The sequence below is a fragment of the Pseudoalteromonas sp. HF66 genome (assembly GCF_011806445.1).
Classification (GTDB): Bacteria; Pseudomonadota; Gammaproteobacteria; order Enterobacterales; family Alteromonadaceae; genus Pseudoalteromonas; species Pseudoalteromonas apostichopi.
Map to the genome: position 1 here is coordinate 115,344 of NZ_JAATOU010000001.1, position 57,671 is coordinate 173,014.

Annotated in this window: 48 protein-coding genes (2 of these 48 cut by a window edge); 26 read left to right on the plus strand and 22 right to left on the minus strand. The window is 41.7% G+C overall.

Translation table 11 applies throughout. The features are described 5' to 3' along the window. Both HCZ11_RS00490 and HCZ11_RS00495 read left to right on the plus strand, forming a co-directional pair. Positions 1 to 908 carry the 3' portion of an HlyD family secretion protein gene (locus HCZ11_RS00490; protein ID WP_130052345.1) on the plus strand. 154 nt of this gene lie to the left of the window's left edge, so only the last 908 of its 1,062 coding nucleotides appear in the window; its start codon lies beyond the left edge, outside the window; it ends in the stop codon at positions 906 to 908. A gap of 13 nt (positions 909 to 921) precedes the next feature. After that, positions 922 to 1,956, plus strand: coding sequence for a DUF2955 domain-containing protein (locus tag HCZ11_RS00495; protein WP_130052344.1), 1,035 nt, complete (start codon positions 922 to 924; stop codon positions 1,954 to 1,956). Between the two features lie 25 nt (positions 1,957 to 1,981). On the opposite strand, the gene HCZ11_RS00500 is transcribed toward HCZ11_RS00495, so the two are convergent. Together HCZ11_RS00500 and arfB are read right to left on the minus strand one after the other, a co-directional pair. Further along, positions 1,982 to 2,299, minus strand: a complete 318-nt coding sequence (locus tag HCZ11_RS00500) for a hypothetical protein (protein ID WP_167657316.1) — start codon at positions 2,297 to 2,299, stop codon at positions 1,982 to 1,984. 131 nt (positions 2,300 to 2,430) lie between these two features. After that, complete coding sequence (gene arfB, locus HCZ11_RS00505; RefSeq protein WP_130052342.1) at positions 2,431 to 2,844, minus strand: alternative ribosome rescue aminoacyl-tRNA hydrolase ArfB; 414 nt, start codon at positions 2,842 to 2,844, stop codon at positions 2,431 to 2,433. A 112-nt stretch (positions 2,845 to 2,956) separates the two neighbouring features. Here arfB and HCZ11_RS00510 point away from each other — a divergent pair, with 112 nt between their 5' ends. Beyond that, positions 2,957 to 3,514: a short-chain dehydrogenase gene (locus tag HCZ11_RS00510; RefSeq protein WP_167657317.1), complete on the plus strand. Its 558-nt coding sequence runs from the start codon at positions 2,957 to 2,959 to the stop codon at positions 3,512 to 3,514. Between the two features lie 44 nt (positions 3,515 to 3,558). Here the strand turns inward: HCZ11_RS00510 and HCZ11_RS00515 are convergent, their stop codons facing one another. The 4 genes from HCZ11_RS00515 to HCZ11_RS00530 are packed head-to-tail and all read right to left on the minus strand — an operon-like array spanning position 3,559 to position 5,962. Continuing rightward, positions 3,559 to 4,293 carry a phytanoyl-CoA dioxygenase family protein gene (locus HCZ11_RS00515; RefSeq protein ID WP_167657318.1) on the minus strand — a complete coding sequence of 245 codons (735 nt, stop codon included), beginning with the start codon at positions 4,291 to 4,293 and terminating at the stop codon, positions 3,559 to 3,561. A gap of 3 nt (positions 4,294 to 4,296) precedes the next feature. Continuing rightward, positions 4,297 to 4,878 carry a uracil-DNA glycosylase family protein gene (locus HCZ11_RS00520; protein WP_130052339.1) on the minus strand — a complete coding sequence of 194 codons (582 nt, stop codon included), beginning with the start codon at positions 4,876 to 4,878 and terminating at the stop codon, positions 4,297 to 4,299. Positions 4,879 to 4,897: 19 nt separating this feature from the next. Further along, positions 4,898 to 5,260: a VOC family protein gene (locus HCZ11_RS00525; RefSeq protein ID WP_130052338.1), complete on the minus strand. Its 363-nt coding sequence runs from the start codon at positions 5,258 to 5,260 to the stop codon at positions 4,898 to 4,900. A 9-nt stretch (positions 5,261 to 5,269) separates the two neighbouring features. Then, entirely contained in the window at positions 5,270 to 5,962 is a 693-nt protein-coding gene (locus tag HCZ11_RS00530; RefSeq protein ID WP_130052337.1) for an aspartate/glutamate racemase family protein, read from the minus strand. A 199-nt stretch (positions 5,963 to 6,161) separates the two neighbouring features. Here HCZ11_RS00530 and HCZ11_RS00535 point away from each other — a divergent pair, with 199 nt between their 5' ends. The 3 genes from HCZ11_RS00535 to HCZ11_RS00545 are packed head-to-tail and all read left to right on the plus strand — an operon-like array spanning position 6,162 to position 8,436. After that, positions 6,162 to 6,506: a hypothetical protein gene (locus HCZ11_RS00535; protein WP_175580338.1), complete on the plus strand. Its 345-nt coding sequence runs from the start codon at positions 6,162 to 6,164 to the stop codon at positions 6,504 to 6,506. Beyond that, positions 6,503 to 8,104: a PepSY domain-containing protein gene (locus HCZ11_RS00540; RefSeq protein ID WP_167657319.1), complete on the plus strand. Its 1,602-nt coding sequence runs from the start codon at positions 6,503 to 6,505 to the stop codon at positions 8,102 to 8,104. The genes HCZ11_RS00535 and HCZ11_RS00540 overlap by 4 nt, the downstream gene beginning before the upstream one ends. Next, complete coding sequence (locus HCZ11_RS00545; protein ID WP_167657320.1) at positions 8,101 to 8,436, plus strand: DUF3325 domain-containing protein; 336 nt, start codon at positions 8,101 to 8,103, stop codon at positions 8,434 to 8,436. Before HCZ11_RS00540 ends, HCZ11_RS00545 begins: the two co-directional genes overlap by 4 nt. Positions 8,437 to 8,646: 210 nt before the next feature. On the opposite strand, the gene HCZ11_RS00550 is transcribed toward HCZ11_RS00545, so the two are convergent. After that, positions 8,647 to 9,180 carry a lipocalin family protein gene (locus tag HCZ11_RS00550; protein ID WP_239977456.1) on the minus strand — a complete coding sequence of 178 codons (534 nt, stop codon included), beginning with the start codon at positions 9,178 to 9,180 and terminating at the stop codon, positions 8,647 to 8,649. A gap of 103 nt (positions 9,181 to 9,283) precedes the next feature. On the opposite strand from HCZ11_RS00550, the gene HCZ11_RS00555 reads away from it, so the two are divergent. The 5 genes from HCZ11_RS00555 to ggt all read left to right on the plus strand — a co-directional run bounded on the left by HCZ11_RS00555 (position 9,284) and on the right by ggt (position 13,388). Beyond that, positions 9,284 to 9,733, plus strand: a complete 450-nt coding sequence (locus HCZ11_RS00555) for a YaiI/YqxD family protein (protein WP_130052334.1) — start codon at positions 9,284 to 9,286, stop codon at positions 9,731 to 9,733. Beyond that, positions 9,730 to 10,272, plus strand: a complete 543-nt coding sequence (locus HCZ11_RS00560) for a hypothetical protein (protein WP_167657321.1) — start codon at positions 9,730 to 9,732, stop codon at positions 10,270 to 10,272. Before HCZ11_RS00555 ends, HCZ11_RS00560 begins: the two co-directional genes overlap by 4 nt. A gap of 70 nt (positions 10,273 to 10,342) precedes the next feature. Next, positions 10,343 to 10,711, plus strand: coding sequence for a response regulator (locus HCZ11_RS00565; protein WP_167657322.1), 369 nt, complete (start codon positions 10,343 to 10,345; stop codon positions 10,709 to 10,711). 25 nt (positions 10,712 to 10,736) lie between these two features. Next, positions 10,737 to 11,549 carry an ABC transporter substrate-binding protein gene (locus HCZ11_RS00570; protein ID WP_130052331.1) on the plus strand — a complete coding sequence of 271 codons (813 nt, stop codon included), beginning with the start codon at positions 10,737 to 10,739 and terminating at the stop codon, positions 11,547 to 11,549. A 141-nt stretch (positions 11,550 to 11,690) separates the two neighbouring features. Next, on the plus strand, positions 11,691 to 13,388 hold the full coding sequence (gene ggt, locus HCZ11_RS00575; RefSeq protein WP_167657323.1) for a gamma-glutamyltransferase: 1,698 nt from the start codon (positions 11,691 to 11,693) through the stop codon (positions 13,386 to 13,388). Between the two features lie 52 nt (positions 13,389 to 13,440). Here the strand turns inward: ggt and HCZ11_RS00580 are convergent, their stop codons facing one another. The 5 genes from HCZ11_RS00580 to HCZ11_RS00600 form a co-directional block, all read right to left on the minus strand. Further along, entirely contained in the window at positions 13,441 to 14,103 is a 663-nt protein-coding gene (locus HCZ11_RS00580; protein ID WP_167657324.1) for a class I SAM-dependent methyltransferase, read from the minus strand. A gap of 9 nt (positions 14,104 to 14,112) precedes the next feature. Then, complete coding sequence (locus HCZ11_RS00585; protein WP_167657325.1) at positions 14,113 to 17,766, minus strand: SbcC/MukB-like Walker B domain-containing protein; 3,654 nt, start codon at positions 17,764 to 17,766, stop codon at positions 14,113 to 14,115. Then, positions 17,763 to 18,995: an exonuclease SbcCD subunit D C-terminal domain-containing protein gene (locus HCZ11_RS00590; RefSeq protein ID WP_167657326.1), complete on the minus strand. Its 1,233-nt coding sequence runs from the start codon at positions 18,993 to 18,995 to the stop codon at positions 17,763 to 17,765. Before HCZ11_RS00590 ends, HCZ11_RS00585 begins: the two co-directional genes overlap by 4 nt. A 69-nt stretch (positions 18,996 to 19,064) precedes the next feature. Further along, positions 19,065 to 19,301, minus strand: a complete 237-nt coding sequence (locus HCZ11_RS00595; RefSeq protein ID WP_130052326.1) for a hypothetical protein — start codon at positions 19,299 to 19,301, stop codon at positions 19,065 to 19,067. A gap of 133 nt (positions 19,302 to 19,434) precedes the next feature. Then, positions 19,435 to 19,671, minus strand: coding sequence for a hypothetical protein (locus HCZ11_RS00600; RefSeq protein WP_167657327.1), 237 nt, complete (start codon positions 19,669 to 19,671; stop codon positions 19,435 to 19,437). Between the two features lie 272 nt (positions 19,672 to 19,943). Between HCZ11_RS00600 and HCZ11_RS00605 the strand changes: the two genes are divergently transcribed. The 4 genes from HCZ11_RS00605 to HCZ11_RS00620 all read left to right on the plus strand — a co-directional run bounded on the left by HCZ11_RS00605 (position 19,944) and on the right by HCZ11_RS00620 (position 24,485). Beyond that, a complete protein-coding gene (locus HCZ11_RS00605) occupies positions 19,944 to 22,382 on the plus strand; it encodes a M1 family metallopeptidase (RefSeq protein ID WP_130053008.1) in 2,439 nt (812 codons plus the stop codon). After that, positions 22,382 to 22,885 carry a DUF6702 family protein gene (locus HCZ11_RS00610; protein ID WP_130053007.1) on the plus strand — a complete coding sequence of 168 codons (504 nt, stop codon included), beginning with the start codon at positions 22,382 to 22,384 and terminating at the stop codon, positions 22,883 to 22,885. Before HCZ11_RS00605 ends, HCZ11_RS00610 begins: the two co-directional genes overlap by 1 nt. Before the next feature lie 124 nt (positions 22,886 to 23,009). Then, positions 23,010 to 23,627, plus strand: coding sequence for an HAD family hydrolase (locus HCZ11_RS00615; protein WP_130053006.1), 618 nt, complete (start codon positions 23,010 to 23,012; stop codon positions 23,625 to 23,627). A gap of 132 nt (positions 23,628 to 23,759) precedes the next feature. Further along, positions 23,760 to 24,485 carry a YebC/PmpR family DNA-binding transcriptional regulator gene (locus HCZ11_RS00620; RefSeq protein ID WP_054553380.1) on the plus strand — a complete coding sequence of 242 codons (726 nt, stop codon included), beginning with the start codon at positions 23,760 to 23,762 and terminating at the stop codon, positions 24,483 to 24,485. Between the two features lie 351 nt (positions 24,486 to 24,836). On the opposite strand, the gene HCZ11_RS00625 is transcribed toward HCZ11_RS00620, so the two are convergent. Beyond that, a complete protein-coding gene (locus tag HCZ11_RS00625) occupies positions 24,837 to 27,014 on the minus strand; it encodes a malate synthase G (protein ID WP_167657581.1) in 2,178 nt (725 codons plus the stop codon). Between the two features lie 225 nt (positions 27,015 to 27,239). On the opposite strand from HCZ11_RS00625, the gene HCZ11_RS00630 reads away from it, so the two are divergent. Further along, the gene (locus HCZ11_RS00630; protein ID WP_130053004.1) at positions 27,240 to 28,841 is read left to right on the plus strand and encodes an isocitrate lyase; all 1,602 of its coding nucleotides are present in this window, start codon (positions 27,240 to 27,242) and stop codon (positions 28,839 to 28,841) included. Between the two features lie 1,113 nt (positions 28,842 to 29,954). Here HCZ11_RS00630 and HCZ11_RS00635 read toward each other — a convergent pair. After that, positions 29,955 to 31,982, minus strand: a complete 2,028-nt coding sequence (locus HCZ11_RS00635; RefSeq protein WP_130053003.1) for a S9 family peptidase — start codon at positions 31,980 to 31,982, stop codon at positions 29,955 to 29,957. 162 nt (positions 31,983 to 32,144) lie between these two features. Here HCZ11_RS00635 and HCZ11_RS00640 point away from each other — a divergent pair, with 162 nt between their 5' ends. The 3 genes from HCZ11_RS00640 (at position 32,145) to HCZ11_RS00650 (ending at position 34,313) form a co-directional block, all read left to right on the plus strand. Further along, a complete protein-coding gene (locus HCZ11_RS00640; protein ID WP_130053002.1) occupies positions 32,145 to 32,522 on the plus strand; it encodes a VOC family protein in 378 nt (125 codons plus the stop codon). Positions 32,523 to 32,881: 359 nt separating this feature from the next. Beyond that, positions 32,882 to 33,142: a hypothetical protein gene (locus tag HCZ11_RS00645; protein ID WP_130053001.1), complete on the plus strand. Its 261-nt coding sequence runs from the start codon at positions 32,882 to 32,884 to the stop codon at positions 33,140 to 33,142. Positions 33,143 to 33,332: 190 nt separating this feature from the next. Continuing rightward, positions 33,333 to 34,313: a hypothetical protein gene (locus HCZ11_RS00650; protein ID WP_167657328.1), complete on the plus strand. Its 981-nt coding sequence runs from the start codon at positions 33,333 to 33,335 to the stop codon at positions 34,311 to 34,313. A 58-nt stretch (positions 34,314 to 34,371) separates the two neighbouring features. Here the strand turns inward: HCZ11_RS00650 and HCZ11_RS00655 are convergent, their stop codons facing one another. The 5 genes from HCZ11_RS00655 to HCZ11_RS00675 are packed head-to-tail and all read right to left on the minus strand — an operon-like array spanning position 34,372 to position 39,472. Continuing rightward, positions 34,372 to 35,229, minus strand: coding sequence for an aminotransferase class IV (locus HCZ11_RS00655; RefSeq protein WP_167657329.1), 858 nt, complete (start codon positions 35,227 to 35,229; stop codon positions 34,372 to 34,374). A 2-nt stretch (positions 35,230 to 35,231) separates the two neighbouring features. Beyond that, positions 35,232 to 36,095: a glutamate cyclase domain-containing protein gene (locus HCZ11_RS00660; protein WP_130052998.1), complete on the minus strand. Its 864-nt coding sequence runs from the start codon at positions 36,093 to 36,095 to the stop codon at positions 35,232 to 35,234. Further along, entirely contained in the window at positions 36,080 to 36,811 is a 732-nt protein-coding gene (locus HCZ11_RS00665; RefSeq protein WP_167657582.1) for a 5-oxoprolinase subunit PxpA, read from the minus strand. The genes HCZ11_RS00660 and HCZ11_RS00665 overlap by 16 nt, the downstream gene beginning before the upstream one ends. Positions 36,812 to 36,817: 6 nt before the next feature. Next, positions 36,818 to 37,615, minus strand: coding sequence for a putative hydro-lyase (locus tag HCZ11_RS00670; RefSeq protein WP_130052997.1), 798 nt, complete (start codon positions 37,613 to 37,615; stop codon positions 36,818 to 36,820). Positions 37,616 to 37,663: 48 nt separating this feature from the next. After that, positions 37,664 to 39,472 (minus strand): glycoside hydrolase family 3 protein, encoded by a 1,809-nt coding sequence (locus HCZ11_RS00675; RefSeq protein ID WP_167657330.1) that lies wholly within the window; start codon positions 39,470 to 39,472, stop codon positions 37,664 to 37,666. Between the two features lie 349 nt (positions 39,473 to 39,821). Here HCZ11_RS00675 and HCZ11_RS00680 point away from each other — a divergent pair, with 349 nt between their 5' ends. Continuing rightward, positions 39,822 to 42,695 carry an FAD-binding and (Fe-S)-binding domain-containing protein gene (locus HCZ11_RS00680; protein ID WP_167657331.1) on the plus strand — a complete coding sequence of 958 codons (2,874 nt, stop codon included), beginning with the start codon at positions 39,822 to 39,824 and terminating at the stop codon, positions 42,693 to 42,695. 47 nt (positions 42,696 to 42,742) lie between these two features. On the opposite strand, the gene HCZ11_RS00685 is transcribed toward HCZ11_RS00680, so the two are convergent. Further along, a complete protein-coding gene (locus HCZ11_RS00685; RefSeq protein ID WP_167657332.1) occupies positions 42,743 to 43,930 on the minus strand; it encodes an acyltransferase family protein in 1,188 nt (395 codons plus the stop codon). Positions 43,931 to 44,303: 373 nt separating this feature from the next. Between HCZ11_RS00685 and HCZ11_RS00690 the strand changes: the two genes are divergently transcribed. Beyond that, positions 44,304 to 45,917, plus strand: a complete 1,614-nt coding sequence (locus HCZ11_RS00690; RefSeq protein ID WP_250662080.1) for a sensor domain-containing diguanylate cyclase — start codon at positions 44,304 to 44,306, stop codon at positions 45,915 to 45,917. A gap of 52 nt (positions 45,918 to 45,969) precedes the next feature. Next, complete coding sequence (locus HCZ11_RS00695; protein ID WP_130052992.1) at positions 45,970 to 46,671, plus strand: M15 family metallopeptidase; 702 nt, start codon at positions 45,970 to 45,972, stop codon at positions 46,669 to 46,671. A 193-nt stretch (positions 46,672 to 46,864) separates the two neighbouring features. Here the strand turns inward: HCZ11_RS00695 and HCZ11_RS00700 are convergent, their stop codons facing one another. Further along, positions 46,865 to 47,359, minus strand: a complete 495-nt coding sequence (locus tag HCZ11_RS00700) for a hypothetical protein (protein ID WP_167657334.1) — start codon at positions 47,357 to 47,359, stop codon at positions 46,865 to 46,867. Positions 47,360 to 47,486: 127 nt separating this feature from the next. Between HCZ11_RS00700 and HCZ11_RS00705 the strand changes: the two genes are divergently transcribed. Beyond that, on the plus strand, positions 47,487 to 51,497 hold the full coding sequence (locus tag HCZ11_RS00705) for a rhombosortase-dependent M36 family metallopeptidase (protein ID WP_130052990.1): 4,011 nt from the start codon (positions 47,487 to 47,489) through the stop codon (positions 51,495 to 51,497). Between the two features lie 296 nt (positions 51,498 to 51,793). Here HCZ11_RS00705 and HCZ11_RS00710 read toward each other — a convergent pair whose 3' ends face one another. Then, positions 51,794 to 53,959 (minus strand): M3 family metallopeptidase, encoded by a 2,166-nt coding sequence (locus HCZ11_RS00710; protein WP_130052989.1) that lies wholly within the window; start codon positions 53,957 to 53,959, stop codon positions 51,794 to 51,796. 418 nt (positions 53,960 to 54,377) lie between these two features. On the opposite strand from HCZ11_RS00710, the gene HCZ11_RS00715 reads away from it, so the two are divergent. The 3 genes from HCZ11_RS00715 to HCZ11_RS00725 form a co-directional block, all read left to right on the plus strand. Beyond that, positions 54,378 to 55,709 (plus strand): dihydroorotase, encoded by a 1,332-nt coding sequence (locus tag HCZ11_RS00715; protein WP_167657335.1) that lies wholly within the window; start codon positions 54,378 to 54,380, stop codon positions 55,707 to 55,709. Positions 55,710 to 55,720: 11 nt separating this feature from the next. Further along, positions 55,721 to 56,605: a GTP cyclohydrolase FolE2 gene (folE2, locus tag HCZ11_RS00720; RefSeq protein WP_130052987.1), complete on the plus strand. Its 885-nt coding sequence runs from the start codon at positions 55,721 to 55,723 to the stop codon at positions 56,603 to 56,605. A 121-nt stretch (positions 56,606 to 56,726) separates the two neighbouring features. After that, positions 56,727 to 57,671: the start of a S46 family peptidase gene (locus HCZ11_RS00725; RefSeq protein WP_167657336.1), read on the plus strand. Its footprint extends 1,215 nt past the window's final position; only the first 945 of its 2,160 coding nucleotides appear in the window; its start codon is at positions 56,727 to 56,729; its stop codon lies off the right edge, out of view.

The following is a 57,671-nucleotide window of genomic DNA, read 5'->3' on the forward strand; positions in this document are numbered from 1 at the left end:
GTGGGCGTGTGACTGACGTATTAGTGACCAATAATCAAGCCGTCGAAAAACAGCAAGCCTTGTTTAAGATTAACGATGAGCCTTTTGAGCTTGCCGTTCAACAAGCTGAACTTGCTTATGATGATGCGAAACAACAAAACCAACGTTTAGATAGTAGTGTCAAGGCAATAGAAGCGCAGTTAGCTGCTGCTCAAGCTAAGCTGCATGAGCAAACGTTGCTGTTCGAGCGCGGTGAGTCGTTATTGAAAAAGCGCTCTATTTCAGAGCAAGAGTACGAAACAATCAATGCAAACTACCAATCAAGCAAAGCGAATGTAGCTGCAATTGAAGCGCAGCTTAGCGAGGCTAAATTAGCGCGTGGTAAAAAGGGTGATGACAATTTAGCGCTTCGCCATGCCCTAAATCAGCTTGAGCAAGCGAAACTAAATTTGTCGTACACTACAGTGACTGCCGATACCGACGGTAAAACAGCAAATTTACAAGTAACACCGGGTACTTATGCTAATAAGGGCCAGCCGTTAATGGCGATTGTTGCCAATAAGGCTGATTTAGTGGCTGATTTTCGTGAAAAGTCTTTAGTTCACGTACAAATTGGTAGTACTGCAAAAGTAAGCTTTGATGCGCTACCGGGAAAAGTGTTTACTGGCAAAATTATTAGTTTTGAAGCCGGTGTAAGTGACGGTCAGCTCAATGCAAACGGTTTACTCAGTGCCACAGAAAGCAGCAATCGTTGGGTACGAGATGCACAGCGTCAACGTATTCATATTCAACTTGATGAACACCAGATGCTAGCTAAGTTCCCAAGTGGTGCTCGTGCAACCGTACAGCTTTTGCCTGACTCTAGCATCGGTAGCTGGTTTGCGAGCATGCAAATCCGTTTTATCAGTGTTCTGCACTTCATTTACTAAGGCTGGGTGAGCTATGTCTGTATTGCAACTCGATGGCAATGGCTTGCGCCAGGCGCTTCGCATTGCTACGGGCTCAGCATTAGGGTTTGCACTGGCAAAATTGATGAACTGGCCTAATGGCATCTTTTTTACTGTTTACCCTATGCTATTGCTCGGCTTAGTGCCTGTGTTAAACATGCATATCATTCGACAGTTTTACGCAGGCGCTGTATTCAGTGCATTATTTGTACTTGTAGTGCAAGGGCTGTTCTCTCACTTGCCTGTTGTTATGACGATGATCTGCTTTGTGGCATTTGCCTTTTTATTCTATCAAATGAGTCGTGGCGCTAACTTTTTATTTGGCGCTACAACAGTGGTCAGCTTGTCTATTCAATTGCATTTTTCGACCTACACAGGTGGAGGGGTAAGTATTTATCCGCTGATTATTAGTAATGCCGTTGCAGTTGTGGTTACTGTGGTGTTTTCGATGCTAATGCATGGTTTATTCCCAGATGTTTCACCGCGCCAAGGCCGTCAGATGCCAGAAAAAGCAAAAGAAAGTGTACGCCATGAGGTATTACTTTGCTCAACGGTGGCAACCTTGTCATTTGTGGTTTTTCAGGTTTTTGATTTACAAGATTCAATTTCTGCTCAAGCAGCATCTGTTCTGATCTTATTTTCGTTATGCTGGAAAGCGGCTGGTATGGCTGCATGGCAACGTGCTATAGGCACTTTAATTGGCTGTAATTTGGCCTTAGTTTCACAGTTATTCTTGTACAACCATACTGATATTTTGATATTTCCGGCGTTAATTCTATGGATCTTAACTTTTATCTTTAGTCGTTATCATATAATTGGTGGGGGTATTCCAGGTGTCGGTTTTGGTATTATTACTACATTTGGTATTTTGTTTGGCCAATCATTGGGGCCGGGGCAAGATCTAGTATACAGCGCACTTTATCGCTTTTCGTCAGTATCAGTGGCAATACTGCTGAGCTTATGTGCAGTGTACATTATGCATCACATTTTAAATCGCTTTGAAATGACAAGGCATCACACATTCGAGTAAAATCTAATATGCACAAAAAAGGGAGTTATTCAGTACTCCCTTTTTTATTATTTGGTTCGAAAATTGTGGGTAAAGACTTTAATAAATCCTCTTGCTTTTTTACAACACTTTGTACGCAAGTTTTTGAAGCAACATCTGCAACCCAAGCGCCCCATTGAGAACTGCCTGGTTCTTCTCCAGGTGTTGCCCACCATCTGGCTTTATAAAGAATTTCGTTATAACAGGTTTCACTACCTTGCGGATACGCGCTTCCAGCTTGCCAAGAATCTACAGCAAAGCTTGAAATAGGCATCGTTGACAGCGTTATCATTGCAGCTGCAAAAAAACGTGATTTTTGGCCCATACGCCCCTCCTTTATTGTGAAATTGTATTACTATTATAGACGCGGCAGGATTAACCATCAATTAACTTTGTTAACAAGTTACACTTCTTTACAGTTTCGCTCATTTTTGACACGGTTTTCTGGTGCTAAGGTTAGGGTTTTATGTTTTTTCGTAATGCTTTTGTTTGTCCTCTTTTGGTTTTGCTGTCCATACGTTTTCTCTGAGAGCTTTTGCTGGGTTTAGTTGCTCTACGTTTCTTTTGTACTTGTGTAGCGTTTACGATTATTTCTTTTAAACGGCTAAGCGCATCTTCTTTGTTCATCTCTTGTGTACGATGACTTTGCGACTTAATGACAATTACACCCTCTTTGGTGATTCGAGAGTCATTTAAATTAAGCAAACGTTGTTTGTAAAAGTCAGGTAATTTTGAGCGGTTAATATCAAAGCGTAGGTGAATTGCTGTAGCCACTTTATTGACGTTCTGTCCGCCAGCACCTTGAGAACGGATCGCACTAAAGTCGAGCTCCCATTCAGCAATCGTGACAGTATTAGAAATAGTTAACATCAGGTTCATTTAGCTATGGTAAAAAAAGGATTATAACATTTGTAATTGGTCAAACATAATTACTCGACTATGTGAGCCGATTGCTAACCAATTTGAAAGAAAGGAGATCACAATGAAAGCACTATTTATTTCAATAAGCCTACTGGCGATGAGTTTTTCTAGCTTCGCAGAAGATATTACTGAAAGCCAGCTACAGCTTTATATCAGGGCTTTGCCAGCAGTGGTAAATTGGTCGCAAAACCAACCAGAGCTTGAAAGTTTGAATCTCGATAGTATGTTAGGAAGCTCTAATGGTGCAGATAGTTCCTCTGTTATGGATGCATTAGGCCACATTAAAAGGCATGAGCTTTACACTGAGTTTGCAGCGTTAACCAAACAATACGGTTTCACTCCTGAGCAGTTAGTTACAGTTGGCTCAGAAGTATCTCTTGCCTATTTAGAAAACCTTAAAGCAGGTATGTCTGAAGAGAACAAGCAACGTGTAAACCAAGCGATGAGTGGTTTACAAAGCCTAACGGCATCATCATCTAATGCGGGGGCTCGCTCAATGGCGGGTGCTTTAGAAGGTGTTAAAGCCAGTACTGCAACAGCAGATGTTAGCGAAAGTAATATTAACTTAGTTAAGCAATACATGCCGCAGTTAAAAGAGTTATTCGCGATGTTGCAGTAACAGCACAAAAAAAAGAAAGCGGCTAGTGAGCCGCTTTTTTCTACTTACTCGAATACCATTGCGTTTTTTAGATGCTGCATTTGTTCTGCAGTTGGTAAAAATCCAGTTTGTACAAATTCATTCAGGCTCGGGTGACGTTCAAAGTACAAAATATCTAGGGCAAATCGATTCATGCCGTACAAGCCCCGATGGATCATATTAGCCGAAAATATGAGTAAGTCACCCTTCTTCAATGCAACTTGTTTTCCGCGTCTCAGCGAATCATTATTTTTAGCTCCTTGCTGCCCCAATCTTACAGCTAGTTCTTCGTCTGAATCCCAGTTTTTGTGACTGCCCGGTATTAGCTCAATTCCCGGCTCATCTTCAAAAGTTACTCGGCAATGTAAAACTTCAGGGCCATAAAGTGCGGCCTTTTGTGCATCAAGCTCTAAGTGATATTGCATATCGCGATGCCAATAGTTTGCTTGTTTGGGATTGTAAGGATTAAAAAATAATTGAGTATTCATAAACTGAGGTTCAGCAACAACGCCTTTAACCTGATTCAATAGAGTATCGGCACAGATAAATTCAAAAAGGGTAAACTTTTCTTCAGTACTTAAACATGCAGCGCCAGTCAACCCTGAGCTATTAATCCCTCTGGATTGGTAAAAACGTTGGTTTTCTAGCAGCCAGTTATAATGAAACTTATCGAGAATGGGCCTTATCTTGCCAAGTTCATTCGCTGTGTAAAGCCCCTTTACATGGCAATAGCCGTTTTCAGCAAAAAAGTTATTTTCCATTTTTTACCTTGCTAAAATTGCACGTATTTTACTACTAAGCTCAGGCAATACTTGTTGCTCAAACCATGGGTTTTTCTTCAGCCAGATATTATTACGAGGGCTTGGGTGAGGTAATGGCAGGTAACTTGGCCAATATTCACGCCACGATTTTACTAACTCAGTTAAGGGTAACTGCTTAGTGTGGGGTAAATGATATGCCTGCGCGTACTTACCTAAGATAATGGTGAGTTCAATATTAGTTAACTGTGCTAAAAGTTTTTCACGCCATGTAATCGCGCACTCTTTTCTCGGTGGTAAATCGCCCGACTTACCTTTTCCTGGGTAACAAAAGCCCATTGGCAGAATAGCAAAATTACTATTATCGTAAAACTCTTCATTGCTTACGCCAAGCCAAGAGCGAAGCCTTTCACCGCTAGCATCATCAAATGGTTTGCCACTTTCATGTACTTTTATCCCTGGCGCTTGACCAGCAATTAAAATACGAGCCCGTGAATTAAATTGAATAACGGGCCGAGCGCCAAGTGGTAAATGAGTCTCGCAGATCACGCATTTACTAACTTGTTCTAATAATGATTGAGTAGTCATGAGTTAGTAAAAATATGATCTATGCTTGTTTTGACCAAACAGCTAACTCGTTACCACTTGGTTCTGTGAAGTGAAAACGACAGCCTCCAGGAAAATCAAACAAAGGCTTAATAATTGTGCCGCCGTGTTTTTCTACCTGTGCTTGAGTCTCTTTAATATTATTTGAATAAAGCACTACTAGCGCACCGCCATTAGAGGTTGAGCTACTTAGAGGTGCTTGGTAAAAACCACCGTCAAGGCCCGCTGATTCAACGCTAAATGCGCTGTATTCAGGCCCGTAATCGGTAAATTGCCATTTAAAAACTTGATGAAAAAACGCTTTTGTTGCAGCTAAATCTTTTGCTGCAAACTCAACATAATTTAAGCTATGGTGGTTCGACATAATTTGTTCCTATTTTAAACTGTTCTTGAGCGCCATGGCGCAATGCAGTGCTGTACTATCAAGTAATGGAATTGAGGCATCGGATTGCTGAACTAGCAATGCTATTTCAGTGCAACCAAGAATAATGGACTCTGCACCCTGCTTAGTTAGATTATCAATAATTGTTAGGTACTCGGCTTTGGATTCTGGATTGATTATGCCTTTGCATAGTTCATCATAAATCACACGATGCACTATTTCACGCTCCTGAGCATCAGGAATTAAAACGTCTACAGAGAATTTATCTGCTAAGCGTTGTTTATAAAAGCCTTGCTCCATAGTGAATTGAGTACCCAGCAAAGCCACTTTTTTATGGTTACATTGTATTAGCTTTTCACCAACTGCATCAGCAATATGTAACAAAGGAATAGAAACACATGCTTGTACTTGCTCTGCTAATTTGTGCATCGTGTTAGTACAAATCAATAAATAATCGGCGCCAGCAGCTTCAACCTGTTTGGCTGCTTTTATCAGTATTTCGGCCATCTGTGGCCAATCCTGTTGCTGTTGTAGTTCTGCTATTTCGGCAAAATCGAGACTGACAAGTACTATTCTGGCGCTATGTAGCCCCCCAAGTTCATTTTTAATGCCTTGATTTAAAAGTTGATAGTAACTTTGCGTTGACTCCCAGCTCATACCACCAATTAAGCCTATTGTTTTCATTACAACCTCTTTTTAGTTTCATAACACCATATGACAATGCTCAGAACAAAGCTAGCAGATCATTATTTTACTAACAAAAATACAGGATGAATTTGTTTCATTATTAAATACGCTTACGCAAATGATAATTACTATCTTTTCTGTTTGGCGGCGATATAATATGTGGTTTTCTTCTCGTGTTATTTTTTAAGGGATTATCATGCACTCTCAATCATTAGATGCAGTGACAAACAATCACCCTAAAATTACAGCTAAAAAGGGTTCTGTGAGCCTATCTTATCGTGTCGCTGTATTTTTGCGTTTTGTTGCAGCCATCATTGGTGGTTACGCTTTTACCAGTGTACTTATTTCGTTATTAGCTGTGTTATTACCACTTAATAAACTCGACAGTGTTCTTTTAACTACGACTCTATCGGTATTTTTTTACTGTTGTGTATTTATTTGGGTGTTTGCAGTTAAGTCTTTAAAGACTGTATGGATCACAATTTTACTAACTACTGGTGGGCAATTACTGGCCCTTTCATTGATTAAGGGGTGGTTATGAAAGAGAGTTTTTTCCGCTCAATGACTTGGCTGCACACCTGGGTCGGTTTACTGGTATGTTGGTTATTATTCTTGATATTTTTTGCTGGTACTATCAGCTTTTTTAAGGATGAAATTACTATTTGGGCTAAGCCCGAAACGCATCATGTGCAGCATCAGCCTAAGCGTATTCAGTCTCAAGCCGATCAAATTAAATATGTGTTTGCGCAATTACAGTTGCAGGCACCTAACTCATTATCATGGCGAATAAACTTACCTGAATCTCGAAATCCAGTTTTAAGCTATGGATTTGCTGAGCCTAAACAGCCAGGGCAGCGTCGTGCGCCTTTCAATTATACCTATTTGAACCCTAATAATTTAGAGCAATTGCCAGCGCCTCGAGATACTAAAGGGGGGAATTTTTTCTATCGCTTACACTTTGATTTGCATTACATAGACGTTTTTACTGCAAGGATAATTGTTTGTTTAGCCTCATTATTTATGCTTGTAGCATTGATCACTGGCATTGTGATCCATAAGCGCATTTTTAAAGATATGTTTAGCTTTAGAGCTAACAAAGGCAGCCGAAGTTGGCTAGATGCACATAATGTTTCGTCGGTATTAGCGTTGCCGTTTCATATTATGATCACCTATACGGGTATTATTACTCTGATATTTATGCTGTTCCCCTACCCCGCTGAAACCGTATATGAAAATGGCTTAAGACAAATGTTTGAAGAGGCATTGCCCATTAACAAGCGTGCTAAGCCCAGTGAAGAGCAGCGCCCTATGGTGGCAATCAAAGAGGTATTAGATCAGATTTATACTAAGTCACCGAATGCCGACATTAGCCACGTGTTTGTGAGAAATGCGAATACAGCGACCTCACAAATAGTGGTTTATTTGGCAACCGGCAAAGAGCTTGTAGATAACGGACCACGCTATTTATTTAATGGTGTAACAGGTGAGCTCGAAGCGAGCTCAGGTGAAGATTGGAGCGCTTCGGCGCAGTTTTATGACTCAATGACAGCATTACATAGCGGCCGTTTAGCCGAGCCATTACTGCGTTGGTTGTATTTTTTCTGTGGCGTAGCAGGCTGTGCCATGATAGCTACAGGCTGCATCATGTGGGCAAAGCGCTTACGCGAGAGACTTAAAGCAGAGCAAAAACCAAGCTTTGGACTTAAGTTCGTTGAGACACTAAATTTAGCCACACTGATGGGTTTACCCCTTGCAACCGCAGCATTCTTCATTGCTAATCGACTATTACCTTTAGAGTTAGCTGGGCGTGCCGATAAAGAAATACTCGTGTTTTTCTTAGCTTGGCTTGCGACGCTAGTTGTTGCTGTGATCGGCCGAGAAAAACATCATTGGCGCTATAGTGCATGGTTAAACGCTGCTACTTGCTTATTAGTGCCTATTGTAAATGCGCTGACAACAGATGGTAATTGGATCACGTATTTACTAACTAAACAGTGGGCTTTATTTGGTATTGATAGTGCGTTTATTTGTGCTGGGGGGCTGTTTTTACTACAAAGCAAAAAAATACCAAGCCATAAAACCACTACAAATAAAGGTAGATCAAATAAAAACAGGATTTTAAAGGAGCAACAAGGATGATGGAATTACTACAATTTAGTCTCTGCTTTTTAGGATTTAATTGTTTTGCACTTGCAAAATTTAATCATTTTCGTGATGTGTTTAAAAAGAAATTGACTGAAAAACAAAGAAATAGCTTTTTATTAAGTGGCTGGATCAATATTTTACTAAGTTTAGTACTTTGTGTGCTGTCAGATGCTGGATATGGCGCATTGCTGTTTTGCGGCTATATGGCATTAAGTGTACTTATATTAATGATTTTATTCAGTTTTACTGTTTCTTGGGTTAAGCATGTCAGTTTATTAACTATGTCTGTCTTGCTGTTAAGTGGCTTTTCAGTGATGATTTTCTAGTTTAGTTAGTAAAAAACTGATCTGATACCAATTCGAAATAATACCTAATTCAGGAATTGATATAAAAAAATGGGTAGGCAATGCCTACCCAAGCAGGGGATTAAATTGGGGATCACATGTTGCTACAATTTAATGGTGAGTATTATGCTCACCCTCCATTACAGTTGTGTTGCACATTCGTGATAGTTTAAAGACAGTTGTAAAGCCCCTTTACAAGCTCTTATGGTCAACATAAATAAGCTCGTCTGTTTTAAAACCATATTTTTTTGCTGTGTTTATAAAGTCCTGCATTTGCTGTTCTGTAACGTTAGGGGTGCGTGACAAAAACCATAAATACTCTTTGTTATAGCCAGTGATATAAGCGTATTGATAATCTTGCTTATCTAATTCGAACACTACATAAGAGCTATAAAATGGCCCAAAGAATGATACTTCTAAGTGGCCTATGTCTTGTTGCTTGACAAATTTCGCTTTACCTTCAGCTTGCTGCCATTCTTGATCTTCAGCGCTATATCCCTTATTGATAACTTTCACACTGCCATCTGGGTTAATCGAGTATTCGGCAGTAATACCCTCTAGGCCGCGCTCAAATGAATGATCTAAACGTGCAATTTCGTACCAAGTTCCTGTGTATTTGTTTAACTCAAAGTTATCGACGGGTTTGATATCGTCTGGCACTCCTGTACACGCAGATAAAATAGCTGTGATACATAAAATTCCGATTAGCTTTAATGATGTTTGCACGCTTTTACTCCCTTTTAAAAATCAAACAAATTAATACGTTAATGGCACTAATTTAGTTCAATTACGGTAAACTATTAAAGTCAAAAATTAAAGTGAGAACAGTATGAAGATTTGGGTTGATGCAGACGCCTGCCCCGTCGTTATTAAAGAAATATTATTTCGTGCCGCAGAGCGCACACAAACCTTCACCACATTAGTGGCGAACCATGCGATGCGAGTGCCCCCTTCAAAGTATATTAGCCGTTTGCAGGTATCTTCGGGTTTTGATATTGCTGACAACGAAATCGTTAAGCGCATTGAGCCGAGTGATTTGGTGATCACAGGTGATATCCCTTTGGCTGCAGAAGTTATCGAAAAAGGTGCCCAAGCGCTCAACCCTCGCGGTGAGTTATATACAACTGAAAATATTCGCTCACGTTTAAACGTTCGTGACTTTATGGATACAATGCGCTCTAGTGGCGTTGAAATGGCCGGCGGCCCACCGCCGTTAAGCCAAGCTGATCGCCAGAACTTTGCTAATAACCTAGACCGAATTCTAGCTAAAAAGTCATGAGTGTCGCTAATAGCAGAGCGCTAATCGGTTTTGGTGATGAGGCGTTTAAAGTCGCTGTTTATATAGAAAAACGCCCGCCAATGCCTGCTTGGCAACAGCTTGACCATTTACATGTAATGCAAACCGGCCAAATTAACGAAATAAACCAAGCATGCGGAAATGGTTGGCGTAAAGTTTTTAACGTGTATGGCAAAGTGCTGTTTGCACTACCAAGTGAATATTATGATTTTGCTAAATGCGCACCTGACTGGCAGACTTTTCGCGATGAACAACTGCTACAAGCACATAGTCAAACGGCATTACTGTTTAGCCCGCCGTTATTAGACAAACCAAAGCAATTACATATTATTGCTGGGCGAACCTATGCCAAAAAGCTTATCAATGATGGGCTTCTCAGTAGTCAGCTAACTTGGCTTGATGATGAGTTTGCTATTAGTAAATCAGATAAAGTGATTGTCTGCCCTTATTTTGATTACCGTCAGTTAAGCAATATTAAAATCGCACGTCTTAGTCAGTTAGTCGCAGATATTTTCTCTTAGTTTCTAGTTTATTGCGTTATTGAGTTAGCAAACTAAGCTTAGAATACCGCAAAAATTAATAGTACTTCAGATGAAAATACTGGTCGTCGATGACATGCCCTTGATGCGCCATGTGCTTATAAACATGTTGCGTAGGTTAAACTATAAGGATATAACAGAGGCGACTGATGGCGCGCAAGCGTTAGATTTACTAGAAAAGCAAAGCTTTGACCTGATAATAACTGATTTACACATGCCGAAAATGGATGGTAAATGCTTGCTTAATCATATTCGTGAATCCTCTGAACTTAGAGATTTACCCGTACTTATGGTGACGTGCGAAGATAGTAAGCAAACGGTCAACGAGATGATTACAGCAAGAGTAAACGGCTTTATTATCAAACCATTTTGTTTAAATACGCTGCAAAAGCAGTTAAGTCGAATTGTTAAACCAGAATAACCAGCAAAAACTGGAGTTAAGAGCGATGTTTAAGCATTTAACAATAGTGAGTTTATTCACAGTAAGCACAGCAGTGGCAAGTGCTGAACAATTGACTTTATACACCGAAGTGTTTCCACCCTATAACTTTGTGCAGCACAATCAAATCACAGGTATTAACACCAAAATCATGGAATCTTTGTGCGAAAGAGCCAAGTTGAGCTGTACGTTTAGTGTATTGCCTTGGAAGCGCGCAATGTCACAAACGCTCGCCCAACCGAATGCAGGAATTTACTCTACTTCGCGTACCGCAAAGCGAGAAACTCAATTTTATTGGGTTGGCCCTTTGGTATCTGGGCATTCTTGTTTATACCGTTTAAATAACCGCAACGACATTAAAGTAACGAGTACTCAGTCGCTGCAAAACTACACCATTGGCGTATCTCGTGGTGATGTATATCAAACCGTTCTAGCTGATTTTAACCTAACTGAAGGCCAGCAATTTTTAACTTACTCAAAAAAGTTTGAAGAGCTAAAAATGTTTAAGCAAGGTAAGCATGACTTGCTGATTGGCTCGTCTCTTACTCTTTCATCACAATTGATGAATGTGGGTATGAATCCAGAACAAGTAACACCGGTATTTGAGCTTAAGCACCCTGCTTTAGTGGGTAATTACTTAGCGCTTAACAAAAATACGTCGCTAGAGGTGATCACTGCACTGCAAAAAGCGCTTGATACCATGAAGCAAGAAGATCAAATAGACCGAATTGTTGATGAGTTTGTAGCAGAGGAGATGCATTCTCACGGCGAAGTATCGACAGTTGCGCAACCGTGCTTAAATGGCTCTGCTATTTACTAATTTGGATTGTTTTTAGGTAAAATATCCGCAACTTCTCTTATTTTTGAAGTCAATCGCGATTTTTCGCACTCGAACGCAAAGCCATTGCCTCATTTTTAATTGCTTTTTATAGTGATTAATACAATAAAAAGGGCAAAAACTATGAAACCAACTCCACTCATTAAAAGCTTAGTGCTCGCTATATGCTTAGGTACAACAGGCGCTACTCAAGCTTACGATCGCATCACAGGACATAACTTTGCAAGTCGTTCTGAAGTCATCGCACAATCAGGTATGGTTGCAACATCACAGCCGTTAGCTACGCAAGTGGGCTTACAAGTATTAAAAGATGGTGGAAATGCCATTGATGCGGCGATTGCAGCAAACGCAGTGCTTGGCCTTGTTGAGCCAACAGGATGTGGAATTGGTGGCGACTTGTTTGCCATTGTTTGGGATAACAAAACTAAGCAACTTTACGGTTTAAATGCCTCTGGTCGTTCACCACAAGGCTTGTCTTTTGATACTTTAAAAGCACAGGGGGACTATATTCCTGCTTATGGGCCCTTGCCAGTGTCGGTACCTGGTGCTGTTGATGGTTGGTTTGAATTGCACAAAAAGTTCGGCAAAACGCCAATGAAAACGCTATTACAACCTGCTATCGACTATGCCGAAAATGGCTTCCCTGTGTCGGAACTGATTGCCTATTACATGCAAAAAAGTGTAGCTGCGCGTGGTAAATACCCGGGTTTTAAAGATGTTTACATGCCTGATGGAGCAATGCCTGAAAAAGGCGATATATTTAAGAACCCTGCCCTTGCAAATACCTATCGCAAAATTGCCAAAGGCGGCCGCGATGCCTTTTACAAAGGCGATATAGCTAAAGAAATTGGTCGCTACATGAAAGAAAACGGCGGCTACTTATCCTATGAAGATTTAGCTGCGCACCATAGTGAATGGGTTAAGCCTGTGAGCGCCGATTATAGGGGGTATACGCTTTGGGAATTGCCACCAAATGGTCAAGGTATTGCTGCACAGCAAATTTTGAATATTCTTGAAGGTTACGATATCAAAGCAATGGGTTTTGATAGCCCAGAATACGTACACACCTTTGTTGAAGCGAAAAAGCTCGCGTTTGCTGATCGTGCAAAGTACTACGCCGATCCAGCGTTTAACACCATTCCCGTACAAACACTTATTTCGCAGCAATATGCTGACCAAAGACGTAAACTGATAGACCCTAACAAAGCCGCAAAACGCGACCATGCAGGCCCAGTAGAAGGCGATACCATTTATATGACGACCGCCGATAAAGACGGCAACATGGTTTCACTTATTCAAAGTAATTACCGTGGCATGGGCTCAGGTATGACACCGGCAAAATTAGGCTTTGTATTGCAAAACCGTGGCGAAATGTTCGCCCTTAAAAAAGGCCACATGAACCAATATGAGCCAGGCAAACGACCATTTCATACAATCATTCCTGCGTTTGTCACCAAAGATGGCAAGCCATATATGAGTTATGGCGTAATGGGCGGTGCCACACAGCCACAAATGCATGCTCAAATACTGATCAACATGATTGATTTTGGCATGAACCTCCAAGAAGCCGGTGATGCACCGCGTATTCTGCACACAGGTTCATCGCAACCAACCGGTGAGATTATGGAAGACGGTGGTTTTGTTAGTTTAGAGTCAGGCTTTTCGATGGAAACCCGCCGCGAGTTAATGAAAAAAGGCCACACCTTACAACACGCTGTTGGCCCATACGGTGGTTATCAAGCTATATTGAAAGACCCTAAAACCGGCGTTTATTACGGCGCATCTGAAACCCGTAAAGACGGACAGGCCGCGGGGTATTAGGCTCGGAATTTAAAAGAGCTGTCAGCTATCAGCCGTCAGCTCCGTAAAGTAGCTAACTCCCAACCACATAGCCTGTAAAACCAAGCACTTTAAAATACTGTTTTGGGGTGCTGAATCGGGTTTCATTCATTAACTCTGAAAAACGAATTCGGTCTAATGGATAAAACTCGTGCTCTAGATTGTGGCGCGTGTGCTCTACGCCGGCTTCGGTTAAACCTAACTGCGTACAAAGCTGTAGCTGTGATTCACGTTCAAAAGCAGATTCTGGGCGCATTAAATCGGCAATGTATAAGTTGCTCGATTTTTTAAGTTTGCTGTGAATCGCTTTTAATAGCGCTTTTTTGTCGCCGTTATCTTCAACAAAATGCATTACCAATAAACACAATGCTGCGTCACATTGGCTGTCGATGTCGTTGATATCACCGCAGTGTACACTCACGCGGTCGCTGATGTTATGCTGACCAAACTGCTGCTCGGCAATATCGAGCATGTCTTGTGAAATATCTTGAGCAATAAACTGCCAGCTAGGGTTTAATGCTGCTAATTCGATGATTTCCTTACCTGTTCCGGCTCCAACAACTAAAATGCACGCATCATCGCTCAGCGTTGTTGCCAGTTGGGCGGCGGTTGCTTGATGTAATAGCTCATAACCTGGAACTAGGCGCAAAATACGTTCGTCGTAGTGACTTGCTTCTTCGTGATTAAAAGTTGGCATGCTAATCCTTTAAATAACTGAGATGGTCGAATAACCACCTGGTTTTTTCGCCACATGCACTTGCGTGGCAACGCGTTCGGTCATTTCCGATACGTGAGAAATAACGCCCACTTTGCGACCTTGTGCTTGCAGAGAATCAAGAGCATCCATCGCGATGCTTAACGTTTCACTATCCAAAGTACCAAACCCTTCGTCGATAAACAAAGAGTTTATTTGCACTTTATTTGACGACAACGATGCAAGACCTAATGCCAGTGCTAACGACACTAAAAATGACTCGCCGCCAGATAACGTATTTACAGAGCGCTGCTCATCGGCCATGTCTTTATCGATAATTGCGATATCGAGTGTTTGTCCTATGGCTGTTAATTTGTAGCGTTTGTTTAGTGTCTGTAAGTGACTATTCGCGTAGTGCAGAAGTATTTTTAAGGTTTGTGTTTGCGCAAGATTACGCATGGTTTTGCCGCTTGCATCTCCTAGCACCTTATTGAGTAGATACCAGTGCTCGTAGCTTTTTTGTTGTTCCACTAATAGCTTTTGTTTATCAGCCAGCGCTTGGCTATTTTGTTGATGGGTTTTAAGCTCCGTCGCAACTTGCAATAATGCGTTATTCGTTTGCACTTGTTGCTCTGTGACCTGATTAAGTTGTATTTGCAGCTCACCTTCTCCCAGAGCAGGCTTATCTTTTTGATGTTGAGCCAGAGCCTGTTGTCGTTGTTTTAAAAGAGCTTCAGCGTCTTTTAAGCCGCTTTCGGCGGAGTGATATTCAGCCAGAGTTTGCTTGATTTCAGTAGGGCTTATCGTTAATAACTTACTAATTGCTTGCTCATCCAAGTTTGGATGCTGCGCTTTAAAATCGTCAAACCAAACGCAAAAGCGCTCATTAAGCGCTGCTTGTTCAGCGTTTAGTTCTTTCTCACGCTCGTCAATATTGGCGATTTGAATGGCTTGTTCGTCACGCGCCTTTACCGCATGACTATGGGTTGTCTGGGCAAGTTGCAGTGCTTGCTGCGCTGAATCTATCGCCTTTTCTAGCTCTGCAATAAACTCATCTACCGAAATTGCAGCGTTACTCAATAAGCCCTCGCGCTTTGATTGTATCTGCGTTAGTTCGTTTTGAGTTTGGCTTAGTTGCTCGTTGCAATGAGTTAAAGAGGCATTTGCTTCGTTAAGCTGCGGCGTTAAATGAGCAAGGTGCTGCTCAATCGTTTTTAAGCTAGCTTTAAGCTCATCTGCAGTTTGTAGCGAAGCTTGATAGGCCTTAACATGTTCAGCGATGTTCTCTAAAGAAATACTTTGTTCATTTAATGCGTGCCACCAAGGTGCACTGGTGAACTGTTGATTTAGTGTCGTATAGAGCTGCTGATGCTCATCATTGAGCTCATTTAAACGTGTTTGCAGATTATTTAGCTGTTGTTGCAGTTCGTTTAATTGCTGCTCTTTGCTATGTAGCGCTTGCCCTTGCTGATTATATTCAGTTTGCTTAGCCGTAAGTGTGTTTTGCAGCTGCTGTTGCTGCTCGAGGGTTTTGTAGTATTGCTGTTTTTGCAGGCTGAGCTGTTGCTGACGCTCACTTAACTGATCTTCGGTTAAATCATTTAGCTCAGTACGGCTAGCTGCCATGGTTTCTTTGAGGCTCTGTTGTTGAGCGCTCAGTTCTGAGATTTGCCCGCTTAACGAGCTTATCTGTTGGCTACATGCCGCCAGCTCATTACTTTTAGTTTGCTGTAATGCTTGCTGAGCTTTTAAATGCTGTTTGGCGTTAGTTAGCTCCCTGGTAAAGTCGTTAATAAGCTGGCTAAATTGCTCGCTAACCATTTCTTCATGCATAAAGGGGTGTTCTTTTGAGCCACATACCGCGCAAGGCTCCCCTGCTTTTAAAGTGGCACGTAACTGGCTGACTCCCTCACTGGCTCTTAACTGCACTTGCTGTAAATTTTTCTCACAAAGCGAAACCTGTTGCTGTGCTTGCTCTGCCCCTTGCTGAGCATCTTTTAATGCCGTTTGTAGTTGCTGCTCAGTTTGGCTTAATGTGTTTAGCTGGGTTTGCCAGTTTTTTAACTGCTGCTGATTAGTTTGCCACACTTGGCGCTTTTCAATCAGGTGCTTAATCGCCTCAAGCCCCGCATCAATATCCGCCATTGATTGGGTATTTAAACTCGATTTAAAGGCGGCATCTTGTTCATTTAAGCGCTTAATTTCTTGCTCAAGGGTTTGAAACTGGGTTTTGCACTGCTGCGCGGCTGCTTGCTGCTCATCAATTTTAGGTTGAAGAGCTTTTACGTTTTGCTGTGATTGGCTAATTGTGTGCTGTTGCTGACTAAAGCGGCTTAGCTCACTTTTAAAGAATGACCAGTCTTTCGCTAAAGGCTGCCACTGTGCGTGTGTTTCTAAGTAGCTATTAATGTGTGCTTGTTGCTCAAGCTGTTTTTGTTGCTCTGCTTTATGGCTATTTAGTGTATTAGTCAGCTCTTTATGATGGTGCTTTGCTTTATCCGCTTGTACTTTTTGCGTCGCTGCTTGCTGGTTTAATACGGCAAGTTGCTTATCTAACTCTCGGGCCTGACTAATAAGAGGTTGCGCGTCTTTTTGTGCTTGCTTTGCTTGGTTTAGTTGCGCGGTTTGCTTTTCAAGCGTTTGCTCAGCATCTTTGATCAGTGCTTTATGGTCAACGTTTAATAGCTGCTCACGATTTTGGGTTAGCTGACCTTGTTGGGCTGTAATTGTAGCGGCGCGTTCGCGGTTATCTTTTATTTCAAGGCTTTGCTGAGCTTGTTTCGCTTCAGTGGCTTTTTCAGCAAGGGCTTCTAATTGCTGTTGTAACTCTTGTTTTGCTTGCTCAGCTTGGTTTAGCTGTTGTTGCTGCTGAGATGCTTGCTTATACCAGGTTTGGTACTGTTCGAATTGCTTTATTTGTTTTTGTAACTCAGCAAGTTTAGCCTCAAGCGCCGTTTGCTCAGCTTGTTTAGTTTCGACCTCTTCAGGGCTTAAAACCTGATAATTACTTAAACTTAACTTTAACTGCTCTAACGATTGCTGCTGCTCACGGTGGCGCTCAAAAATACGCTGACCAATACGGCTGAATTTATCTGTGCCTGTTAAACATTCAAGTAATTGCGCACGCTCATCACCGGTTGCTTTTAAAAACGCTGCAAATTCATGTTGCGCAAGCAGCACTGCTCGAGAGAACTGCTCAAAGCTCAAACCAATAATACGCTCGATCTCTTTACCTGCCGCGCTTCTGTCAGCGATCAGGATTTCATCAGGTAATGAGTGCAAGCTATGTTGTGCGGGCTGTAACTTGCCATCAGCTTTATTACGCGCTCGGCTAAAGCTTAATCTTGCTCGATACTGCTGTTTATCTTGGCCTATAAAGTCGACTTCGGCAAAGCCCTGCCCTGCCCCACGGCGTAATAAATTTCGCGAGTCATTGAGTTTGATATTGTCGCCGTTAAAGTCAATTTTATTGCCTGTATCGCCGCGTAATCTTGCTGTTTTGTTATAAAGCGCTAAGCAAATAGCATCAAGCAAAGTACTTTTCCCCGCGCCTGTATCACCTGTGATGGCAAACAACCCCGCCTCTTTTAAAGGCGAAGTGCTAAAGTCGACTTCGGCGTCTAAGATAGAGGCGAGTTGATGAACACGAATCGCTAAAATTTTCATAGTAGATCCTCCGCATTCAATTCATCGATCACTTGGCTTAATAAGCTTTCTAGTTCTTTTGGCACAGCCTGCCCTGCCATATCTTTATTATTTGCAAATGCTTGCTCTAAAAGTGAATGTGGGTTCAGCGCTTCAATTTGCGAGACATCTTCAAATAAGGTTTGTTCATCGTCTTGCTGGCTGCTTTGCTGTCGCACCCTTTCAATGCCACAAAACTTAACCTGCTTACCTTCAAGGGCTTGTTCTATTTGTTCTCTAAAAGTGGTGTCAGTGTCATGGGCGCTCAATTTAACCCTAAGATACGGCGCTAAATCTTCATCCGTTAAATCGAGCTGTTTTATAAGCTCACATAATTCGTTCAGTGGCACACAGTCTTTTTCTGGTAGCAACATGACTTTACAAAAGCTAGGAATGTAAAGGGGGTTTACAGAAGTTCCTGAGTCACTAAGCTCAACAATTACAACTTGATGTTGATAACGCCTTTCAGAAAATGACATTGGCAATGGCGTGCCACTGTAGCGAATAGTCTCTTTCTTCGCGACGGTTTGAGCTTTATGAAGGTGCCCTAGCGCGACATAATCAGGTTGTTCAGTAAATATGCTTGCCGATATCGCATCTTCACCACCAATGACTAAGTTACGTTCAGAGTCAGATGAGATGTCTCCGCCTTTTGCATGTAAATGACCCATGGCAATTAATGGCGCGTTTGGTAATTCGCTTGTTGCTTGTAATGCATCTTTGTAGGCAAGGGCAACGGCTTGGTTATAACTTAATGGTTGCTCTTGTTGGCGGTTATAGCTGCTTAAATCACTGCTACGTAAAAATGGCATGGCAACAACATTCGCATCGCCGTTTTTTGTGCTGATTGGCAGTACTACTTCATGAGGAGCGTTGCTATCAAAGCGGCCAACAACATGGGTATCAAACTGAGCTAATAAGGGCTTTGCCGCCATAATTCGATTTGCTGAATCATGGTTACCAGCAATAATCACTATGTGTAAGTCTGGGCAATGCTGCTTAGTGGTTTTAATAAATTGGTAGAGTTGGTTTTCTGCGCTGGCAGGTGGCGTTGCCGTATGATAAATGTCACCCGCAACCAGTAGTAAGTCGATCTGTTCTGACACAAGCGTATCGGTTAACCAAGCAAAAAATGCTTGATGTTCATCGAATCGGGAGTGCTCGTAGAATTGTTGGCCTAAATGCCAATCAGATGTATGAAGGACTTTCATTAAACGCTCTTATTATTTAGTAAGAGCGCCAATATACCTAAGCTGAGGCAAGATGCCCAGCCTGGTTTGTTAACTTAAGCTATACCAAGCAAAAATCACCATAGGCAGAGCTAATAATGCCATTATCAAAGGTACTTTAAGTGCTTTTGTTTGCTTAGCTTGCAATATTTTAAGGGCATTTGTTTCATTACATGCCGCTACTTTGTCGATATAAAAATACCCTGAATCTAGGTACTGTTTACAATTTTGTTCGTCCGCTGGAATTGCAATTAGTTCTTGTTGTTTTTTTAGGATATAGAAATCCATAAGCTCACCGAATTCTATGCTGATTACCAAAACATTTGGGGTTTGAACAAACGCACAACAGACCCCAAAATCAAAAAAGTGGGCGATTTTAAATACAAATGGCAGTGAATTTCAATAGCAAATGTCGCAAAATTTAATTTATTGCAAAAATAATGGCAATTAAGGATAAAATTACTAGTGCAGTAGGGTAAATTAACCATTTTTTAGACCCAGTTACACTTGGAGTGGTTCGAGACAATGCATCTGACTCATCGCATGCAGCAATGACTTCAACAAATTCAAATCCGCGTTCTTTGTACTCGTTTAGAATCGATTCTTGAGCAGGAATGGCTGCTAAACGAGAGTCTTTTTTTACAATATAAAACTTCATCTAATCACCCTTTCATCATTAACTAGAATTTAAGCAGAGTATTTACTTATTAACTGTAATACTTTGGGATGAATTAGTGCTGAACTAAAATTAACCAGCGTTTTGTAAAGGGGGTTTACAGGAAGTTAATCGAAGCTATTTTTTTTGTGAAAAATAGGACCTCAGTAAAACATCGAATACTACCCGAAAAATACCGCGCTTTATCGTTATTTTATTGCAACTTTGTTAGCAGTTTGCGATGGTATGCTTGCAAATTAATTACAGGATAAACAATGAAAAAAGCAGTTCTCAAGTTGAGTGCTTTGGTATTGCCTTTAGCAGTATCTTCAGCTGTCATGGCGTCATCTGTTGAGCAAACTAAAGGCTCATTCGTTGACAAGTTCCGTCAGCTAGATGAAGCACTTCCAACTCCAAACGTTTACCGTAGTGCAGCAGGTGAACCTGCTGAGCATTACTGGCAACAGCAAGTAAACTACGAAATTGATGCAAAGCTTGATGAAAAGAAACGCCGCTTAACAGCAAGCCAAACTATCGAGTATAAAAATAACTCGCCGCACACTTTAAAGTATCTTTGGTTACAACTAGACCAAAATATCTTTAAATCTGACTCAATTGCTGAAATGACATCAACTTTTAATGGTAAAACATTGCAAGGTGACCCTCAGCCAAAATCAACTAAATTGAGTTTAGGACAGCTACGTCGTCAGCAATTTATGGCCGACAACGAGCTGGGTTATCAAATCGCCAATGTTAAAGACGAAGACGGAAAAGAGCTTAAAGTTACTGTAGTAGATACATTAATGCGTATCGACTTAAACGAACCGCTTAAACCGGGTAAAGACGTTGAGTTCAGCATGGACTTCGCCTTTAACATTGTTGAAGAAGATGCCGTTGGTGCACGTTCGGGTTATGAACATTTTGAAGAAGATGGCAATGATATCTTTTTATTAGCGCAATGGTTCCCTCGTCTTGCTGCTTACACTGATTATGAAGCATGGACGAATAAAGCCTTCTTAGGTAGTGGTGAGTTTACTCTTGAATTTGGTAACTATGACGTTGAGTTAACCGTTCCTGCTGATCACATTGTATCTGCAACTGGTAAACTTGATAACCCAAGCCGTGTTCTAACTAGCACGCAGCGTAAGCGCCTTGAGCAAGCTGAAGATGCTAAGCGCCCTGTTTTCATCGTGACTGAAGAAGAAGCGTTAGAAAACGAGAAAGAAGGCACCGATAAAACTAAAACATGGCATTTTAAAGCTGAGAACGTACGTGACTTTGCGTGGGCGTCTTCGCGTAAATTTATGTGGGATGCCAAAGGCTATCATCAAGGTGGTAAAGATCAGCCATTAGTTATGGCGATGTCTTTCTACCCGAAAGAAGGTGGCGACCTTTGGAAGAAGTACTCTACTGAAGCTGTAGTTCATACAATGGAAGTGTATTCGCGCTTCTCGTTTGACTACCCTTATCCAGTGGCTCAGTCAGTCAATGGCCCTGTAGGTGGTATGGAGTATCCTATGATCACCTTCAACGGTCCGCGTACTGATTTACAAGACGACGGTACTCGTACTTACTCACAAGCAGAAAAACGTTTCTTAATCGGCGTTGTTATCCACGAAGTAGGTCACATCTACTTCCCAATGGTAGTTAACTCAGACGAACGTCAGTGGACGTGGATGGATGAAGGTCTTAACAGTTTCTTAGATGGTGTTGCTGGTCGTGAGTGGGACCACACAATTCCTTGGGGTGTTGAGCCTCGCGATGTTGTTGCATACATGAAGTCTGAAAACCAAGTACCAGTTATGACCCAGTCTGACAGCGTATTACGTTTAGGTCCTAATGCCTACACTAAGCCTGCTGCCGCACTTAACATTTTACGTGAAGTGATCCTTGGTCGAGAGCTATTTGACTTTGCATTTAAAGAATATGCACAGCGTTGGAAGTACAAGCGCCCTACTCCTGCTGATTTCTTCCGTACAATGGAAGAAGCGTCAGGTGTTGACTTAGATTGGTTCTGGCGTGGTTGGTTCTACACCACAGATCACGTTGATATCTCGCTAGACAAGGTTTACCAACTGCGTTTAGATACGAAAAACCCTGATATCGACTTTAATCGTTTACGTGATATCGAAGCAGACAAGCCAATGCCGTTATTCGTAAAACGTAATAAAGAAGAAGGTAAAAAACTATGGGTTGAAGAAAATCCTGATGTGACTGACTTCTACGACGAAAACGACCGCTTCACAGTAACTAACAAAGAGCGTAACGCTTATAACAAATTCCTTAAAGGTTTAGAGCCTTGGGAACGTAAAACGTTTGAGCGTGCAATCAAAGAAGATAAAAACTACTACGTACTTGAGTTCTCAAACTTAGGTGGCTTAGTAATGCCTATCTTATTAGAGCTTACTTATGAAGATGGTACGAAAGAAGAAAAGTACATTCCGGCTGAAATCTGGCGTCGTAACCACAAGCATGTACAAAAGCTAATTGTAACCGATAAAGGTAAAAACCTAGTGTCTGTTACAGTCGATCCGCGCTGGGAAACAGCGGACGTTGATGTAGAAAACAATAACTACCCGCGTCGTATTATTCCATCACGCATTGAAGTGTACAAACGTGAAAAGAGTAAAGCGAAAGTTAGCCGCGATATCATGCAAGATATTAAAACTGAGCTGAAAAAGGACGACGAAAAAGATGCCCAGGAGCAACAATAATGCGCTTCGCGGCCATTATTTTTGCTTTAATACTGAGTGCGCCAAGCATGGCGCACCAGTTAAAAGCGTCTGTGACAACTGTGCTATTTAATAAACGCACTAACAACATAGAGCTGATGCATCGTTTTTATTTACACGATACAGAGCACGCCGTTGAACATTTATTTGATGGTAATGCTGATATCCTATCTAATAAAGAAGATCAGAAGCGTTTTGCTGACTACGTTGAGTCACATATTGCTCTGCAAACTTTAGATGGCAAGCCACTTGAGCTTAAAGATGTAGGTGCGCAAGTTGATGGTAAATTCTTTTGGGTTTATCAAGAAGTCACGATACCAGAAGGGATTCATGGCATACGCATGAGCAACGGTGCACTTCGCGATCTTTGGCCGGCACAAGTGAATATGGTTAATATTGAAGGTAAAGGTAAGGTAAAAACACTGACCTTTAGCCAAGATGATACCTGGCTTGAAGCAAGGTTTGAATCGGTAAATCCAGAGTAATAGCAATCCTAAAGGATTAAAAAAGTTACTTTTTTAATCCTTTGATCCTTTAATTAACTTCTTTCGTAAACTATCTTATTAGTGGGCTTCAAAATTTTCCCAATTCTCATATACAGGGATTTATATGACTATCCATGACAATAAAATCCGTGGCGTAATTTTTGATTTAGATGGTACTTTGGTTTCATCGGAGTTAGATTTTTCGTTAATTAAAGCACAGGTAGGTTGTCCTATCGAGAATGACTTACTCGCTTATATTGCATCATTACCTTCGCCTTACATGCGTGAAGAAGCAATGAATATTGTCCATCAACATGAACTTATTGATGCTCAGCACGCTCATTTATTGCCTGGTGTTGCTGAAGCTATTACTAGGCTAAAAGAAAATAATATCCCAATGGCTATTGTTACCCGTAATTACGATCGGGCTGCTGCCATTAAATTAAAGAATAACCCATTACCTATAGAAACAGTGTTAACTCGCTCTGATGCGCCAGCTAAGCCTGACCCAAGTGCTTTAAATGCCATTGCTACATTATGGGAACTTGACCAGTCAGAGTTACTCTATGTTGGTGATTATTTATTTGATATACAAGCAGCCCATAATGCTAATATGCGAGCTTGTTTATATGCACCAGACGAAATTCCCGAATACGCAAATCAAGCTGATTATGTAATGCATCACTTTTCAGAACTACCTATTTTGGTTGACTCATTCCAAGAAAATAAGGTGTTATGTTAAATAGCCTTGTTTTTTATTTTTCCCGAGATAAATTGTTAGTTTTTTATTTTTCAAAATGTCCTAGTACTAGCCCAAGCGGTCATGAGTTGCTAAAATATCGGCAATTATCAAATGTATTCATAGAGGCATAAGATGGGCAGAGCATTTGAAGTCCGCAAAAACGCCATGGCTAAAACAGCCAATGCAAAAACAAAAGTAAATTCTAAATACGGAAAAGAAATCTACGTAGTTGCTAAAAATGGCGAACCAGATCCAGAAGTTAACCAAGCGCTAAAGCGTATTATTGAGCGTGCCAAGAAAGACCAAGTTCCAGCACATGTAATCGATAACGCGATCAAAAAAGCAGCCGGTGGGGCAGGGGAAGACTATTCACCAGCACGTTATGAAGGTTACGGTCCTGGTAATTGTATGGTTATTGTTGACTGTTTAACTGATAACCCTAACCGTACTATCAAAGATGTACGTTTACCGTTCACAAAAACAGATTCAAAAATTGGCACACCTGGTTGTGTAGCCCATATGTTCGATCACTTAGCTGTTTTAGGCTTTGAAGGTGATGACGACGAAGTCGTGCTAGAAGCGCTGATGATGGCGGATGTAGACGTAACAGATGTAGAAGTAGAAGACGGCAAAGTATCAGTATTCGCTCCTCACACAGAGTACTACAAAGCAAAAACAGCACTGGAAGAAGCATTTGAAGGTATTAACTTTGAAGTAGACGAGATTACGTTTGTTCCACAAGTTCATACTGACATCACTGATCCAGATGATATCGCAAACTTTGAAAAGTTTATTTCTATGCTTGATGACTGTGATGACGTTCAAAACGTTTATCACAATGCGATTGTCAAAAACTAATTTTTAAGAAATTAGCATGTAAAAAAGGGGGATTTGGTAACAAATCCCCCTTTTTTAATAGATTTTTATTATGCCGTGAATGATGAGTATTCACTGTCGTTATGAGTTTATACCAATACGCTTAATTTAATGGTCTATTTTGAGGCAATAAAACCTCGTTGATAACAAGGCAAAAATTTCGTTATTTAGTTGTTCTAAATCAGAAATTTTTAACGCAGGTAGCGACAGGTTTAATCCCTCAAAATAATTAAGTATTATTGCGGATTGGTATCAATTGATATTAGTCAAAAAAAAGCAGCCCTTAGGCTGCTAGGAACGACACATGAAACTCGAAGGGGAGTTGTGTAGTGGCTAATTTAACGACTTATACTTTATACGGAACGCATGTAATAATGGTTCAGTATAGCCACTAGGTTGTTTAACTCCCTCTAGTACAAGGGCTAGCGCTGCTTGATAAGCCACACTTTGCGCTAACGTTTCGGCAGAATCTGCCATATTCTTGTAGGCTGGATCACCTTCATTTTGACCATCAACAACTTTTGCCATACGCGCCATAGTTTTTCTAATTTGCTCTTCAGAGCAAACGCCATGATACAACCAATTAGCCATGTGTTGGCTTGAAATCCGCAGTGTGGCACGGTCTTCCATTAAACCAACATGATTGATGTCTGGTACTTTAGAGCAGCCAATACCTTGGTCAATCCAACGTACAACATAACCTAGAATACCCTGTGCATTGTTATCAAGTTCGGCTTGAATATCTTCTTTGCTTAAGCTGCTTGCATCTTTCATAAGCGGTGGAGTGAGTAAGCTGGTAAGGCTTGCTTCTTTGCGGTCCATAAGCGATTTTTGACAGGCAAACACATCTATATCGTGATAATGCATTGCATGTAGGGTTGCAGCTGTCGGAGAGGGCACCCATGCGGTATTTGCACCACTTTTCGGGTGACCACTTTTTTGTTCCATCATTAATGCCATCTTATCTGGCATTGGCCACATACCTTTACCAATCTGTGCTTTACCACTTAGTCCTGTAGCAAGCCCAATATCAACATTGCGATCTTCATATGCGCTGATCCAAGGCTCAAGTTTGATAGCGCCTTTTGGCAGTACAACACCAGCTTGCATCGAAGTATGAATTTCGTCACCGGTACGGTCTAAGAAGCCAGTATTAATGAACACAACACGTTTTTTCGCTTCGAAAATACAGGCTTTTAAGTTAGCTGAAGTGCGGCGTTCTTCATCCATAATACCCATTTTAATTGTGTTTTCAGGCAAGCCTAATAGCTGCTCAACGCGGGTAAATAATGTATTAGTGAATGCCACTTCTTCTGGACCGTGCATTTTTGGTTTAACAATATTAATGCTATTGGCCGTTGAATTTTTTAGGCTGTTTGTACCTTTTAAGTCATGAAGAGCTGCTGTGCTGGTGATAATGGCATCCATAATGCCTTCAAACACGTCATTGCCTTCACTATCTTGGATAGCAGGGTTTGTCATTAAGTGGCCAACGTTACGCACAAACATCATGCTACGGCCTTTTAGCGTAAGTGTTTCACCATTCACACCTTGATATTGGCGGTCTTGTGCTAAACGACGCTCAATGGTTTTACCGCCTTTGTTAAATGCTTCTACTAGGTTACCTTGCATTAAACCAAGCCAGTTTTGATATACGTTTACTTTGTCTTCGGCATCGACAGCGGCAACTGAATCTTCACAATCCATAATCGTTGTGAGGGCTGCTTCAAGTAGCACATCTTTAAGGCCTGCTTTATCAGCTTGACCTATTGGGTGATGATGGTCGATTTGCAGTTCAATATGTAAGCCATTATTTTTCAGTAAGATAGCGGTTGGGTTTTGCGCTTCACCTTGGTAACCGATAAGTTGATCAGGGTTTGCTAGGCGAACCTGGCTGCTGTCACGTAATGTTATTAAAAGTTCATTGTTAACCACTGAATAGCTAGTACTTTCGATATGCGAGCCATTTGCTAAAGGTAATGCTTTATCAAGGAACTGGCGGGCATAAGCCATTACTTTAAAGCCACGTACAGGGTTGTATGTAGAGCCTTTCTCTGCGCCGTCATCTTCACTTAATACATCAGTGCCATACAGCGCATCATACAAAGAGCCCCAGCGGGCATTCGCTGCGTTTAAGGCAAAGCGTGCGTTGCTCACAGGCACAACAAGCTGCGGCCCCGCAGTGCTAGCGATTTCAGGCTCGACCTGTTCTGTTTCTATGCTGAAGCTAGCTGGCTCGGGAACTAGGTAGCCAATGTCCTCAAGGAATGCTTGATAGTTAGCTGCATCCCATACCGGTTGCTGCTTGTGATAGTCATCAATCTTAGCTTGCAGTTGTTCGCGTTTTTCTAAAAGCGCACGATTGATTGGCGTTAATTCATTGACGATTTCAGCAAAACCTTGCCAAAAGGTGTCTGTGCTAATGCCTGTTCCTGGTAAAAGTTGCTGCTCAACAAACTGTGCTAGTTGTTGATCAACGCTTAAACCGTTAAGTGAGAGAGTGGTCATAATAATGTCCTTTAAACGAGCTTAAATTGATCATTCATGGCTAAACCATATCGTAAAAAAGGCTAATAAGCAGGCTATTTGTCATTCACTAGATATATAGTGGCAATAACAACTATAAATTTACTAAATCCTTAAAATCCGCCTAATGTTGAATTAAGCGCTACGAAGCAAACGCCAAGTAGCCACTCTCACTAACAAAAATAGATAACCCGTTCGAAGGATTTTATTATGACAACATATCAACGCGAAACAGATAACCTAGCTACTTTATGTCAAACACAAGGCAAAACGTGGCAGTCAATCAACCCAGAATACGCAAGCCGTATGCGCTTACAAAACCGTTTTCGTACGGGTCTAGACATCGCACAATACACTGCAGACATTATGCGTGCAGACATGGCTGCATACGATGCTGACCACAGCCAATACACACAATCATTAGGTTGTTGGCATGGTTTCACTGCACAACAAATGATGATGGCAATTAAACGTCATAACAAAACAACTAAACGCAGCTACGTTTACCTAAGTGGCTGGATGGTTGCGGCACTTCGCTCTGAGTTCGGTCCATTACCTGACCAAAGTATGCATGAAAAAACATCTGTTCCAGCGCTAATCGAAGAAATCTACACCTTCTTAAAGCAAGCTGATGCACGTGAACTTGACCACCTTTATAAAGACCTAGACGAAGCGAAAGCAAACGGCGGTGACGTTCAAGCTGTGCTAAATAAAATCGATAACTTCGAAAGCCATGTTGTGCCAATTATTGCTGATATCGATGCGGGTTTCGGTAACGAAGAAGCAACTTACCTACTGGCTAAAAAGATGATTGAAGCAGGTGCATGTGCTATCCAAATCGAGAACCAAGTATCTGACGCAAAACAATGTGGTCACCAAGCAGGTAAAGTAACAGTACCGCATGAAGATTTCTTAGCAAAAATTAACGCAGTTCGTTACGCATTCTTAGAGCTTGGTATTGATAACGGTATCATCGTTGCTCGTACAGACTCACTAGGTGCAAGCCTTACTCAAAAAGTGCCTGTATCTAAAACACCTGGCGACCTTGCTAGCCAATACACGTCGTTCCTTGAAACAACACCAGTAAACAGTGTGGATGACTTAAATGAAGGCGACACAGCAATGAAGCTTAATGGTCAACTTTGCAAACCAACACGTTTAGATAATGGTTTATACCAGTTCCGTGAAGGCACAGAGAAAGACCGCGTAGTTCTAGACTGTGTAACTAGCTTACAATCAGGCGCAGACTTACTGTGGATTGAAACAGAAAAGCCTAACGTTAAACAAATCGCTGAGCTTGTTAACCGCGTTAAAGAGCAAGTACCAAATGCTAAGCTGGTATACAACAACTCACCGTCGTTCAACTGGACACTTAAATTCCGTGAGCAAGTATATGCTGAGTGGCAAGCGCAAGGTAAAGACTTATCTGCTTACCCAAGTATCGATGATAATAAGGCATTAATGGCACCAGAAATGGATGACACAGAGCTTGCAGCGGCAGCAGACGTACTTGTGCAAAACTTCCAAAAAGATGGTGCACGTGAAGCGGGTATCTTCCATCACCTAATCACGCTACCAACTTACCATACAGCGGCGCTAAGCACTGATATTCTATCAGAAGGCTATTTCGGCGACCTAGGGATGCTAGCGTATGTTCGTGACGTACAACGTCAAGAAATCCGCCGTGAGCAAGCATCAGTGAAACACCAAGACCTAGCAGGTTCTAACATTGGTGATACTCATAAAGAGTACTTCTCTGGTGAAAATGCGCTTAAAGCCGGTGGTGAAGCAAATACCATGAACCAGTTCTAACCAAGTTGTAATTTCCTGCGTATACCCAGGCTACGTGAAGATGTAATTTTCAGCGCTATCACAGGGGTTTCAATACAAGGCGTGACAATGAAGGAATGTAGGTACCTTTCGATTTGTCACAACGTAGTAGTGGAGCCCCTGTGAAGCGCCCGAAGGGCAAGGTTAAAACGCATTTATACTGCGTTATTGATTTTAATAAGGGAACCACCATTATCTGCAATCAATGCCTTGTCTAAATGCGTTTTATCTCTTGCTGAAACCTGCATCTCCACGCAGTCTGGGTATAAAATTCAATAATGTTGTTAGGGGCCTTCGGGCCCTTTTTCATTTGTAGCTATCAGCTTTCAGACTCGCATCTCGTAGGTTCGGATCACTATTTAACCAAGTCTTGGATCAGCCATTTACTAGCTTTATAAAAATACAGATCACGCATTTACCAGCCTCATAATTTTAGATCAGGATTTAACTACCTCCGTCTTATGAGCTTTAATTTAGAGCTTATTGCCTGAGTACAGCCTCTAGAATGGTTAAAAATGGGTAATATAAACGGCAATTTAATGTTGTTTTGTAGAATCTAGCGATTTATAAACCGATTTTTTATTAACTCACCCAAGCCATAAACCGATTTTTTACCAACTCCATACCCTTACAAACCAAAATTTTACTAACTGAAGCTAGGTTTTTAGCGGCACAAACCGATTTTTTACTAACTCAAGTTACTGATTTTGGCTATAAACCGATTTTTTACTAACTGCTTTTTGGGTAATGTCCGATATTTGAGAAAAGTATGTAAGGAGTTAATCACATTTTAAGTGTAAAGGGGGTTTACAGAGAAAAGAAAGCTGTCAGCTGTCAGCTGTCAGCCGTCAGCTATCAGATTGAAATTCAAAAGTTAGAAAGGAGAAAGTAGCAGCGGGTTTACCCCGCGTTATAGTTTTATTAAATGACGTGGCATAAAGCCGCTGCTACAGGTAAGTGTGAAACTATTTTATGTTTTGTGTATGGCGCGGCATAAAGCCGCGCTTAATGCAATTTGAGATAAGTTAAACGAAACTGCGTCACGAAATTCGTTCACCTTGTGCAAACGAAATGTTCTCGCTTCGCTCGATGTCGTTAATTATTTCCACTGTTTTTATCAAACCACCATTGAATATAGGCGACTTTGGTCATCAGGTTTGATGGGCGAGCGGTAATACCATGTGAGGCATTAGGAATACGCACCATCGCTGTATCAACACCTTGTAGCTTTAAGGCTTGGTAAAATTGTTCGGTTTCAGAAATTGGGGTGCGATAGTCTGATTCACCGGTTAACAGCATGGTTGGTGTTTTAACATTGCCAACATAGCTTATTGGTGAGCGCTTCATGTAATGCTCAATGTTGTCCCATGGCTTACCAGGGAACCAATAATCAGCAAAGAAAGGGTAGAAGTCAGCAGTTAGTACAAAACTGATCCAATTGATGACAGGTTTAGCAACTACCGCTGCTGCAAAGCGGTCAGTATGGCCCACAATCCATGCTGTTAAAACACCACCGCCTGAACCGCCGGTAACAAACAATTTGCTCTCATCAATAAAGCCCTTATTGATGACAGCATCAACACCTGTCATCAAGTCATCAAAGTCATTACTTGGGTAGTTATGATGAATTGTTTGCGCAAATTCTTTACCGTATGAATCACTGCCGCGTGGGTTCATATAAAGCACAACGTTACCTTTGGCTGCATATAATTGCACTTCAGGGCTAAAATGAGGGCCATAGTTTGCAACAGGACCACCGTGGATTTCTAAAATAAGTGGGTACTTTTTGCTTTTATCAAAGCCCGGTGGGTAAGCAACCCAACCTTGAATAGCCAAGCCATCGTGGCTTGACTTAACCCAAATTTCTTCAACCTTAGCGAGTTCTTTGTCGCCCAGCGCATCTTCGTTTAATTGCGTTAAACGCGCTGTTTTACCGCGCTTAATTAGTGCTACATCAGCTGGGCGTTGGGTATCTGCAAGTGTGAATGCAACTTCACCATCTTCGCTCACGTCAAAGTCACCACCCGAATACGGACGGCCAAAGGCGACACTACCAATCTCTGAGGTAATCACTTTATGTTTACCACTACGAGGTTGGTAAGCTAGGTGTGTTTTACCTTCGCTATCGTAGCTAAAATAAAGACCTCTGCCACTATCATCCCATTTTATGCTTTCGACGCTACGGTCTAAATCAGCAGTGAGCACTGAGGTTTTACCTGAATTTAAATCAAGTAAATAAATGTCGTTATTTTCATAGTTAGTCTTTTTGTCGTCATAGCCTGTGTATGCAAGGTAACGACCATTTGGTGAGACTTTAGGGCGTGAATCTGGGCCTTTACGGTTTGTTATTTGGGTAATTGAACGATCCGCTAAACTAAGTTTATAGATTTCAGATTCAGTTGGGTGTAGTTCGTTGTTTTCATAACGATTAGCCGAAAAATAGAACGCATCGCCTTGCTCGTTAAAGCTGATTGCTCCGCCGTGATCAAAATCACCTGAGCTTAATTGACGTGCATTGCCGCCAGTTGCACTGATGATAAAAAAGTGACGATAGCCTTTTTCAGAGTAGCCACCGCCATCGGCACGGTAATAAGTATCGTCAATATATTTAGCTGGCTCTGCCCACTTAGCGCCCTCAGGCTTACCCGGTAATGACACAGGGCTTGCTGATTTTGCTGGTACAAACTGGCTAAACACCAATTGCTTGCCATCTGGTGTCCAAGTTAATCCACCAGGGCTTTGCGTTAGGTTACTAATTTTCGCTACGTTACCGGTTTTTAACCATTTTACATAGATTTGGCTGCTACCATCACGGGTAGAAATAAACGCTAAGCGAGTTTCATCCGGTGACAGCACCGGAGAGTAATCCATATGCACGCCAGACGTTAGCGGTAGCATGGTTTTACCATCTGGGTTTACTGACCAAATATTGCTGACTTTACGGTCGCTTTTGATATCCATGCGATTACGCACAAAGTAAATTGTATCGCCATTTTTTGTCATTTCTATTTGGTTGGCGTATTCAAGATCAAAAACATTTTCGAGGTCAAAGGTATTGCTAGCTTCTGCGTGGCTGTAAAAGCTAGCTGCTGCAAGCAGTGCTAAAGATGTTTTAAACTTCATTTTATTTCCTTGTTAGTGAGCAGAGATTAGGGCGTGTTGACCTGTTATAAAGTAACAACCATAAGAAATATAGTCCATTGCGATGAATGAAGAAATCAATAGACAGATGGTCATTTCCCTTTTATGTTGAGTAAAGACACTTTTAAATGTAAGGAGCACACAATGATAGGTTACATCATGTTAGGCACTAACAACCTAGCTAAAGCAGTAAAGTATTACGATGAATTGTTCGCCACTCTAAACGCCGAGCGCTTCTTAGAAACTGATCGCTTTGTCGCATGGAGTACAGGTCAAGATAAGCCCGGTTTTGCGGTTACTAAACCCCATAATGATGAAAAAGCCACAGTTGGTAACGGTACTATGATCGCTCTGGCAGTCGAAACTCCAGCCCAAGTAGATGCCTTTTATAAAAAAGCCATAGAACTAGGTGGCACTGACGAAGGCGCTCCCGGCCCACGTGAAATGCCGGGCTTTTATGCGGGATACTTTAGAGACCTAGACGGTAACAAACTTAATGTGTTTTGTTTTACGCATGGGTGAGGGGAGTTAGCAAGGGGAAAGTTAGAACCCTCGCGCGAAATAAATTTCACGTTTACAAGAAAACCGTGGGATTACCTTAAGCAGAGAATCAGGAGGCTTTTGTTCGGCGCTAAAGCACCTCCTATCTCGCTTCTCGCCTATCTTTCACACACCTCGAAGCTCATTTCTAGTACTTTAAAACAAGCATTATCACCATATTGTGTTTATTTTAGGGAAAAGTTGTCTTTTTCACTATTTATTGGTGAAAATATCAACTATGCTTTTGCTTTAATCTCTCATTGTATTGATTTATATGAAGTTATATTGTTGGTTCGATAATTGCTCCAGACTTTTTACCAACACTTTTAAAGGAAATAAAAATGAAAAATACACTAACGCTTACCCTTCTTGCTGTACTGCTTTTGGTTCTGTATTCACAGTTCACAGAATTAGCCTATAAATTTGGTTTTGCTGAGCTTAAACTTAATGCGGTTTTGGAAAACAGTGAACATATGAAAGTAAAGTGTGATGTATACTCACTTGGCTATTTCGATGAAATAAAACTTCAAAATAAATTTCAAAAATGCATCAATGATTATGAAGCTGAAGGCTACGAAATCGTGAGCAGAACAGACCAATAATCGTTTTGAGTAGGCGCCATGCTCGCATGGCGCGCCGCTGCATCGCCGAACAGCCTGCGCTTCGCGCGAAATAAATTTCACGCCTACAAAAACTGACGGCTGAAAGCCTACAATTTGAACTCTACCAACTTCCTCTTATTTTCATTACACTGTTCTAATACAAAAATAATTATAAAAAATGAGAATGATCATGACGTCGAAACTGCTTAAATCTCTTTGCTGTGTATTTGCACTTAGCCTTGTGGGGTGTGGTGCAGGAGAGGTGTTTACAGCACCTGCGAGTAGTGAGTTTGCGCATGGCAATGAGCTACTAAGTGCCACGGCGCTTACTGAAGATGCGAGTCACGCGTTAGTGGCAACTGAGTCTAAAGTGTGCGTTTGGGATAATCAGTTAAAAGCGCGTCTATACGATTGTATAACAGGGCAGGGCGCTGAACATGTTGAGCTTGCGGGCTTTAGCGCCAACAAATCTCGTTTTTTCATTTCAAATCGGTTATCAGTGACTTTATACGATACTCGCACCGGGCGTAGTATTGGCACTTGGCTCACTGGGCAAGAAATCGCCAGAGACATCGCTATTTCAGCTGTAGGCGATACTTTGGTTATAGCCTATCGTAGCGGTAAGGCTGAGGTGATAAATACCCGCACAGGTGATACTAAGCGTTTTGATATTCATCGCTTAGATATTAATAGCGTGGCGTTATCGGCTGATGGTCAGTGGGCGTTTACTGGCTCGAGCGACAAATACGTAAAGCTTTGGTCAACGAGCGATGGCAGCACTCGCTTTGAAGAGCGTTTAGCTACTAGAGTAAATCACGTTACTTTAAATGATACAGCGAGCTTGGCCTTTGCAATTGATTCGGTTGATGATCGAGTATTTTTTGATTTAGCCAATAAAAAAGAACTATCAGAAGTGGCCTCATACGCTAACTTTATTGAGTTCACCGCATCGCAATTTATTAATCAAGATAAATGGCTATTAACGGGTTCGCCAAAAATGAAGATGCGTTTATATCGCGTTGCAGATGGTGAACTAATCGCTGAATACGAAGCTAAACAACAGCGCCAGCGTACGTCAGTACTGAGTGTGGCATACGATGGTAACCTGCTATATTCAGAAACCAGTGACGGCCTACTGCAAGCTTGGCCATTTGATATAATAAGCAATTAAATAATAGCTAAAAAAAACGCCTACTTTAAGTAGGCGTTTTTTTTAAAGTGCGATTAAATTAGTAATCAAACTTATGCTTGGTAAACAGGCTTTGCACTTGTTGCCAAATTGCACCTGGTTTGCCATCGCCAACTAACTTGCCATTTACTTTTACGACTGGGCCAACTTCTTTAGTGGCGCTGGTGATCCATACCTCGTCGGCATCAAGTAACTCTTCTTTACTAATAATGCGCTCTTGCACTTTAAAATCACTGTAACTGTGAAGAATATTGAGGATTAACCAGCGGGTGATCCCCGGTAAAATTTGGTTATCAAGTGGTGGCGTGCTGATCACACCATCTTTTGCGATAAACACATTACTTGAACTGGCTTCGGTAATTTCTTCTAAACGATTAAATAGAATGGTTTCTTTATTACCCGCTGCTGCACCGTGTTGGTAATGGATCACGTTGCCAAGCAGTGCCGTTGATTTTATATGGCAACGTTGCCAGCGACGATCTTGCTCAAGTGATACGGTGTAAGTTGTTGCGCTATCGATGTCGCTTTTTGGCTCTGCCGGAATTTCAAAAGCAAACGCAAATACGGTCGGAGTAATATTGCTTGGGTAGCCGTGGGCACGTTTTGTATCAGCGCCGCGGCTCACATGCAAATAAATCCCTAGGTTGTCACCTTGGTTTTTTTCGCATAAATCATTACAGATTTTACGCCACGTATCGGGATTGTAATCGAGCTTAATTTCAAGCTCGTTTAAACCGTTATTCATACGCTCAATATGTGCGCCAAAGCCTAGCATTTTGCCTTGGTATGATGGGATCACTTCATAAATGCCATCGCCAAATAAGAAGCCGCGATCCATTGGTGAAATCTTTGCTTCATCAGCGCCAAGGTATTCACCATTTAGGTATACCGTGCCCATTGTTAAACCTCATTCTCTGTCGTAAAGCCGCCAAGTTGGCGAAGCCGAGTTATTAATTGTTGACCATGCATTGCATGCAGGCCGTCTTCGGTGAGCTCGTTTTTATGGGTGACACCATCGACACTACCGCGCTCACTTAGATAATGTAAAATATTGAGTGGCTCAATTTCAGCCAGCAAATCGGTGTTATGCCAGCGACTTAAAAAGGCTATCAGCCCGTACGCCGCCCAGTTAGATACATCGGCGAGTAAAAGTTCATCGCAAGGAGTTAAACAAGGAGTAATGTTTAGCGCTTGCATGTGCTGTGCAAGGTTACCCATGCCTATTTCGTTACCGCCATCACCAATCGCTATGGTGGGGCAACGTGCTTCTGTTACAAAAAAATCAAAGCAGCCGCAATGCTCAGAAATATCAATACCGCGCATATTGTAATAACGCTGATGCTGATTCAGCCCCGGGCGTTCTATTGATAAAACACAATCAGGTTTCAGCTGTGCAAGGGCTTTAATGCTAAAAGTGTGGGCATTATCAATGCTATTAATTGGCAGCTCAAAGCAGTTAAAGTCTTTTTTAAGGGCACTGTAAAGGGGGTTGCCAGTAACCAAAAGGGGCTGTTTACCAAGTTTTTTGAGTACTTTGTAAAGTGCAATCGCTCCAACTGGGCCGTCGGTTTCGAAGGTATTGTTGACTGCAAAGCCTGTACCAATCAATACAGTACCTTGTGCTTGATGAAGGTATTTCGCTGCGCGTAAATACGTACCCGTTAGTTGTTTTGCATATAAATGCTGCATACCACGCGGGTTTTGTTCAACCATCATGGTTTCAATTTGTTGGCTGAGCGCAGCGTCGCTTATGCTTGCTGACATAGTGCTTTGATCTCTTGAATGAGCGCAATACCCGCTTCATTATCGCCGTGCACACACAGGCTATCGGCATCAAGCGCAAGCTGCTGACCGCTTCGCGTTGTGACTGTGCCATTTTCAACTAACTGTCTAACCTGCGCCATTAGCGCTGGTTTATCGTGTACACTGCCAGCTAAAGAGCGCGTGACTAGTTTACCTTCGTCTGTGTATTGACGGTCGGCAAACGCCTCTAGAATGAGTTCTAGTTGAAGATTTTTTGCTTGTACTTTGTGTTCGGCTGCTTGGTTGGTGGCTAAAATCATTAATTTTAGTGGCTTTGCATAACTAGCCACAGCACGCATAACGATATTCAAGGTTTGCTCGTCACTCATCATATCGTTATATAAGGCGCCATGTGGTTTTACGTATTCGAGCGTTAAGCCATGTACCGCAGCCATACCATCAATTGCAGCAATTTGATAATGCAGGCAATTGGTAAGCTCTTTTTCACTCATAGCCATAGAACGGCGACCAAAGCCTTGCTTATCTGGGTAACTTGGGTGTGCGCCAATCATTACCTTGTGTTGCTTGGCAAGGGCTAGGGTGTTTGCCATCACATCGGCATCGCCAGCATGAAAACCACAAGCAATGTTTGCCATATCAATATGTGGCATAACTTGCTCGTCTAAGCCCATTTTCCACATCCCATAGCTTTCGCCAAGGTCGCAATTAAGTTTCATCGTCATTTATAACGCTGCCATTTTACTATTTGGAATATCAGTGATCAGCATGTGTCCTGGGCTATGCGTGATACAAAAATCAGGTGCTGCGTTGGCAATCGCAACTTGTGGAGTAACACCACAGGCCCAAAACACCGGTACTTCACCTGCTTTGATGGTAACCGCATCGCCAAATTCAGGCTTGTTAATATCTTTTATGCCAATTGCTACAGGGTCACCAAAATGCACTGGCGCACCATGTACACTTGGAAAACGGCTGCAAATTTGGATTGCCCGAATAGCATCTGCAGGTTTCATTGGGCGCATGCTAACGACCATATTGGCGTGGAAAATCCCCGCACTCTGGCAGGCCATATTGGTTACATACATAGGCACATTTTTTTGCTCGCTGATATTTCTGATCTCAAGACCCGCGGCAATAAGCGCTTCTTCAAACGAGAACGAGCAACCAATTAGAAAGGTGACTAAATCATCGCGCCAATGGCTTGTAATATCAGTTACTTCTTCAACCATTTGGCCATTTTTAAAGATGCGGTAACGAGGGAAGTCGCTACGAATATCTATATCTTCACCAACGGTTGGCATATCGGTAACGCCCGGTAAACGGCTAGTAGCAATAATCGGGCAAGCTTTCGGGTTTGCTTGGCTAAACTGCAAAAAATCAAACGCATATTGTTTAGGTAAAATCACTAAATTTGCTTGCACAAAACCCGGTGCAAAACCCGATGTATTTCCACTGTAGTCACCCTCACGTACCATTTTACGAATAGCCGCAGGAGTGGTTAAAGATGCATTTTTTTGCATGTGACTCTCCTTGAAGTTAACACTTGCCCATAGTTGCTACAATAACACTCAGTTCAGGTCATTAATAGTAACGGGCAGCTGCCCTTTAGCAGGGGCCTTCCCTAGTAAAACTTTTGCTAGCGCTGTGAATGCAGGACCAGCAATCTTTTCATCTGTATCTACATCTATATTGTAAGCATAGGTGGCAAGTACAGCATCACCAAATTTTCCAAATTGAGCAATATCGTAAGGGGCACGTAAGCTTACAAATACGGTCTTCTTATGGGCTAATTTTGCTTGTTTTAGCAATGATTCTAATGCCGCAGATTGATCTGCTTTAGCAATTGCAAACTCTGGGTTATCAGCCAAATCGTCCATTCCACCTACTTCAACAGCACTTTGTTTTGGTGACGCATTTGCGGCAATGATTATATCGGCTTCGTTAATTTCTTTTAACGTAGCAAGCTTCTCATAGCCTTGCAAACTAGTGCAGCTAAAGCTGATTAACTTATCAGTGTTATCAACTAACGCCTGCTGTAGGGCATAGCACTTGCGGGTATCTGGCATAATAATATGCACTTTGCTGCCTGATTTAATGTCGAGTGGTAGGGTATTCTTTTCGTTTTTAACTTCGGTGATAGCTGCTAATGCTAATTCGGCTTCTACTTTTCTGTGACCTTGATCACCAAGTAAAAGCTGCGCTTTTTTGATAGCTACTTCGTCGTCAAGTGAAGAGGTGAGTTTAAACTTCTCTTTAAGTCTTAAAATACGCGTTGCTGAAGCACTCATTTCGTCAGCATTTAAAGTGCCACGCTGTACTTCTTGCTCTAATCTGTCAATTAGGGCTTCAAGTACCGCCAAGTCTTTAGGGCTTCTTATTTCAATTGGCATAAGCGCAATATCAACACCCGCTGCAAAGGTATTTATCACTGCTTCAATTGGTTCAAAGAAGTGGCTAATCCCCGCCATATCAAGTGCATCGGTGATCACAACACCTTGATAACCGAGTTCATCACGCAATAATTCGGTGATGATTTTGCGCGACATTGTTGCAGGTTTGATCATGGTTTTGCCTTCTTTACTGACAAACGTACTGTCATCGAGGGCTGGATATTGGATATGTGCAGTCATGATCATACCCGGCTGTTGATTCTTAATAATTTCTTTAAATGGTGGTAGGTCTTGCTGCCAAATGGTTTCTTTATCATGCATTACCTTTGGCAAGCCTGTGTGGCTATCTACGTTAGTATCGCCATGCCCCGGAAAGTGCTTTAACGATGAAATAACGCCGTTATTTTCGAACCCTGCGACTTGTGCACCACCTAGTTTCGCAACCAGTTGCGGGTCTTCGCCGTAAGAACGTACGTTAATAACAGGGTTATCAGGGTTCATGTTTACATCGACCGTGGGTGCATAGTTAACATTAACACCCAGTGCTAAAAGCTCGTCGGCGATAATGCGCGCAGACTCAGTCGCGAAGTATGTGCCATGTTCTTTGTAGGTTGCGCCAATCGACATATTACCTGTGAATGAAGTGCCTACATCACGAGGAATTCGGGCTACTCGGCCACCTTCTTGATCTATCGAAATAAACAGCGGTAAGCCTAACTCAGACTTAGCAGCAGCTTTTTGTAGATCATTATTAAGTTTGATCACCTGTGGCACTGTATCGATATTTTCAGCAAATAAAATCACACCACCAATGTTATGTTTAGTGATGATATTGGCTAAATCGGCTGGCAGCTGAGTGACCGGTGTACGGCATTTTTGCTCGCCAGGGTCTTGCTCACAGTAATAGCGCAGGTCGAGCATGAGCTTTTGCCCTAACTGTTGTTTTAAAGTTAATGCAGACTCAGCAAATGATGATTGTAATGGCATGAAACATCCTAATCCGATAACCAGTGACGATAGTGCAAACTTATTTAACACAGCAAGCTCCAAAGCAAAACGCTTATTTAGTTTTTAGAATAAATTATTCTTGATGTTAATGGGTTTTTAAATATAAATACAGTCTTTTTTTGCTACCCTAGCGGTTTTTCTGCATGACTGCAAAAAGCTAAGTTAGATCACCAAATAGGGCTGATATGCTTAAATAACCAAACCTTTATGCTGGTGAAAATGCTTGAAGATGATAATTTATCAATTTAATGGGTCGCTTTTTAGTACAATTTAAAGTAATAATATATTCCATAATCATCAGCGTAACTATGACAAGCCTGGGGGCGAGATGGCTTTAACAAGATTGCACGCATTCAAACAGCAAATTGCACCTTTTTTACCAGAGTCTGCATTAATAGAAGATTACTCGCGCCGTTATGCGTATGGAACAGATGCAAGCTTTTATCGATTAATTCCTGAGTTAATTGTATTAGTTAGCAATCAAAATCAAGCACGACAAGTGATCATTGCTGCCAACGAGCAACAAATACCTATCACATTTCGAGCTGCAGGGACGAGTTTATCTGGGCAAGCAATTACAGATTCGGTATTGGTTTTATTGTGCGATAGTTGGAGCAAGTTTGAGATTATTGATGATGCCGATGCAATACGCTTACAACCGGCGATCATCGGCGCTAGAGTGAATCAAGTATTAGCCCCGTTTGGTAAAAAAATTGGCCCTGATCCCGCTTCAATTAATAGTTGCAAAATAGCGGGGATGGCGGCAAATAATTCATCGGGTATGTGTTGTGGGGTGGCGCAAAACAGCTACCATACAGTAAAAGATATGACCCTAATTTTTGCCGATGGCACTGTGCTTAATACGGCTGATAACCAAAGCTGTAACGCCTTTTTGCAAAGCCATAGTAGCTGGGTTGATGAGCTAATGAACCTTGTTGATAGCGTAAAGCAGAACCCAGATTTGAGTGAACGCATCGCCCATAAATATCGTTTAAAAAATACCACAGGTTATGGCTTAAATGCGTTACTGGATTTTTCTGATCCAATCGAAATCATTAAACATTTAATTATTGGCTCTGAGGGTACGTTAGCTTTTATCGCAGATATTACCTACCACACAGTGGTCGAGCATAAGTATAAACACACAGGTTTTTTTATCTTTGACGATATCAGTAAGGTTTGTGAGCTGGTACAAAGACTGAGTGAACTTGATGTTGCTGCGGTTGAGCTACTTGATAAACGTGCCCTGATGTCGGTGTCTGAACATGCCATAATGCCAAAAGAAGTGACCAACTATCCAGAGCAATCAGCGGCACTTTTAATTGAGTTAAGAGCTGAAAATGCAGAGGCTCTTGATGCACTTACTAAGATCACCGAGCAACTTCTTGCTCAGTTTAAGCAAAGCCAGCTGGCAGCGATTGAGTTTTCTGCTGACAGTGCCCGTAATGCAGCACTTTGGAATATCCGCAAAGGAACGTTTCCTGCGGTTGGCGCGGTGCGTGAAACTGGCACTACAGTGATTATTGAAGATGTCGCCTTTGCTCTTGATAAATTAGCTGAGGGCGTAAATGCGCTGCATCAGTTATTTATTAAATATGGCTATGACGAAGCCATTATTTTTGGTCATGCACTGGCCGGAAACCTGCATTTTGTATTTACTCAAGCCTTCGACACACACGAGCAAGTAAGCCGTTACGAGCAATTTATGGCTGATGTGGCGAACTTAGTGGCAGTTGAACTAAAAGGGTCATTAAAAGCAGAGCATGGCACAGGTCGTAACATGGCTCCGTTTGTTGCCACCGAATGGGGAGATGATGGCTTCTCGGTGATGGTTGCGCTTAAAGCATTATTCGATAAGCAGAATATTCTTAACCCTGGGGTTATTATTAATCACGACAAAAATGCTCACACTCAGCATTTAAAAGTCATGCCAAAAAGTGATGATATTATTGACACCTGTATTGAGTGTGGCTTTTGCGAAGTGGTTTGCCCATCAAAAGGGCTTACCTTAACACCTAGGCAGCGTATTACTTTATGGCGGCACCGCACCGAATTACACAATCAATTGCTAACAACCGATGATTTAGCGAGTAAGCAGAAGTTAAATCAAAAGCTCAGTGTTATCGAGGCCGACTTTAAATACCTTGGTATTGATTCGTGCGCAGCAACCGGTCTTTGCGGACTTAAATGCCCAGTGGGGATAAACACTGGTGAATTTATAAAATCACTTAGGGCTGAGCAAGTTTCCTCAAGCAAGGTAGCGCGGTCATTATCACGCTTTGCCAGCAAGCATTTTGCGGTTGTCGCCTCTGGTGCTCGGTTTGGCTTATCCGTCATGCAGGTGCTAGAAAAAGCAATTGGCAGCAGTAACTTAAGAAACCTGAGTAAACCTGCTAATAAGTTGCTTGGTACACCGCTATATTATTCGGCATGGCCAAGGGCCGAGCAGCCAATTAATAGAAAACGTCAACAACCCCAACAAGCGAAAAAGTTAGTTTATATACCAAGCTGCGCAAGCCGGGTTTTTGCGGCCGATAAACTTGCCGATGATAAGCGTCCACTGCTTGATGTAATCTTTTCATTAGCTGCAAAAGCAGGCTATGAAGTGGTGATACCTAAACAAGCTGATTCACTATGCTGCGGTATGCCATTTGCTAGTAAAGGTTTTAATCAAGAGTCTAAAAATAAAAGTGAGCAATTACTTACTAAGCTCGAGGCGCTTTCAAATAATGGCCTGTATCCAATCGTTTTTGATGCCAGCCCCTGTGCGCTCACCACCCTTAATGCTGCGCAAAATACTGCACTCAAAATTTACGAAAGTGCCGACTTTGCAGCTCAATATTTACTGCCTAATTTGCAAGTAACGGCCGTGAATGAGCCTGTGATGCTCCATGTTACCTGTAGCTCAAAGCGATTAGGTAAAGAGCAAAGCCTAGTATCACTTGCCAAGGCATGTAGTAATGAGGTGATTATTCCAGCCGATATTGAGTGTTGTGGTTTTGCTGGTGATAAGGGTTTTAACTTGCCAGAACTAAATAGCAACGCGCTAAAAACCCTTAAACAACAAGTGCCAAAAAATTGTAGTCGCGGCGTATCTAATAGCCGTAGCTGTGAAATTGGTTTAACTGAGCACAGTGGCATTAGTTATCAGTCAATTTTGTATCTACTCGATAAGCAAAGCCATGCAATACCACAGGCATAATTGCTGAACAGATGAGCCAGTTGCTGACTGGCTCATTTTTTCAAAGACTAAACCTTCCAAAAAATGCCTTTGCGGTAGCAGCTGAACATCACAATATAAGACACTGCTAAAAACAACAGCGAAAATATAAAAGATGCCAAATAATCATCACTGATCGCTAATTGTATAAGACCATAAACATTGCCTTTTAAACTGCTATCGCCTAACGAAACCATAATTAATAGGCGTGCGAACACGCCTGCAAATATAAAAAATAATATCGCATTAGCACCAAAAACAATAAATGGAGCACTCCAGCTGCGCAGCTTATAAATATCTAAAATAGTACTGCATAAAGCATAAAAAATCGCAGCAAGCCCTGAGCTGAGTAACACATAGCTAGGAGTCCATAATGCTTTATTGATAGGCGTTATTGGCGAAATAGCATAGCCGGCAATAACGCTTAATATGCCTGCTAAGATTAGTGTACGTGCTTGCTTTTTAAGGTCGAGTTGTTTGGTTAAGTAAACTGCAGTCAAAATGCCGCTGAGCGCACTCGCAATCGCAGGAAGAGTTGAGAACAGCCCTTCAGGATCAAATGGCAGTGGCTTAGCATTGGCATAATACAGGTGATGACTACCAAGTACGGTGTTGTCTATGAAAGCACTTAAGTTATTGCCATGTACCCATAAGCCACTCACTACCTCGCCGTTTGGCAAGGTATACGGGATATAAAGCATGGCGGCGCCATAAAATAATAAAAGAGCGATGCAAGTAATGGCTATTTTTTTCGGCGATAAATAGAGGTAACAACACAGGGCTGCTAAATACACCAAACCGATGCGTTGTAGCACACCCAAAACTCGCAGTTGCAATAATTTGTCATCAACCCAGCTAAAAGAAGGGTCTTGAAAATTGTAATAAAACAAGGCTAAAAACCAACCCAGCACAATAAGTTTAATGGTGCGAATAACACCTGCTTTTAATATTTGTTGATCACTTACCCCTTTACCACGCAGGTTATTTACAGATAGCGTAATAGACATGCCGACAATAAAAATAAAAAAGGGAAAAATTAAATCGGTAGGTGTCCAGCCATGCCAGTCTGCATGTTTCAACGGCCAATACATAGCGCTCCAGCTGCCCGGGTTGTTCACTAAGATCATGGCAGTAATAGTCAAGCCACGCATTACATCTAACGCCATAAGTCGATGTGAAGGGAGTTTATTGATGATTTCAGCACAGTGTTGACGCATAGGAAAACTTTATTGTTATTTTGTTTTTATAGTGTAATAAATTATTACGTCAAAGCAAGCTGCTTTTGAACAATATAAATCGCATGTATTAGCCATTCTTTTAACTGTCTTAAGTTTATAGTTTATTAAATTCAACATGTTAAATAACGAAGGTTGCTGGTAAGAGGCTTTGATGCCGTTCATGTTCAACGAGTGCTTGGTAGCTGAAGTTATTAAACAAAGTTACTTTAATTAATTAGAGTAATTGCACTCATTTATTTGCGCTAAATCAAATTATGACAAAAGTTTTATAGAGGTACACAAAACATCTTGCTAGTATAAAGGTATTAGATGTACCCGATATGGACTTTGGGCCCCATATGTGAGAAGTATCGTGCTTAAGAGTCTAAGTAAAGGTTTAAACCTACGTCGCTTAATTTTATTGTTAGCGTTTTCTGCAACGCTTATTACCTTTCTAAATAGTTATTACTCGAGCTACCAAGTTCAAAAGCAACAACTAATAGATAAAACCCTTAATAATCATAAGGCCTATGCCGCTAAGTTGGTGTCGGCGACCGATAACTTTTTACTGGCTGCTCAGCAACAACTTGCTTATGTCGGTAAAATTCTTGAGGATGATTTTAATAATCAAGGGTTAATTAATTCTGAGGTAGACAGGTTAAGACTACAAACCAATAGTTTTAATTCGACAATTATTGTTAATGCACAAGGCGATATTCTAGGTGTTTCGCCCAAGTCACTGAAACTACAAAACCGAAAAGTAGATAGTTTTGGTACTAAGGCAGCTTTGTCGTATCGGATTCCAATGATCAGTGAGCCGTATATTTCGATGGCAGGTAATTTACTGATCTTTATTTCGCAGCCATTATTTGACAAAAATAGCAATTTTATTGGTTATGTTGGCGGCACCCTTTACTTAAAGCGGACCAGTATTTTAAATGAATTGCTGCAAGTTCATTACTATCAAGACGGTTCCTATCTGTATGTGGTTGATGAAAATCATCGCTTACTTTATCACCCTGATAAAAGCCGAATTGGTGAGCAAGTATATGATAACCAAGTAATTGATGAGGTATTAAAAGGTAACTCAGGCACACAGATTGTTACCAACAGCAAAGGCGTTGGAATGCTTGCCGGTTACGCGCCAATGACAGTTGCCTCTTGGGGGGTAGTCACTCAGCGACCGCTTGAAAACACCCTTGCACCGCTTGATGACTTAATGTGGCAAGTGTTTGTAAAGACAGCCCCAATTGGTTTACTTACATTTGTGTTTATTTGGGTATTAGCACGTTTAATTTCACAGCCGTTAAGGCAATTAGCTGAGACTGCAAATACCTTAGATCGCCCTTCAACGTCACTAGAGTTGACACAAATCCGCTCATGGTATTTTGAAAGTAATGAGTTAAGAAAAGCCATGTTAAAAGGAGTGGGGCTACTACAAAGTAAAATCGGTTTATTGCGCCAAGAAGCGCAAACAGACCCATTAACTAGCCTGCACAATCGCCGTAGCCTTGATATACAAATTAATCATTTTATAGCTCAGCGTTGTCCTTTTGCTGTGTTGGCTATCGATATCGACCATTTTAAACGGGTGAACGATGAGTTTGGTCATGACATTGGTGATGTGGTACTACAGTCGTTAGCTAAAATTTTGTTAGATGTCACTCGTGATAGTGATGTGGTTGCCCGTACAGGCGGTGAAGAGTTCATTGTGATCATGCCAAGAGTCGAAGCAAAACGAGCGTATCAACTCGCTGAACGTTTGCGTATGCGGGTGTCCGAAAGCTACATTGACCCTGTTGGCTGCATTAATGTATCGATTGGTATTTCAGGCTGGCCAATCGAGCAATTAAACATTGATGAAGTATTTAAACTTGCCGACCAAGCTTTATACCAGGCTAAAAAGACGGGTCGCAACCGCTCAGTTGTAGATGCATTATATAGCCAAAATATTACTCCTGTTTCTGAGTCTTTAATCTTGGAATAAGTTATTTAATGTGCAATAGTGAGTGGTATTAAGTTATTTACGAGAAATTAAAATGGCATTCACTATGTTGGCACGTTTAACTATCCCCTCTTCTTTGCTAAGTATAGCGCTTATTAGCACAAGCACTGCTTATGCAAACCCAAGCGATGATAAGCGAAGTGAATTTGTGGATGTAGGTGCTTTACTTCCTAATGCCGTGTTAGATATTCGTTATTTTGGTCATCATAACTTTGTAGGCAAACCTGTTGATGGCTACAACGCGCCTAAATGCTTATTGCATAATAGCGCTGCTGCCGCTCTTAAAAATGTGCAAACAGCAGCTCAAACACAAGGCCTTAATTTAAAAATCTTTGATTGTTACCGCCCACAGCGCGCCGTTGACCACTTTGTGCGTTGGGTTAACGATTTAGAAGATACAGGTACTAAAGCTGAGTTTTATCCAAACTTAGGCAAAGATAAGCTGCTTGGTGATTACATCGCTGCTAAATCGGGCCATAGTCGTGGCTCAACGATTGATTTAACGTTAGTCGATACAAAAGGCAAAGAGCTTGATATGGGCTCACCGTTTGATATGTTCGATACCCTTTCTAACACCGACGATCCGCGTATTAATGCAGAGCAAAAAGCAAATAGGTATAAACTAAAAACCCTTATGACAGATGCCGGGTTCGCCCCATATTCAATGGAGTGGTGGCACTTCACTTATCAACCTCAAGCATACCCAGCCACCTATTTTGACTTTGTGGTGGAGTAGTAAGTTAGCGAGTTACGAGGGGAAAGAGTAAAGTTAGCGAGTTTCGAGGTAGCAGCGATTTTACATCGCGTCCTAGAGCCTAGGGCCTAGAACCTAGCGCATGATGGCGCGGGATGAACCCGCTGCTACAAGTAGGCGTGAAACTTGTTTCGCGCGTCTGACGGCTGATAGCAGAAGGCTGAGAGCTCCTGTCCTACATCACTTCTTTAATCGGTGAATAATCAATTTTAATTTCAACAACATCTACGTTGGCATTTTGTTTAAAAGCGTTTTGTACTTTTAATAAATCAGTGTTTTTATCTGCAATGTATCGATAATTTTTGTTGGTCATTTTTTTCAGTGTGTATTGGCTGCTAAGCTCTATTGGTAAACTGTTTTCTTTTAGAGTTAAATAAATTGCCCCAGTAGCGATGCCGCGCTCTTGCATTGCATGATTAAAGACTTCTGTGCCTTTGACTAAATTAGGCGCATCAAAGGTAATTTTTTCGCCATTATTACTAAAAGCGTTAGTAGTTTTTTGTTTGTTGATTTCGACTGCTTTTTTAACATCTTTAACTAAAACTTGTTCTTTTTGTGAACTGGTCGTTGGCTGTTGTGCTGTATTTTGCTCGCTTATTTCATTTTTTTGACAGCCTGATACTAGTACTAATGCTAGTGTAAGTGCTTGTATCTTAATTGTTTGATTCATTATGTTCCTGCTTGTTTGTTACTTTTTTTTACAATTAATTCTGTTTTTTAATTGCCATATTGGGTACATTGGCCTCGGTTATGATTGTTAACCGAAAATAAAAATATAACAATAGGGAACGTAAGGAATGTCTCAATTTAAAGTAACAGCTGTTGCTACCATGGTAACGGCTATCTTGGCATCATCTCAATTACAGGCAAGTGAACAAACTCGCTTCTATAATGCCTCAAGTGTTAGCTCGCAAGTACAATTTAATCCTCAAGTATCTCAGCAACGTGCATTAGCTGAGCGTCGCACAGTATCGGGTCATAAATCTATTTTCGATGCGCAATTAGGTAAAGCCACGTTCCTATGGAATGCAGTAGGTCAAGCTAAGCCAGATATGGCTATGGTGCTTCCTGAGCAACGCAATGCTTATGCCGCAGATTTTTATTTAAATGCCTTAACTGGCGTTAGCACAGCTAAAAAAGGTGTATCAAGCGCTGTATTAACAGATTTATCTGAACAAAAGCTTGGTTCAATCACTGCTAAATACAAGCAAAAAGTACATGACATTGAAGTATTCAACCGTGAATACAACCTGATCATGGACAAAGAGTACAACCTAGTTGCAGGTTCTGGTTACTTCGCTAATACAAGCTCAAACGCAACACAATCATTTGCACCTTTAGCTGACTTTGTAGGCGCTGAGCAAAGTATCAAGCGTGCTATTAAAGAGCTTGCAGATATCAATGTATCGCTAACTAAGTCAACTGAGCAAGGCGACTATGTTAAATACAATGTGTCTAACCAAAATGGTGACAAAGTTGTATTAGGTCAGCCACGTGCTAAGAAAGTATTCTTTGAAGTAGCGGGTGAGTTGCAATCTGCATACTATGTTGAAGTAGAAGTAGCTGACAAAAATAGCCTAGAAAGCGATTACTTCAGTTATGTTATTGGCGCGCAAAACAACAAAGTTTACTTCAAGAAAGACTTAAAAGCTCACGCGGCAGATTTTAACTACCGTGTTTGGGCTGATGAAGATGGTTACCCGTGGGAAGGTCCACACGGTGACGTAATCCCAGCTGATGGCCCTGATCAAGTTGATGAAACAGAAATCCTTGATGCACCACTTGTAAGCTTATCTTATTACAAAAAATTAAGCACGATGGATCCGTGGCTTGCTGATGATGCTACAACAACATCAGGTAACAACGTATTTGCTTATGCTGATGTTATCGCACCTCAAGGTTACACAGAAGGTGACTTCACTGCAGAAACAACATCAGATTACACATTCGATTACCCTTACCGAGTTGATCAAGTAGCAAACAGCTACGACAACCGTAAAGCGGCGATCGTTAACTTGTTCTACATGAACAACTTCTTACACGATTTTTTCTATGATCATGGTTTTGACGAAACATCAAATGTTGCGCAAGTATCTAACTACGGTCGTGGTGGTGTTGAAGGCGATCCAATCGAAGCGCAAGCACAAGATAATAGCGGTTTAAACAACGCGAACATGTCTACGCCTGCTGACGGTGCAAGCCCACGCATGCAAATGTATCTATACAACTCAAAAGACGCAAAAGTAGGCGTTGACTACGGTGTGGTTGTAACATCTGATGCAACGATTGGTCTTCTAGAATCTTCTAAAGTATCTGGCTTTGGTCAAATGCAATTTGCTGATATCGCAGGGGAAGTTGTTCGTCTAGTTGACGGTAATAACGTAGATTCTGGTAGCGTAAACGATGGTTGTGAACCTGCAACAAATGCAGCAGAACTCGCTGGCAAAATTGCGCTTGTAGATCGTGGTTCTTGTAACTTCACAGCAAAAGTACTACACGCACAAGAAGCCGGTGCAATTGGTGCAATCGTTGTAAACAACAACCCAGATACGGATGAGCCAGCGCCAATGGGCGGTGAAGACGATGCAGTTATCATTCCTAACATGGGTCTGAACTATGCTGACGGTCATGCGCTTTACGATGGTATCGCTGCAGGCGAAACTGTCACTGTTAACATGTTCAATAAAGCAACGTTAAAAGACGGTACTTTAGATAACGGTATTATTGCTCACGAATGGGGTCACTATATCAGTAACCGCTTAGTGGGTAACTCATCAGGCCTTATCAACTTCCAGGGCCGCGCGATGGGTGAAGGTTGGGGTGATTTCCACTCTCTAATGTTCATTGCTAAAGCAGGTGACATTAACATCCCTGGTAACGACAAGTTCCAAAAAGCATACGGTAGCGGTACTTTCGTAGAAGACTTCTACTACGGTATTCGTCGTGTTCCATATTCTACCAATATGGAAGTAAACCCATTGTCTTTCCGTCACATTACTGAAAATGCTGGTGATGATGTAGGTATTTCACCAACAAGTGTTGCTTCACCACACGCAGCAGGTGAAATTTGGGCAACTATGCTTTGGGAAAGCTATGTAGCGCTTATCAACGAGCACGGCTTTGAAGATGCTCAAAACCGTATGGCTAACTACTTAGTTGCTGGTTACAAGCTGACTCCTGTTGCACCGTTATACACAGAAGCACGTGATGCTATCTTAGCTGCAGCGTATGCTGTAGACCCAGAAGATTACAAACTAATCTTAGGTGCATTTGCTAAGCGTGGTATGGGCTTAGGAGCTAAAGCACCAGAGCGTTTCAGTGAAGATTTAACAGGTGTTGTTGAATCAGACAAAATGAAACTTGCTAGCTTCACATTTAAAGATGTGGCAATGAATGCAAACTACAACGGTGCTGAGTTAGGTTATTGTTCAAACGATAACGTGCTAGATAAAGGTGAAACAGGTACATTAACTGTTAGCATCATGAACACAGGTAGTGAAGTACTGACTGGCACACAAGCTCAGTTAACGGTTGTAAGTGGCCACGATGTAACTTTCGAAAATGATGGTTTAATCACATTCGACGATACAAACCCATATGCTTCACAAACAAGCGCGCCGATTACTTTCACGTTAAATGATGCTGACACTGCGGATACACTTAAAATCGAAGTGTCATTCCCTGAGCTTTCTGCTGATGACGAAATTGTTGAAGCAGCAAGCGATACAGTATCTTACCTTGTGAATATGGACTTTGAAGATAAAGCACCAGTTAGCTCACAAACGGCAGACGATATGGAAGTAGCAGGTGCATCATTACGTGATTGGAAAGAAAACGTAATGACAGGTGATGACTTAGCTGTTGGCACGCAAAGCATGGCAACCGGCGGTAATGTTAACTTCTTCAACAGCTTTGGCTTCGGTCTTGGCGAGCAAACAATGTACCTAAACAACAATGACTTCCAGTCTGATGTTGCGGTTGAATCAAGAGAGTTTGATATCGGTTTTGCTGGTGACTTTGAAGTTTCATTCTGGCACTTCTACCTAATCGAAAACGAATGGGATGGTGGTGTTGTAGAAATCAGCGTAAACGGCGGTAACTGGGTAGATGTTACTGAGATGGGCGGTACTTTTGATGTAGGTTACGATGGCCCACTAATCGAAAACGACGCGCAAGCACTACAAGATCGCGATACCTTCACAGGTAACAATGTTGATGGTAACGGTGTTTATGGTAACTACGAAACAATTCGTTTCGGTACTGAACTAAACGGTAACCGTGCAAAATTACGTTTCCGTATGTCATCAGACAGCGCAGTACGTGAGTTCGGCTGGTGGATTGATAACGTTACGGTAAGCAACGTGACTTCACCAATCTTCTCAAACGTGATTGCTGGTGATGCATTAGCATGTGATAACGCATTACCATTACTTTCTGTATCGGGTGATGAGTCAGTTTCTGAGTCTGCTTCAGGCACATTAACTGCAACAGCTACAGACCGTAATGATGACGCACTAAGCTACACATGGACGCAACTAAGCGGTACAACTGCTACATTAACTGGTGCTGATACAGCTACTTTAGGCTTCACGCCAGGCGCTATCTCAAGCGATGACGAGTTGGTATTTGAAGTAACAGTTAATGATGGTACAGACTCTGTATCAGAGCAATTCACTGTTGCTGTAACTAACGAAGCTGAGCCAGTAGAAGAGAAGAAAGTGACTAAATCTAGCAATGGTAGCTTTGGTTTCTTAACACTACTACTTGCACCATTAGCGCTTATCGGCCGTCGCCGTAAACGTAAATAATAACGTTAAATAGTGATAACAAAGCCCTTACAGCTTGCTGTAAGGGCTTTTTTGTTTTTAAGTTAGCGAGTTCCGAGGTACGAGGGGAAAGGTACGAGATACGACGTAGCAGCGATTTTACATCGCGTCTTAGAGCCTAGCGCCTTTTTGTAGGCGTGAAACTTGTTTCGCGCGTCTGACCGCTGATAGCTGAAGGCTGACCGCTCCTTTTGCTATCGTTGCGGGGTTATCAATACTCGATAACCCCACATTTCTGACTTACAGCTTAGAGCTTAGAGCTTAAAGCTCAAGGTAAGCTATTGAACCGTTGCTTTTAGGCCGCGGCGTTTTAATAACGCTGAAGTGTCTGGCTCTTGACCACGGAACGCTTTGAACGATTCCATCAGGTCACGTGAGTTACCGACTTCTAAAATTTCTTTACGGTATTTTTCACCCATTTCGCGAGTTAAACCACCTTGTTCTTGAACATAAGCAAAGGCGTCTGCCGCTAAGATTTCACTCCACATGTAAGCGTAGTAACCCGCTGAGTAACCGCCGCCCATTGAGTGCGAGAAGAAGGCTGACTTATAACGTGGTGGTACAAATGGTACATCAACACCATGTTTAGCAAGCGCTTGTTGCTCAAACTTTTCAATGTCTTGTAATGGTGCATCAGCAGAAAGTGAATGCCATTCCATATCAAGTAGTGCAGCTGCAACGTACTCTAGGGTATCAAAACCTTGGTTAAAGCTACGCGATTGAATTACTTTTTTCAGTAGCTCATCAGGAATTGGCTCGCCAGTTTTATGGTGTTTTGCATAGTTAGCGATAACTTCAGGGTACATTGCCCAATCTTCTTCAAATGTTGATGGGAACTCAACGAAGTCGCGTGATACTGAGGTGCCAGATAGAGTAGGGTACTTCACGTTTGAGAACATGCCGTGTAAGCCATGACCTAGCTCGTGGAAAATCGTTGTTGCTTCATCATAGCTGATAAGCGTAGGTTCGCCATTCGCGCCTTTTTGAATGTTCATAACGTTTACAACAACAGGCTTTTGTTCTTTAAGGCCAGATTGTTTAACGAATGAGCTCATCCATGCACCGCCACGCTTGCCTTCACGAGCGAAGTAGTCAGCAAAGAAAATGGCTAAGCTCTTACCATTTTCATCAAATAACTCATAGGCTTTTACATCTGGGTGATATACCGGAATATCGTTACGTGGTTTAAAGGTGATGCCGTATAAACGGTTCATGGTGAAGAATACGCCGTCTTCTAGAACGCGGTTGAACTCGAAGTATTCTTTCACTGCATTTTCGTCAAGGTTGTATTTATCTTTACGAACTTGCTCTGCGTAGAATAACCAATCCCATGGCTGTAATTTGAATTGCTCGCCTGATTCATCAATCTTAGCTTGAATTGCAGCGGCCTCAGCGTTTACGTTTTGCATTAATGCAGGGATCATGCTCGCAAACATATCAAATACAGCTTGTGGTTTTTTCGCCATTTGTGACTCTAAACCAAAATCAGCCCAGCTGTCGTAACCTAATAGTTTCGCTTTTTGAGCACGTAACTGAGCAAGCTGTGCCACGATCTCACGGTTACTATTTTCGCCCGATAATGCGCGCTCAGCCGATGCACGCCATACTTTTTCACGTAAATCACGGTTTTTCAGTGTTGCCAAAATTGGCTGACGCGTGGTGTTTGTGATTTTAATTAGGTATTGACCTGGGTGGCCTGCTTCTGCTGCGGCATTGGCGAGTTGTTCAATTTGACCTGCTGGTAAGCCTTCAAGCTCTGCTTTGTCATCCACTAAAACAACATTTGTTTTAGTCAGTGCTAATAAGTTTTGTGAGAACTGAGTTGTTAAGCTTGAGTGCTTCGTATTGATATCACGAATTTGTTGTTTTTGCTCTGCACTTAATTTTGCACCTGCACGCACAAAACGTTTGTAGTAAACGTCTAATAAACGTTTTTCTTCAGCAGTTAAGGCAAGGTTGTCAGCTTCGCTGTGAATAGCGGCTACTTTTTCAAAGAGTGCTTTATTTAAGAAAATATTGTCGCTATGAGCAGCTAGTTTTGGCGCTAATTCTTTTTGTAATTCACGACGAGCCGGGTTTGAGTCAGTACCTGCTAGGTTATAAAAAATACTGCGTGTGCGAGTCAGTAGCTCACCACTTTTCTCAAGAGCAACAATGGTGTTAGCGAAATCAGGCTTTGCTGGGTTATTGATGATAGCTTGTACTTCAGCCATTTGCTCAGCCATACCTTTATTAAAAGCAGGCATAAAGTGCTCATCTTTAATCGCACTGAAATCAGGCGTTTCGTATTGTAATACGCTTTTTACAAACAGTGGGTTAGCTTGCTCTGCGGCAGCAGCTGGTGCTGATTGTTCTGATTTAGGCGTTGATGTTGTCGTTTGTGGTTCTGAACAGGCTGTGAGTAACAGCGCTGAACTGATCGCGGTTGCGATTAGGTGTTTCATAGTATTTCTCTTGTCATTTTTAAAATTAAATTGTGTCGATATACCCTTGCACATACGCTTTATAAGCTCTTGATTTGAAAGCGGTTAAAACGAATTACAAAAATGCACTCATATGGGGTAGGTATCAGCATGTGATCAATGAGCCCAGCATACTGTGTCTTATTACAATTGACCTCATACGTTGCGATAAGGTGATTATTGGCTGCGATAAGCTGTTAAAATTCTCTAAGATCGGAAAGCGGCTTATTACTTAGCAGCTTAAATAGCCCGATAAAATGATCTTTTTGACTCATAACAGTTACCAAATAAAAACTTTATGGTATGTTATATTGTAACATATCAATCTGCAATCAATCTTGCCATGGAGTGCATTTTTTTACGATAAGTTGCAAATGTTGCTGAATAAGCAAGGAGCAGTATGGCTATCATAATCAAACATGCGAGCGTAGTTAATGAAGGACAGCGGAAAACAAACGATATAAAAATAGTAGATAAACGAATTGTTCTAATCGATTCTGATATCACTGCAAAGGCCAATGATCAGGTGATTGATGCAAGCGGCCTGTTGCTATTACCTGGCATGATTGACGATCAAGTTCACTTCAGAGAGCCAGGCCTGACGCATAAAGGCACTATTGCCAGAGAGTCCGCCGCCGCAGTTGCGGGTGGCATTACAAGTTTTATGGAAATGCCCAATGTTTCACCGTCGACCACCACGGCAAAAGCTCTTGCAGATAAATACGCGATAGCAGCTCAGACTAGCGCTGCGAATTATGCGTTTTACTTTGGTGCAACCCCTGACAATCTTGAAGAAATTAAAGCCCTTGATACAAAAAAAGTTTGCGGCGTGAAAGTATTTATGGGGGCATCAACAGGCGATTTACTCGTTGAGCATCCGCATGCACTAGAAGCCATTTTTCGTGAAAGCCCAGTACTTATTGCAACCCATTGCGAGCAAGGCGAGGTTATTCAGCAAAATCAGCGCCGTTTAGCAAAACGTTTTGGCGAACTACGTATCGAACATCATCCATTAATTCGTGATGAGTTAGCCTGTTATGCATCATCATCGTATGCGGTATCACTGGCAAAACGTTATGGTTCACAGCTACATGTTTTACACTTAACAACGGCAAAAGAGCTCGAACTATTTAGTAATGCCCCGATAGAGCAAAAGCACATAACCGCAGAAGCATGCGTGCATCATTTATGGTTTAACCAAGACGATTACGCACACTATGGCAATCAAATTAAATGTAACCCCGCCATAAAATCAGAGCAAGACCGCATAGCGCTGCTCGCAGCAGTGCGTGATGGTCGCATTGATATTATTGCCACCGACCATGCACCTCATACTTGGCAAGAAAAACAGCAACAATACAACGCTGCACCAGCAGGGCTTCCGCTCGTCGAGCATGCCTTATTAATGTTACTTGAACAGGTAAAACGCGGTACGTTGAGCCTTGAGCAAATCGTTGAAAAAACAGCGCATAACGTGGCAAAGCGATTTGCTATTGAAGGCCGTGGCTTTATACGAGAGGGTTATTTTGCTGATTTAGTACTGGTTGACCCAAATGCAGAAAAGCACGTTGAGCACACAAACACTCATTATTTATGCCAATGGACGCCATTCAATGGCACTACTTTTTCAAACCGAATTACACATACCTTTGTAAATGGGGAGTGTGTCTTTGATGGGCAGCACGTATACCCGCACAAACAGGCTGCTATGGCCTTAACATTTAATCGTTAAAAGAAGTTGATATGCAATTACCCGATATTACCTCGCACTCTAATGTAGATTTTCAGTCGCCTTTAAAATGGGTCGGTATGGAAAAAATAGCATTGCCTTTGAAGCTTGCACAAACTCATGTTGATGTGCACCTTAATGCCAAAGCCGATGTGTTCGTTAGCCTTGATAGCGATGCTAAAGGCATTCATATGTCGCGTCTTTATTTACTACTTAATCAGCTATTGGCTAAACAAAGCTTAACGACTCAGCGTGTTAACGAGTTTATGGAGGCCGTTTTAGCATCACAAAAAGGCTTAAGTAAAGGCGCAAAACTGGTGCTGCATTTTGATTTACCCGAGTTAAAACCAGCATTACTTAGCGACAACGCTGGTTATAATGCTTACCCTGTTATTTTAACGATTACTAAGCAGCAATCGCTGATTATTAACTTAAAAGTAGATATTACCTACAGCAGCACTTGCCCGTGCTCAGCGGCATTGTCGAGGCAGCTTTTGAGCGAGGCGGTTGATAAACAATTTAACGATGCAGCGATTGATAAAGCATCATTCCTTAACTGGCTTGCAAGTGAACAGGGCTCAATTGCAACCCCTCATAGCCAGCGCTCTTATGCGTATGTCGATGTCACTTTTAGTAGTGAAAAGCTACCTGATATTGGCGGCTTTATCACAGTATGTGAGCAAGCTATAGGCACCCCAGTACAAACCGCCGTGAAGCGTGAAGATGAACAAGCATTTGCTGCTCTTAACGCAAAAAATTTACTGTTTTGCGAAGATGCAGCAAGGCGATTAAAGCAGTGCTTCGAAACAATGGATGTAATTACTGATTATCAGTTTAAAGTTGAGCATCAAGAAAGCTTACATGGCCATAATGCAGTGGTTCATGAGTCTAAATATTAGGCTCATGAAACCTGAGTGGTTTACAAATTTTGACATTAGCGGTCGCAAATTATTGCTATTCACTAGCACCATGATAATTATATGAGCGCTAAAAATGATAAACATAACAAAAAGGATGACTATGCGTTTTAAATTTATTGCTGCTGCAGTAGGTCTTGCTGTAGCAAATGTTGCTGTTGCCGACGAAGGCATGTGGCAACCTCACCAGCTACCGGAACTTGAATCTATATTAAAAGCGAAAGGTTTGAGCATTGATGTACAATCAATTTCAAAACTGACTGAGTTTCCGATGAACGCGGTAATTAGCCTTGGTGGCTGTACCGCTTCGTTTGTTTCTCCAAAAGGTTTAGTGGTAACTAATCATCACTGTGCTTATGGTTCGATTCAATATAACTCAACTACCGACAATAATATTTTAGAAAATGGCTTTTTAGCTAAGTCAACAGGTGAAGAAGTACCTGCTGCGCCGGGGTCTCGTGTTTATGTGACAGAACAAGTAACCGAAGTCACTGATAAAGTTAACCAAGGTACTGACCAGCTAACAGGTAAAGCACGTTTTGATGCTATTGAAGCAAATGAAAAAGCACTTGTTAGTGAATGTGAGCAAGATCCAAGCTATCGCTGTAATGTGTACACTTTCCATGGTGGTCTTGAGTATTACCTCATCAAATCACTAGAAATTAAAGATGTACGTTTAGCGTATGCACCCGCTATGGGTGTGGGTAAATACGGCGGTGATATCGATAACTGGATGTGGCCGCGCCATACGGGTGATTTCTCGTTCTATCGCGCGTATGTTGGCAAAGATGGCAAGCCTGCTGAATATTCGGAAGACAACGTGCCGTACCAAAGTGATGCGTTTTTAAAAGTAAGTGCTAAAGGCGTACAAGAAGGCGATTTTGTGATGGTTACCGGTTATCCGGGTAGCACAAACCGTTACCGTATATCGCCTGAAGTTGACTACGTGTTTAATACAGCCTACCCATTAGCGCGTAAATATAATTCTAAATATGTTTCGTTAATTGAAGAAAATGCCCCAGAGGGTTCAGAGGCACGAATCGCTTAC

Excerpts from the sequence above, each read along its gene's own strand:
- HCZ11_RS00700 (WP_167657334.1), bottom strand. The coding sequence starts at position 47,359 with ATGAATCAAACAATTAAGATACAAGCACTTACACTAGCATTAGTACTA.
- HCZ11_RS00650 (WP_167657328.1), top strand. The coding sequence starts at position 33,333 with ATGACGTCGAAACTGCTTAAATCTCTTTGCTGTGTATTTGCACTTAGC.
- HCZ11_RS00665 (WP_167657582.1), bottom strand. The coding sequence starts at position 36,811 with ATGAAACTTAATTGCGACCTTGGCGAAAGCTATGGGATGTGGAAAATG.
- HCZ11_RS00510 (WP_167657317.1), top strand. The coding sequence starts at position 2,957 with ATGAAAGCACTATTTATTTCAATAAGCCTACTGGCGATGAGTTTTTCT.
- HCZ11_RS00555 (WP_130052334.1), top strand. The coding sequence starts at position 9,284 with ATGAAGATTTGGGTTGATGCAGACGCCTGCCCCGTCGTTATTAAAGAA.
- HCZ11_RS00675 (WP_167657330.1), bottom strand. The coding sequence starts at position 39,472 with ATGCCATTACAATCATCATTTGCTGAGTCTGCATTAACTTTAAAACAA.
- HCZ11_RS00535 (WP_175580338.1), top strand. The coding sequence starts at position 6,162 with ATGCACTCTCAATCATTAGATGCAGTGACAAACAATCACCCTAAAATT.
- HCZ11_RS00605 (WP_130053008.1), top strand. The coding sequence starts at position 19,944 with ATGAAAAAAGCAGTTCTCAAGTTGAGTGCTTTGGTATTGCCTTTAGCA.
- HCZ11_RS00670 (WP_130052997.1), bottom strand. The coding sequence starts at position 37,615 with ATGCAAAAAAATGCATCTTTAACCACTCCTGCGGCTATTCGTAAAATG.
- HCZ11_RS00515 (WP_167657318.1), bottom strand. The coding sequence starts at position 4,293 with ATGGAAAATAACTTTTTTGCTGAAAACGGCTATTGCCATGTAAAGGGG.
- HCZ11_RS00565 (WP_167657322.1), top strand. The coding sequence starts at position 10,343 with ATGAAAATACTGGTCGTCGATGACATGCCCTTGATGCGCCATGTGCTT.
- HCZ11_RS00600 (WP_167657327.1), bottom strand. The coding sequence starts at position 19,671 with ATGAAGTTTTATATTGTAAAAAAAGACTCTCGTTTAGCAGCCATTCCT.
- HCZ11_RS00560 (WP_167657321.1), top strand. The coding sequence starts at position 9,730 with ATGAGTGTCGCTAATAGCAGAGCGCTAATCGGTTTTGGTGATGAGGCG.
- HCZ11_RS00660 (WP_130052998.1), bottom strand. The coding sequence starts at position 36,095 with ATGTCAGCAAGCATAAGCGACGCTGCGCTCAGCCAACAAATTGAAACC.
- HCZ11_RS00525 (WP_130052338.1), bottom strand. The coding sequence starts at position 5,260 with ATGTCGAACCACCATAGCTTAAATTATGTTGAGTTTGCAGCAAAAGAT.
- HCZ11_RS00655 (WP_167657329.1), bottom strand. The coding sequence starts at position 35,229 with ATGGGCACGGTATACCTAAATGGTGAATACCTTGGCGCTGATGAAGCA.
- HCZ11_RS00620 (WP_054553380.1), top strand. The coding sequence starts at position 23,760 with ATGGGCAGAGCATTTGAAGTCCGCAAAAACGCCATGGCTAAAACAGCC.
- HCZ11_RS00635 (WP_130053003.1), bottom strand. The coding sequence starts at position 31,982 with ATGAAGTTTAAAACATCTTTAGCACTGCTTGCAGCAGCTAGCTTTTAC.
- HCZ11_RS00715 (WP_167657335.1), top strand. The coding sequence starts at position 54,378 with ATGGCTATCATAATCAAACATGCGAGCGTAGTTAATGAAGGACAGCGG.
- HCZ11_RS00595 (WP_130052326.1), bottom strand. The coding sequence starts at position 19,301 with ATGGATTTCTATATCCTAAAAAAACAACAAGAACTAATTGCAATTCCA.
- folE2 (WP_130052987.1), top strand. The coding sequence starts at position 55,721 with ATGCAATTACCCGATATTACCTCGCACTCTAATGTAGATTTTCAGTCG.
- HCZ11_RS00570 (WP_130052331.1), top strand. The coding sequence starts at position 10,737 with ATGTTTAAGCATTTAACAATAGTGAGTTTATTCACAGTAAGCACAGCA.
- ggt (WP_167657323.1), top strand. The coding sequence starts at position 11,691 with ATGAAACCAACTCCACTCATTAAAAGCTTAGTGCTCGCTATATGCTTA.
- HCZ11_RS00640 (WP_130053002.1), top strand. The coding sequence starts at position 32,145 with ATGATAGGTTACATCATGTTAGGCACTAACAACCTAGCTAAAGCAGTA.
- HCZ11_RS00645 (WP_130053001.1), top strand. The coding sequence starts at position 32,882 with ATGAAAAATACACTAACGCTTACCCTTCTTGCTGTACTGCTTTTGGTT.
- HCZ11_RS00500 (WP_167657316.1), bottom strand. The coding sequence starts at position 2,299 with ATGGGCCAAAAATCACGTTTTTTTGCAGCTGCAATGATAACGCTGTCA.
- HCZ11_RS00590 (WP_167657326.1), bottom strand. The coding sequence starts at position 18,995 with ATGAAAGTCCTTCATACATCTGATTGGCATTTAGGCCAACAATTCTAC.
- HCZ11_RS00705 (WP_130052990.1), top strand. The coding sequence starts at position 47,487 with ATGTCTCAATTTAAAGTAACAGCTGTTGCTACCATGGTAACGGCTATC.
- HCZ11_RS00615 (WP_130053006.1), top strand. The coding sequence starts at position 23,010 with ATGACTATCCATGACAATAAAATCCGTGGCGTAATTTTTGATTTAGAT.
- HCZ11_RS00710 (WP_130052989.1), bottom strand. The coding sequence starts at position 53,959 with ATGAAACACCTAATCGCAACCGCGATCAGTTCAGCGCTGTTACTCACA.
- HCZ11_RS00495 (WP_130052344.1), top strand. The coding sequence starts at position 922 with ATGTCTGTATTGCAACTCGATGGCAATGGCTTGCGCCAGGCGCTTCGC.
- HCZ11_RS00630 (WP_130053004.1), top strand. The coding sequence starts at position 27,240 with ATGACAACATATCAACGCGAAACAGATAACCTAGCTACTTTATGTCAA.
- HCZ11_RS00530 (WP_130052337.1), bottom strand. The coding sequence starts at position 5,962 with ATGAAAACAATAGGCTTAATTGGTGGTATGAGCTGGGAGTCAACGCAA.
- HCZ11_RS00540 (WP_167657319.1), top strand. The coding sequence starts at position 6,503 with ATGAAAGAGAGTTTTTTCCGCTCAATGACTTGGCTGCACACCTGGGTC.
- HCZ11_RS00610 (WP_130053007.1), top strand. The coding sequence starts at position 22,382 with ATGCGCTTCGCGGCCATTATTTTTGCTTTAATACTGAGTGCGCCAAGC.
- arfB (WP_130052342.1), bottom strand. The coding sequence starts at position 2,844 with ATGTTAACTATTTCTAATACTGTCACGATTGCTGAATGGGAGCTCGAC.
- HCZ11_RS00585 (WP_167657325.1), bottom strand. The coding sequence starts at position 17,766 with ATGAAAATTTTAGCGATTCGTGTTCATCAACTCGCCTCTATCTTAGAC.
- HCZ11_RS00680 (WP_167657331.1), top strand. The coding sequence starts at position 39,822 with ATGGCTTTAACAAGATTGCACGCATTCAAACAGCAAATTGCACCTTTT.
- HCZ11_RS00580 (WP_167657324.1), bottom strand. The coding sequence starts at position 14,103 with ATGCCAACTTTTAATCACGAAGAAGCAAGTCACTACGACGAACGTATT.
- HCZ11_RS00695 (WP_130052992.1), top strand. The coding sequence starts at position 45,970 with ATGGCATTCACTATGTTGGCACGTTTAACTATCCCCTCTTCTTTGCTA.
- HCZ11_RS00520 (WP_130052339.1), bottom strand. The coding sequence starts at position 4,878 with ATGACTACTCAATCATTATTAGAACAAGTTAGTAAATGCGTGATCTGC.
- HCZ11_RS00545 (WP_167657320.1), top strand. The coding sequence starts at position 8,101 with ATGATGGAATTACTACAATTTAGTCTCTGCTTTTTAGGATTTAATTGT.
- HCZ11_RS00685 (WP_167657332.1), bottom strand. The coding sequence starts at position 43,930 with ATGCGTCAACACTGTGCTGAAATCATCAATAAACTCCCTTCACATCGA.